The organism is Mongoliimonas terrestris (assembly GCF_001927285.1).
In the GTDB taxonomy this organism is placed as follows: domain Bacteria; phylum Pseudomonadota; class Alphaproteobacteria; order Rhizobiales; family Pleomorphomonadaceae; genus Chthonobacter; species Chthonobacter terrestris.
The window spans coordinates 55,593-113,263 of record NZ_MSIG01000007.1; the positions used below are offsets into that span (position 1 = coordinate 55,593).

Sequence of the window (57,671 nt, forward strand, 5' to 3'; positions counted from 1 at the left end):
CTCCGGGATCTCCGGCGTCTGCCGCATGATGTCGGTGATCGGGAAGCGGTCCTCCTTGGCGATCGCCATGTACATGCGCGGCATCAGCGGGAAGTGGAACGCCATGTGGCATTCGTCCTCGTCGCCGAAATACTCCTGCGTGTCCTCCGGCCACTGGTTGGCCTCGGCAAGCAGCATCCGGTCCGGATAGTGCGCGTCGAGCTCGGCGCGGATCTTCTTCAGGACCTGGTGGGTCTCCGGCAGGTTTTCGTTGTTGGTGCCCTCCCGCTCGACCAGATACGGGATGGCGTCGAGCCGGAGCCCGTCCACCCCGAGGTCCAGCCAGAAGTGCATCACGTTGAGGACGGCTTTCAGCACCTGCGGGTTGTCGAAGTTGAGGTCCGGCTGGTGGCTGTAGAAGCGGTGCCAGAAATAGGCACCGGCCACCGGGTCCCAGGTCCAGTTCGACTTTTCCGTGTCGAGGAAGATGATCCGCGTCTCCGGATACTTCTGGTCGCTGTCCGACCAGACGTAGAAATTGCGGTGGTTGGAGCCGGGCTTGGCCTGCCGCGCCCGCTGGAACCAGGGGTGCTGGTCGGAGGTGTGGTTGATGACGAGCTCGGTGATCACCCGCATGCCGCGGGCGTGCGCCTCGCGGATGAAGCGCTTGGCGTCCTGCATGGTGCCGTAGTCGGACGACACCTCCTTGTATTCGGCGATGTCATAGCCGTCGTCGCGCCGCGGCGACGGGTAGAAGGGCAGGATCCAGATCGTGTTCACGCCGAGGCTGGCGATGTAGTCGAGCTTGGCGATCAGCCCCTGGAAGTCGCCGATGCCGTCGTTGTTGCCGTCGAAGAAGGACTTCACGTGAAGCTGGTAGATGACCGCATCCTTGTACCAGAGCGGATCGTGCCCGATCGTCGTGGTCGAGGTCGGTTTGGTGCCGTCCGCCATGGATCAGCTCTCCTTGGACGCGTCGACGCGCCAGATGGAATAGGGAAGGTCGTGGGGGTCGAGGCGCAGGCGCTGGACCTTGCCCTGCCAGGTGGTGCGCTGGCCGCGGACGAGGTCCTCCACGGCGAGGCTGCCGTGGTCCGGCCGGTTCCACTCCCACAGGGGAATCTCCACGTCCGCCTCCTGCACCGCGTGCGGGTCCAGGCTGACGGCGACGAGGAGCACGTTGTCCCGTGACGGGGTCGCCTTCTGGAACCACAGCACGCTGTCGTTCCAGGCGGCCAGGAAGGTGATGCCGAGGTGGCTGTGGAGGGCCGGGTTGTCGCGCCGGATCCGGTTCAGCCGGGTGATCTCGGGGATGATGTTGCCCGGCCGGGTCCAGTCCCAGGCGCGGATCTCGTACTTCTCGCTGTCGAGATACTCTTCCTTGCCCGGATAGGGTCGGCCCTCGCAGATCTCGAAGCCGTTGTACATGCCCCACAGGCCCGACATGGTCGTGGCGAGGGCGGCCCGGATCAGGTGGGCGGAGCGCTCGGAGGTCTGCAGCGAGGCGGGGTTGATGTCCGGCGTGTTGACGAAGAAATGCGGCCGGAAATACTCCTTCAGCGGCGTCCGGGTCAGCTCCGTCAGGTATTCGGTCAGCTCCTGCTTGGTGTTGCGCCAGGTGAAGTAGGTGTAGCTCTGCGAGAAGCCCACCTTGGCGAGGCGCGCCATCACCTTCGGGCGGGTGAAGGCCTCGGCCAGGAACACCGCGTCCGGATGGCGGGCGCGCACGTCGGCGATCAGCCACTCCCAGAACGGGAAGGGCTTGGTGTGCGGGTTGTCCACCCGGAAGAGCCGCACCCCCTCGTTGACCCAGAACAGCACCACGTCGCGCAGCGCCACCCACAGCGACGGGATGGCGCCGTCCGCGTAGAAGTCGACGTTGACGATGTCCTCGTACTTCTTCGGCGGGTTCTCCGCGTAGCGGATGGTGCCGTCCGGGCGCCAGTCGAACCAGTCCGGGTGCTCCTTCAGCCACGGGTGGTCCGGCGAGCACTGGATGGCGAAGTCGAGCGCGAGCTCCAGGCCGTGGTCGGCGGCGGCCGCCACCAGCCGGCGGAAGTCGTCGAGCGTGCCGAGCTCCGGATGGAGGGCGTCGTGCCCGCCCGCTTCCGAGCCGATCGCGTAGGGGCTGCCCGGGTCGTTCGGCCCGGCCTTCAGCGTGTTGTTGCGGCCCTTGCGGTTGGTCCGGCCGATCGGGTGGATCGGCGGGAAGTAGAGCACGTCGAAGCCCATGTCGCGCACCCGCGGCAGCTGGGCGATCACGTCGTCGAGGGTGCCGTGCCGGTTCGGATCGCCGCTCTGGGAGCGCGGGAAGAGCTCGTACCAGGCGGCGAAGCCGGCGCCGGTGCGCTCCGCGTCGAGCGGCAGCGGCGGCTCGTGGTGCACGCGGAACGGCTTGCGGTCGGCTTCTCCCATCAGGGCGACGGTCTCGGCCGACAGGAAGGCGGCGATGCGTTCGCTGTCCGGGCCGTCGGTGACGCGGCCGAGCAGCGTGCCGAGCCGCGACTTCAGCGGTCCGTCCTCGGTCTCCTGGTGGGTGCGCGCCACGAGGCGCCGGCCCTCCTCCAGCTCCAGGCCGACCGCAATGCCGGCCGCGTGCTTCTTCGAAAGTTCGTTGTGGAAGGTCGCGAAGGCGTCCCGCCAGGCTTCCACCGTGAACTCGTGGCGGCCGAGCCGCTCCAGCGGCAGGTCGGCGCCCCAGCGGTCGTTGCCGAGCGGCTTCATGCGCACCTCGCGCCAGGCCTCCTCGTCGGCGGTCCGCCAGAGGAGGGCGGCGGCGAGCTTGTCGTGGCCGTCGCCGATCAGGTCGCAGGTGACGCGGACCACCTCGCCCACCGTCCGGCGCACCGGAAAGCGCCCGCCGTCCACCGACGGCGCGATCGCCTCGATGGCGAAGCGCGGCGCGGCGGTCGCCGTCGTCACGTCCGGCACGGCGCCCTCGCGGGTGAGCAGGATGGGCTCCAGCGCGTCGCCCTCCAGCACCCGCACGTCGGCCGGGCCGAGCGGGATGGCGCTGTCGAGGCTGAGGGCGGTGGTGCCGGCGATGTCGAGGAAGCGCTGGAAGCGGCCGCCGGTGTCGGTGAGGAACTGGTCCGCGTCGGCGACGGCGCCCCGGCGGGTGTCCGGGTTGACCAGCACCAGCCGCGCCTTCCCGGCCCGGCGGATGTCCGGCGCGTCGGTACGCAGCACAGCCGTCACCGGGGCGGCGGCGCCCGTCAGCACCCGCATCTCGGCGCACGCGAAGGTGCCGTTGGAGCGCGCGACGAAGGCGTTGGCGGCGGCGATCTCGTCGGAGAGGTCGACGGCCGCGCCGGTGCGCAGGCGCTCGAAGGCGGCCGGCGACCCGGAGAGCGGCGACAGGGGCTCGCTCGCCCCGTATTCGAAGCCCATCGGCACCATCAGGCCGTCGCCGAGGGCGGCGGCGAGCCAGAGGGCGCGTCCGGCCAGCCGGCGCGTCTCCTCCTCGCCGGCCGCCTCGGCGGCGAGCCGCTTGCCGAACGGCGCCTCCGGAAAGGCGATCGACGGGGCGAGGCGGCGGTGCACGTCGTTCTCGTCGACGAGCCAGGGCGCGCGGGCGTCCCACCAGCGCAGCGACGAGAAGACCGCGTCGAAGCCCGCCCCCTCCAGCGCGTGCCGCGCCGCGAAGCTGAGGCCCGGCGTCACGGCGAGGAAGCCGCAGTCCGGCGCGCGGGTCCTGACCGCCTCGATCAGCGCCCGCCAGCGGTCCGCCGGCACATGGTGCGGGTCGACGCAGCGAAAGCCCGCGATGCCGACGGCGGCGAGCCGGGCGAGCCGGTCGGCCAGATGCTCGAACCAGCCGTCCGCGTCCCGGTCGGGCGGCAGCACGGCGGCGCCCCGGTCGGCCGGCTCGATCCGCGGGTCGAGCCCGTCCGATCGCCCGGCGCCGCGAAAGCCGTAGCGCTCGGCGAGCGGCCCGTCGGCCGCCACCCGGTCGGCCACAAGGTCGACGAAGAGGGCGAGCCCGCGCGCCCCGGCCGCTTCGGCAAGCCGCGCGTGCCCGTCCTCCGCCGGCCCGTCGTGGCCGAGCGCCGGGTTCAGCCGCGTGTCGTCGGCGGTCAGGAACACGTTGCCGGCCGCGCCGGGCGCCAAGAGGGGTGCCGTCGCCACCGCGTCGAACCCCATGGCGGCGGCGCGGTCGAAGTGGCCGTCGAAGGCCGGGAGATCGCCCACGTGGAGCGGATGGAGATAGTAGAGCCGGTGCCGTTCAAGCCGTTCGTCTCGCATGGACCGTCCGTCGCTGAAGGGTCGGAAAGGCGGGTGGCCGTCGCCGGCCGTCGATCGGTGAACCGCCCGCGCGACGGGTTTGTTCCGGCCTTCGGGAGGGTGAGTCCGGCCGGCCGCTTCCGCCGGTTGCGCGTCCGGGTCCCTTGCCGTCCAGGCCTCTCGCCGGCCGAACGCGCCCGGCGCCCCGGGCCGTCCGGGCGTGCCGGTCGTCCCCGGAGGAGGGTCGCGGAGAGGGTGTCGGCGCGTTCGAACCAAAGCCGCCCGGCCGGGTTACGCCTTCTGTCGAGGGAGCCGCGGGTCGTCGGCGTGTCCCGTCGTGGCGGCGCGCCGACCCCGCCGGAGAGATCGCTTGCGCATCAAGGTGTTTTTGAACCGCCACAGCGGCACCATGCGGACCCTCGGCGTGGAGGCGGCCGAACGGGTGATCGTGCCGGAACTGGAGCGGGCCGGGCACGCGGTCAGCGTGGAGGGCGTCACCGGACAAAGCCTCGCCGAGCGGCTCGACGGTCTCGCCGACGCCGCCCGCCGGGGCGTCGCGCCGGTGGATTGGGTTGTGGTCGGCGGCGGCGACGGCAGCGTCAACACGGCCGCGGCGCGGCTTGCCGGCACCGGGCTTGCCCTCGGCATCCTGCCGCTCGGCACCATGAACCTCTTCGCCCGCAGCCTCGGCATGCCGCTCGACTTCACCGCCGCCGTGGCGGCGATCGGGCGCGCGGAGCCCCGGCCGGCGGACCTTGCCGAGGTCAACGGAATCCCCTTCGTCCACCAGCTGGGGTTCGGCGTGCAGCCGCGCATGGCGCGCCTGCGCCGGCACGGCCCCGTCAAGGGCCGGCCCGGCAAGCTCCTCGACACCGCCCGGGCGCTGATCCAGGTGTTCCGTCGGCCCAAGGTGCTGCACCTCGGCCTGACCGTGGACGGCACGACCCGCACGGTGGCGGTCACCGGCCTCGTCGTCTCCAACAGCCTCTACGGCGACGGTCACCTGCCCTACGCGGACGATCCGGCCGACGGGCGGCTCGGCATCTACACGTCCACCTCCAAGGCCTGGGGCGAACTCGTCGGGCTCACCACCGCCATCGTGCGCGGCACCTGGAAGGAGAGCCCGCACGTCACCGTGGCGGAAGGCCGCGACCTCGTCATCGAGGGGCGGCGCGGCCACATCGCCGCCACCATCGACGGCGAACTCGACCGCCTCGCCCTGCCGGTCCGGGTCACCAAGCGGCCGGGCGTCCTGCGCGTGCTCGCGGTCGCCCCAGATTTCTGAAGCGGGAGCGATGTCCTGCCGGCCTGACGATCCCGTCAGGTCGGAAAGCGCTCCAGGGCGACAATCTCCGGTTCACCATTCGCCATTGTGTGATTTGCGGCACGAAGCTGCGGGCCGGCGCATTATTGTAACATTCAGATATACCGATGCTTAGTTGCCGGGAGGCGGTCGCAGAGGTGGCCGCAGTGGTTCGCTCGTGCCCGGTGGGTCATGGTTCAAACGACACAGGCATGCATTCCTTCCCCGCCCGACGGCGGTCGGCCGCGCCTGATCCGGGCGGCGGACCGGCGCGCCGGACCGGCACCGTCCGAGGGACCGTCATGCTAGGCCGCCTCACCCGTCGGGGCGCCGCGCCGGCCGGATCGACCGCCGGCAGCGGCCTTGTGGAACTCCTCAGCATCGCCGGCATCTGCGCGGTGCTGATCTCCGCGGAGTTCCGCTACGGCCTCCTCAGCGGCATCGCCGCGACGGTCTCCACGGCCGTGCCGTTCGGCAACACCCTGATCGTCGCCGCGGTTGCGGCGCTCTGGGTCGGCATGGGCACGTTCAGCGTCCGGCGCCGGGTGGAGCTCTCCTCCGTCTTGGCCGATCGCGAACGCCTGAAGTCCGACTACGAAGCCCACAAGATCACCGACACCGCCACCGGGCTGCCCAACACGCTCGGCTTCAACGCCTATCTGACGGACCTCCTGGAGACCGACCGGCCGGACGTCTTCGTCACCCTGATCGGGGTCGAGATCGGCAACCTCACCCTCATCCGCGACGTGCACGGCGCCGCCGTGGAAGCGGCGGTGGAGCTTGCCATCGCGGACCGCCTGGTCACGCTCCTCGGCGCCGGCGATTTCGCCGCCCGCGGATCGGGCAGCACCTTCTACGTGGTCACCAGCGGCCCCGGGGACGTCTCCGTCGCGGCCGCCGACCGGATCGTCGCCGACCTCATCGAGACCTTCCGCCTCGGCCTCACGGTCGGCGCCGCCGCCATTCCGGCCAAGCTCCATGTGGGCACCACGGCGGCCCGCGCCGGCGCGATCGGGGCGGAGCGCCTCGTGGAGCAGGCCGACCTCGCCATCCACCACAGCCGCCGCAAGGGGCCGGGCGCGGTGTCGGCCTTCGACGCCGACATGAAGGTGGCGCTGGAACACCGGGCGATGATCGAGACCTCGCTCGCCGGGGCCTTGAGGGCCAACGAGATCGTCCCCTATTTCCAGCCGCTGATCGACCTTTCCCGCAACAAGGTGTCCGGCTTCGAGGTGCTGGCCCGCTGGACCCACCCGACCGTCGGGGCCATCTCGCCGGCCGTCTTCATCCCGATCGCCGACGAGATCGGCGTCCTCGGCCCGCTCACCCTCGACCTCCTCGGCAAGGCCTGCAAGGCGGCCGAGGGCTGGGGCGACGACATCAAGCTCGCCGTCAACGTGTCGCCGACGGCGCTGCGCAATCCCGCCTTCATGGACGGCTTCCGCGACGTGCTGGAGGCCTCGCGCTTCGATCCGCGCCGCCTGGAGGTGGAGATCACCGAGAACGCCTTCATCGAGGAGGTCACCGGCCTCGACAAGGTCATCGCCGGGCTGAAGAGCGATGGCATCTCCATCTCCATCGACGACTTCGGCACCGGCTATTCCAGCCTGCACCGCCTGCGCATGCTGCCGTTCGACAAGATCAAGATCGACCAGTCCTTCGTGAAGGACATGATGAACAACGCCGACAGCCGGCGCATCGTGGAGGCCATCATCTCGCTCGGCCAGAGCCTCGGCCTGCCGACCACCGCCGAGGGCATCGAGGCGGAGAGCAACCGCTCGCTCCTGGAACGGCTCGGCTGCACGATCGGCCAGGGCTACCTGTTCGCCCCGGCCATGCCGGCCGCCGAAGTGCCGGATTTCCTCGCCCGCTACACCCGCGAGGGCGTCGCCGTCCTGCGCCGCACGGCCTGAAGCCCGCCGGCGGATCCGCGCCGCACGGCCTGATGGCCGCCGGCGTTTCCGCGCCGCACGGCCTGACGCCGCCGGCGGATCCCATGCAGCGCCGGAAATAATCCACTCGCCTTGAGGAACCTGTCGCCGGTCGTCGCGTTCAACGTCACGTCCGCGGTTGAGGTTCATAAAAGGCCATCATGGTGATCGAGCGGCTCTCCGCCGTGCTCTTCCAGGTCGGCGGCACGCGCCTGGCGTTGCCGCTTGCCGGCGTGCGCGAGGTGCTGCCGCTCCCCCATCTGCGCCGTCCGCCCGGCGCGCCGGCGCCGTTCGCCGGCTTCGTCGATCTCGGCGGCCGGGCCCTGCCGGTCGTGCACCTCGCCGCCCTCTTCGAGACCGCCCCCGCCGCCGACCTCGATCCCCCGCCCGCCGTCGACCCCTTGCACGCCCACCTCCTGGTCACCGCCTTTGCCGGCGACCCGGTGGCCTTCCTGGTCGACCGGGTGGACGACGTGGTCACCGTCGGCCCGGTCGAGGCGACGCCGGTGGAGCCGACCGGCACGCTCCACGGCTGCGTCGAGGCGGAGGTCGCCATCGGCGGCCGCCTCGTCGCGCTCCTCGATCCGGCGCGCCTCCTGACCGCCGGCGAGCGCGCCGCGATCGCGGACCTGGAACGGCAGGAGGCGGCCCGCGCCGCCCGCTGGGCGCACGCATGAGCGGCGGCGGGGGCGGGATCGGCGGTGCCGACCGGCCGGTCCAGCCGGACCATGCGGCCGGGTCGCGCGAGGCCGGCTTTCCGGCCCTCAAGCGGCTCATCATCGGGCGCACCGGCCACCACTACTACGAGGACAAGGACGCGCTCCTCGCCGAGCGGGTCGGCGCCCGCCTCAAGGCCACCGGCATTTCGGATCTGGGCACCTACGCCGCCCGCCTCGCCGATCCGGCGGACGGCCCGGCGGAATGGGCCGCCCTCGTCGCCGAGATCACCATCGGGGAGACCTTCTTCTTCCGCTTCGCCGAGCAGTTCGCCGCCCTGCGCGACGTGATCCTGCCGGACATCCTCGCCCGCAACGCCGGCACGCAGCGCCTGCGCGTCTGGAGCGCCGGGGCGGCGACCGGCGCGGAGGCCTATTCCCTCGCCATCCTGGTGCGCGACCTCCTCGGCGACGCGGCGGCCGACTGGCGCCTCTCCATCGTCGGCACCGACATCAACGAGACCTTCCTCGCCAAGGCCCGGGCAGGCGTCTTCAACGGCTGGGCGCTCCGCTCCCTCGGGCCGGACGAGCGCGCCCGCTGGTTCGACCCGGGCCCCGGCCCGGGGCGCTTCACCCTGAAGCGCCGCTACGCCGCCCTGGTGCGCTTCGAGCCGCACAACCTCCTCCATCTCCTCGACGGCACGTCGCCCCTGCAGTTCAGCGACTTCGACCTCGTGCTTTGCCGCAACGTGCTCATCTACTTCCACCCGGATACGGTGGCGGCCCTCGTCCAGGCGCTCGGCCGCACGCTCGCCGACGCCGGCTGGCTGCTGCTCGGCCACGCGGAGATGAACCCGGCCGCGGCCGGCACGGTGACCGCCGTCGACGTCAACGGCACCCTGGTGTTCCGCCGCGCCGACACCGCCGCCGCCCCGCCCCGGACCGCCGCCGTTTCGCCGGCTGCCAGCCCTCCGTTCCATCCGCCGGCCTTCGAACCGTTGGCCCTCGACCCGCCGGCCCCCGCCGCCCGCCCGCCTCTCGCCCCGCCCGTCCTCGCCGCGACCCCGGCGGAAGCCTTGGCCGCGTCCGCGCTCGCCATGGCCGGCGCGGCGGGGATCCGGGCGCTTGACGGCGCCGACGGGGCGACCCTCCTTGCCGCCGCCCGGGCGAGCGCCGACGCCGGCGATCTCGCCGCCGCGCGCGAGGCCTGCCGGACGGGCCAGCGCGACTGGCCCGACACGCCGGCCTTCCATCACCTGGAGGGCCTGGTGGAACGCGCCGCCGGTCATCTCGAAGCGGCCGAGCGCGCCTTCCGCCGCACCCTCTTCCTCACCCGGGACTTCGCCATGGCCCACTACCACCTGGGGCTCACGCTCCTCGATGCCGGCCGCCCGGCGGACGGCCGCCGATCGATCGCCAACGCCGCCCGCCTCGCCGCCGCCGCGCCGGCCGACGCCCTCTTGCCAGACGGCGACGGGCTGACCGCCGGCGGCCTCGCCGCCCTCGCCCGGCACATGCTCGACCGCCCGCCCGGCCACGCGCCGTCTGCCGGTCCGGCCTCCGGCGGCCTGCCGGCCGCAAAACCCACCCTCGGCGGCCTGCCGGCCCCGGGTCCCACCTTCGGCGGCCTGCCGGCCCCGAGTCCCACCTTAGGCGGCCTACCGGCCCCGGGTCCCACCTTAGGCGGCCTGCCGGCCGCTGGCGGCGCCACCCGCCGTCGGGGTCGCCGGCCATGAGCCCGACCGCCCTCGACCAGGACCGCCGCCGCCGGCGGCTGCTCGACGCCCGCACCCGCGATCTCGCCGCCCGGCGGGACGGTCCGGGCGAGGGGCGCGGCGCGATCCGCCCGGCGGATCACCTGCTGGTGGCCGTCGGCAACGCGCTCTACGGCCTGCCGCTCCGGGCCGCGCGCGGCGTCGCCCCGGCAGGGCCGGTGGCGCCGCTCCCCGGCACCCATCCGGCGGTGGCCGGCATCGTCCACCAGGCCGGCCGCTTCGTCGCCGTGGTGGACCTCGCCGCCCTCCTCGGCCTGCCGCCCGGCCCGGCCGACGGGGGCGTCCACGTCTTCCTGAAGTCGGAGCCGCCCGTCGCCCTCGCGGCCGCCGCGGTGGTCGGCACGACCGCCGCCGCCGCGATCTCCGGCGGCGACACCGGGTCCGCGGCCGCGCCGGCCGTCACCGGCCATGCGCGGCTCGACGACCCGGCCCTCAAGGCGAGCGGCGGCGCCGCCACCCTTCTCGACGTGGCGGCGCTGCTGGCGCCCGTCTTCCCCATCCCGCTCGCCCTTGGAGCGTAACGCCTGATGTCCGTCTCGATCGCCAACCGCATTCTCTTCGGCTTCCTGATCATCCTCGCCCTCATGGTGGGGATCGGGGTCTACGCCCTCGGGCAGATCGGCGAGGTGCGCGAGACCACCACCACCATCGTCGCCCGCGACCTTGCGGTGCATCGCCAGCTGGCCGCCGTGTCGGAGGATCAGCACCTGCTCGGCGCCGCCCGCGACCGGGCCGTGCTCGCCCTGGTGGCGCGGGCGTCCGGCCGGACCATCGCCGGCGAGGGCGATCCGATCGCCGACTGGCGGACCCGCCTGGAGCGGGCCGAGACCCGCCTCGCCGACGCCATCACCCAGGCGGACGCCCTCGCGGTCCAGGCGCTCAACCCCCAGCGTGCGAGCGCCTGGCGGATGATCCGCCAGCGGCTCGGCGAGGCCGCCGCCGAGATGCGGCGCCTGCGCGAGGCGACCGAGGCGCAGATCGCCGCCGTTCTGAGGGGCGACGTGGACGCCACGCTGACCGGCGAGCGCGAGGCCTCGCAGGCGCGCGCCGCCGTCGCCCGGCAGATCGCCGCCGCGCGGGAGGACCTGGACGCGGCGGTCGCCGTCGGCCAGAGCCGGGTGGAGACGGTCTACGACGAGAGCCGCCAGTCGATCGCCATCGGGCTTGCAGCCACCGCCGCCCTCGGCCTCGTCATCGCCTTCGCCATCCGCCACTCCATCGTCACGCCGCTCGGCGCCTTCATGGGCTTCGTGGAGAAGATCGGCCGGGGGGATCTCTCCGGCGCGGCCGCGGCCAGCGGACCCGACGAGATCGGCCGGCTCGGGGTGACGCTGAACGCCATGGTGGAGGGCCTGCGCCAGCTCGCCGGCCAGAGCCGGGAGGCGACCGAAAACCTCAACGCCGCCGTCGCCGAGATCCGCGCCTCCACCCAGGAGCAGGCGGCGAGCGTGGAGGAGCAGCTGGCCGCCGTGCAGGAGACCGCCGCCACCGTCGACGAGATCACCCACGCCGGCACCCAGATCGGCAAGCGCGCCCAGGAGGTGATCGCCGCCGCCCAGGCCACCGCCCAGACCTCCAACGCCGGCCTTGCCGCCGTGGAGGAGACCGCCCGCGCCATGGACGCCATCCGCGACCAGGCCGAGGCGGTGGCGGAGAACATCGTCGCCTTGAGCGAGAAGACCCAGGCGATCGGCGAGATCATCACCACGGTGAACGACATCTCCGAGCGCTCGCACCTCCTCGCCCTCAACGCCGCCATCGAGGCGGCGGCGGCCGGCGAGAGCGGCCGAAGCTTCGCCGTGGTGGCGGCCGAGATGAAGCTCCTCGCCGATCAGGCCAAGGAGGCCACCGGACAGGTGCGCTCCATCCTCGGCGACATCCAGCGCGGCATCAATTCGTCGGTCATGCTCACCGAGGAGGCGGTCAAGCGCGTCACCGCCGGCAAGGCGCGCTCGGACGTCACCCAGAAGACCATCGACGAGATCACCCAGCGGGTGCAGGACAGCGTGCACACCTTCCAGCAGATCGTCGCCTCCACCAACCAGCAGCAGCTCGGCATCGAGCAGGTGATGGGCGCCCTGCAGAACATCCGCCAGGCCAGCCAGCAGACCGCCGCCGGCACCCGTCAGCTCGACCAGGCGGCCGGCAACCTCGCGGAGCTCGCCCAGGCCCTCCTCGGCCTCGCCAGCCGCTACCGGCTCTGACGGGGAGGGGCGGGTGAGCGACTTCCAGGCGGAACTGATGGCGGCATTCGACGCGGAGGTGAAGGAGCACCTCGGCGCCATCCGCCGTTCGCTCGACCGGAGCGGCGAGACGTCCAGTGCGGCGGCGAGTGCGGCGGGCGGCGCGGCGGGGGCCGACATGACCGACGTGTTCCGCCGGGCGCACAGCCTGAAGGGCGCCGCGCGGGCGGTCGACAGCGCGCCCGTCGAGGATCTCGCCCACCGGCTGGAGGCCGTGTTCCAGGCCATGCTCGACGGCCATCTCGGCCTCGACCGGCCGCTCCGCCAGGCCATCGACCAGGCGCTCGACGCCATCGAGGGCCACGTGGCCGTCCTCGGCGAGGGCGGCACCCCGGCGGCGACCGCCGCCGCCTCGGCGGTGCTGGAGCCCTGGATCGCCCGCGCCGAGACCGCGGCGGACGACCGGCCGGCGGACGCCACGCCGCCACCCGCCGACGACCCCGTTTCGTCCGGCGACGCCGCCCCCTCCGCCGATCCGCCGCCGGATCGTGACGCCGTCCCCGCCGTCGACGCGTCCCCGCCGCCGCTCTCCCGGGCGGCTTTCGGGCGCGACGCGGCGCCGGCCGGCGACGATGCGGCGACGTCCGCGGCCGGGGAGGGCGCCCCTGGCGCGCCCGGCGGCGCGGACGATCCCGCCGTCGCCGCCGACCCAGCCCCGGCCGATCCCGCCGCCCCCGATCCCGTCCCTCTCGAGTCCGCCGACGCCGTGCTCCGCGTATCGGCCCGCCAGGTGGAGCGGCTCGCCGGCTCGCTCGCCACCGTGCTCGGCGCCGTGGAGGCACGCGGCGGGCTGTCGGCGGACCTGAAGGCGGTCGGCGCCACCGCCCGCGCGCTCGCCCGGACGGTCGACGAGATGCGCCGCCCGGCTGCCGTCCTCACGGCCTTCGCCGCCGAGACCGGCGACGCCGCGGTGCTCTCCGAGGTCCGCCGCCTCGCCGCCCGGCTGAAGGACCTCGACCGCATGGCGGCCCTCCTCCAGGCCGACCTCGGCCGCCTCGCCCAGGCGGACCGGCGCCAGGTGTTCGCCCTGGAGCGCTCCGCCACCCGGCTCGCCGAGGACGTGGAGGGCATCTCGCTCGTGCCGGTGGACAGCGTGCTCGGCGGCCTCGGCCGGATGGTGCGCGACCTTGCCCGCGCCCGCGGCGCCGAGGTCCGCTTCCGCACCGTCGGCTTCGAGGCGCTGGTCGACCGCCGGCTCCTCCAGGCCCTGAAGGATCCCGTCCTCCATCTGGTGCGGAACGCCGTCGGCCACGGCGCCGAACCCGCCGCCGCCCGCACAGCCCTCGGTCGCCCGGCCGAAGTGGACGTGGTGGTGACGGCGACCGTCGGCGGCGGCCGGCTCACCCTCACGGTGGCGGACGACGGGCGCGGGCCGGACCTTGCCCGCATTGAGGCGGTGGCGGTGGAGCGCGGCCTGATCGGCCAGCGCGCGTTCGGCGCCCCGCCGCCCTCGCCGGACCGGTTGCTCGCCCTCGTGTTCGAGGCCGGCTTCTCCACCGCGCAGGCCGTCGACCGGCTGTCCGGGCGCGGCATGGGGCTTTCCGTCGTCGCCGAGGCGGTGCGCCGCAAGCGCGGCCAGGTGGAGCTCCGCGCCCGCCGGCCGCACGGCACCGAGGCGGTGATCGAGGTGCCGCTCGCCGCCGCCCTCCAGTCGGTGCTGATCCTGGTCAGCGACGGCCGTCCCTACGGGCTGCCGAGCCACGGGGTGGAGCGGCTGCTGCGCCTCCCCGTGGAGACCATGCGCACCGTGGAAGGTCGGCCCGCGGTCTGGATCGAAATCGGCGGCCGCGACGTTGTCATCCCGATCGTCACCCTGCCTGAGATCCTGGGTCAGCCTGCCGTGCCGCTCCCCCTCCATGCCGGACACCTTACCGTTGCGACGATCCGACGGGGCGAGCGCCGGCTCGGCCTTGCGGTGGATGCGCTCTCCGACGCCCGCCCCATGGTGGTGAGCGCCCTCGACGGCTTCGGCGCCGACGCCCGGATCGTCTCCGGCGCGGTGCTCGCCGACGGCGGCATGCCGGCGCCGGTGCTCGACGCCGCCGCCCTGGTGGCGCGCTGGGTGGAAGGGGAGGGCACCCGCGGCGCCGCCGGCCTCGGCCTTGCCGACTGGCGCCCGCCAGCGGAGACCCGCGCCAAAACCATCCTCGTCGTCGACGACAGCATCACCACCCGCACGCTGGAGAAGAGCATCCTGGAATCCCAGGGCTACCGCGTCCTCCTCAGCGTCGACGGCCTGGAGGCGCTGCAGCTCCTGCGCGCCGGCGACACCGTGGTCGACCTCGTGGTCGCCGACGTGGAGATGCCCCGCATGGACGGCTTCGCCCTCCTGCAGGCGATCCGCGCCGACGCCCGCTTCAAGACCCTGCCGGTGGTGATGATGACATCCCGCGCCGCCCCGGAGGACGTGCGCCGCGGCCTCGACCTCGGCGCCAGCGCCTACGTGGCCAAGCAGACCTTCGACCAGCGCGACCTCCTCGCCACCATCGGACAGCTGCTGTGAGCGCCCCCGCGTCCCGCCCCCCCGTCCCGCGCCCCCCCGTCCGCGTCATGATCGTGGAGGATAGCGCCGTCGTCCGCCGTCTCCTCGCCCACATCGTCTCGCGCGATCCGCGCCTTGCGGTGGTGGCCGCCGTCGAGACCGCCGAGGAGGCGCTGACCGAGGTGCACCGGGTGCAGCCGGACGTCATCTCCATGGACATCCGCCTGCCCGGCATGGACGGCCTGGAGGCCATCGGCCGCATCATGGCCGAGCGGCCCACCCCCATCGTGGTGATCGCCGACGCGGTGGAGGACAAGAGCCTCGCCATCTCGCTGAACGCCCTCAGGGTCGGCGCCCTCTCGGTGGTGGAAAAGCCCGTCGGCCTCGGCAACGCCCAGTACGAGACGGTGGCCGGCACCATCTGCACCCAGCTCTTCATCATGAGCCAGGTGCCGGTGATCCGCCGCCGCACCCTCGGCCTCCGGCCTCTGCCCCGCCGCGGATCGATCGCCGACCTCGCCGAGCCGTTGGCGGCGCCGAGCGTCGTCGGCATCGCCGCCTCCACCGGCGGGCCGCCGGCGCTCGCCCGGGTGCTCGGCGCCCTGCCGGCGGGCTATCCGCTGCCGGTCCTCGTGGTGCAGCACATGGGCGCGCCCTTCATGGAGGGCTTCGCCGCCTGGCTCGACGGCCTCGTGCCCCTCACCGTGCGCCTCGCCGTCTCCGACGAGATCCCCCGCGCCGGCCACGTCTATGTGGCGCCCGGCGACCGCCACCTCGCCCTCGGCCCGCAGGGCGGCGTCCTCAAGGTCACCGGCGAGCCGCCGGTCGGCGGCCAGCGGCCGTCCGCCAACGTGCTCTTCACCTCGCTCGCCGAGGTGCTTGGCGCCCGCGCCGTCGGCGTCCTCCTCACCGGCATGGGCGAGGACGGGGCGGCGGGCCTTGCCGCCCTCCGCCGCGCCGGCGGCTACACGGTGACGGAGGACGAGAGCACGGCCGTCGTCTACGGCATGCCGGCCGCCGCCGTGCGCATGGGCGGCTCGCGGGTCAGCCTGCCGATCGAGCTCGTCGGCCCGCGCCTCGCCCGGCTCGGCGGAGGCGCCCCGTGACCGACACCCGCGACGCCCCCGGTCCCGCCCCCGACGCGCACCCCGAGGCCCCGCTCCGCCCCGACCGCATCCTCGTGGTGGAGGACAGCCCCACCCAGGCGCTGAAGCTCCGCCACGTCCTGGAGAAGGCCGGCTACGCGGTCGAGTGGGCCAACTCGGCGGAGGCCGCCTTCGACGTCCTCAACGAGCGCACCCCCGACCTCGTCATCGCCGACTTCCATCTGCCCGGCATGAACGGCGACGGCCTCGCCCGCCAGATCCGCATGAACGTGCAGACCCGCACCTTGCCGGTGCTGATGCTGACGGAGGCGTCCGAGCGCGAGGTGGAGCGGCACGGCCTGGAGAGCGGCGCCGACGCCTATGTGCCGAAGTCGGCGCCCGACAGCCTGCTGATCCTGCGCATCCGCGCCCTCGTCCGCCGCCGGCCGGGCGGCGACGAGACGGCCGCCCCGCAGCCGCGCTACTCCACCTTTCGCCGCGCCCGCATCCTGGTGGTGGCCGATCGCGAGACCGGCGGCCGCCTCGACCCGGCGGTCACCCGCGCCCTGATGACCCGCGACGCCTTCACGGTCACCGTGGTGGAGAGCGCGGAGGCGGCGCTCCGCCAGGTCGCCGAGGGGGGCGACGCGGCCGACTGCGTCATCGTCGACCTCGCCGCCCGCCGCTTCGACGGCGCCGCGCTCCTCGCCGACCTCGACCGCCTGCGCGCCCGGGTCGGCGGCGGCCCGAACAGCGGCCCCGACGGCGGCGAGCCCGACCTCATCCTGGTCGGCCTCTACGACGAGGACGCGCTCAACGCCGCCGCCGTCGCCGATCTCTACGCCGCCGGCGCCGACGACATGGTGCCGGCCGCCACCGAGCCGGACATGCTGGACCTGCGGCTCCGGGCGCTGGTCCGGCGCAAGCTCATGCGCGAGGAGAACCGGCGAATCGAGCTCGACCTGCGCGCCCGCGAACTTGCGATCGAGCGGGCCCGCGCGGAAGCCGCCGCCGCCGAGGCGCGGGCGGCCCTTGCCGGCGAGCTGGAGCAGGCCAACCGCGACCTCGCCGACACCAACCGCCGCCTGCAGGAGACCCAGTCGCAGCTGGTCCACGCGGCCAAGATGGCCTCCCTCGGCGAGCTCGTCGCCGGCATCGCCCACGAGATCAACAACCCGCTCGCCTTCGTCCTTGCCCACCACGGCACGGTGGAGCGGGCCGTCCGCGGCCTCGCCGACCGGATGGCGGGCGGCGGGGCGGCGACGGCGGAGAGCGCGGCCAGCGCGGCGGCCGCCAAGGCGCTCGACCGGCTCGCCGCCATGCGGGTCGGCCTCACCCGGATCCAGGATCTCGTCCTCAATCTCCGCAAGTTCTCCCGCCTGGACGAGGCGGACGCCGACACCCTCGACGTGCCGGCCTCCATCGAGACCGTGCTGGCGCTTCTCGCCCACAAGCTCGGCGACGGCATCCAGGTGGTCCGGCGGTTTGAAGCCGAGCCGACGCTCGTCGCCTCGCCGGCGCTCCTCAACCAGGTGGTCATGAACATCATCGGCAACGCGGCCGACGCCATCGGCAACACGGGAACCATTGTCATCGAAACGAGATCGGACGACGAGAGCTACGAGATCGCCATCGAGGACGACGGTCCCGGCGTGCCGGCGGACCTGATGGACCGGATCTTCGAGCCCTTCTTCACCACCAAGCCGGTGGGGTCGGGCACCGGCCTCGGGCTCGCCATCGCCTACGGGGTGGTGCTCGCCCACGACGGCGACATCCGGGTGGAGACCGCGGCCGGCGGCGGAGCGCGCTTCGTGATCCGCATCCCACGGAGGACGACATGATCGACCATGGCCTCAGACCCGCCGCGGCGGGCGCCGGCGCCGGCAGGCCGACGGTGCTGGTCGTCGACGACGAGCCCGACATCCTGACCGCGCTCACCGATCTCCTGGAGGACGATTTCGAGGTGCTGACCGCCGCCTCGGCGGCCATCGGCCTCGACCGGCTGAAGGCCACGCCGGAAGTGTCCGTCATCCTGTCCGACCAGCGCATGCCCGGCATCACCGGCGACGTCTTCCTGGAACGGGCGCGCGCCGTCAGCGACGCGGGCGCCATCCTCCTCACCGGCTACGCCGACCTCGGCGCCGTGGCCTCCGCGGTCAACCGCGGCGGCATCGTCGCCTATGTGGCCAAGCCCTGGGACGCCGCCGCCCTGAAGTCGCTGGTGGGGGCGACCGCCGAGCGGGCGCGGCTTGCCCGCGACCTTGGCGTTGAGCGGGCGCTCGTCCGCGGCCTCCTGGAGAGCGGCACCGACGCCATCTCGTTCAAGGACCGGGACGGCCGCTTCGTGCGCCTCAACGACCGCAAGGCGGCCGCCCTCGGCAGCCCCGTCGAGGGCTGCGAAGGGCAGCGGGAGAGCGCGTTCGGCGCCGACAGCGGCGACGTCGAGGCGGTGGACCGGGCCGTCATGGCGACCGGCCGGCCCGACGAGCGGGTGGAGGAGCGCACCGACGAGAGCGGCCGCCTGCAGGCGATCTCGATCCGGCGCACGCCCATCCCCGGACCGGACGGCGCGCCGGCCTACCTGATGACCACCGAGCGGGACGTCACCGAGACCCGCCAGATGGAGGCCCGCCTCGCCCAGGCGGAGAAGATGCGCGCGCTCGGCACCATGGCGGGCGGCATCGCGCACGACTTCAACAACCTCCTCACCGCCATCATCGGCGGGCTGGAGCTCGCCGAGCGCCGCCTGCCGGGGGGCGACGACCGGCTGCACCGCTACGTGACCGGGGCCCGCGAGGCGGCGGAACGCGGCGCCGTCCTCACCAAGCGCCTGCTCGGCTTCAGCCGGCGCACCGACACCCGGACCGCGGTGGTCGACGTCAACGCCGTCATCGGCCGCATGAACGACCTCCTCACCCACGCCCTCGGCGGCACCGTCACGGTGGAGCGCGCCCTCAAGGCCGCGCCCGCACGGGTGCGGGCCGACCCGGACCAGCTGGAACTCGCCATCCTCAACCTCTGCATCAACGCCCGCGACGCCATGCCGGCCGGCGGCACCGTGCGGGTGACCACGGAGAACCGCACCGTCGTCGCCGGCGACGAGGGCCTCGTGCCGGCCGGCGACTATGTGGCGGTGAGCGTCATCGACACCGGCGAGGGCATGCCGCCGGAGGTGCTGGCGCGGGTGTTCGAGCCCTTCTTCACCACCAAGGACGTGGGCAAGGGCACCGGCCTCGGCCTTTCCATGGTGTACACCTTCGCCAACCAGTCGGACGGCTCGGTCGACATCGACAGCACGGTCGGCGAGGGCACGCGGGTGACCATCCTCTTGCCGGCGGACGCCAGCGAAGCCGGGAGCGTCGGCGAGAGCCGCCGCCCGGTGCCCCGTCCGGCCCGCCGCGCCCACGTGCTGGTGGTGGACGACGATCCGGCCGTCCGCCAGGTGACGGCCGCCTTCATCACCGCCATGGGCCACACCCTCGACGAGGCCGAGGATGGCGTGAGCGCGCTCGCGCTCATCGACGGCGGGCTGAAGCCGGACCTGATGGTGGTGGATTACGCCATGCCGGGCATGACCGGCGTCGATCTCGCCGCGGAGGTGCGCCGCCGCCGGCCGGACACGCCGGTGCTCTTCGTCACCGGCCACGCGGAGGCGGACGCGCTCGCCGCCATGGACCGGTATCTCGCCAAGCCCTTCCGCCAGGACGAACTCGCCGCCTCGATCGCCGATCTCCTGCGCTGAAAAGGGTGGCCGGGCGTTTGGGAACGGAAGACGGACGGGCCGCATTGCCTCTCTGGCGCGAGGCCCCGCATCCAAGGTCCGGCGTCCGGTCCCGTCCAGTCCAAGGGCGCGGCGCACCGGGCCTTAGGGAGAGCCATTCCGCGAGACCGGCGCGAGGAGACCCACGAGGAGACCCGCATGGGCGATCAGACCGAGGACGACACCGCACCGGAGACGTCCGCGCACACCGGCCGTCCGCCACACCCGCAGCCGAGCGGAACCAAGGGCGAAGGAAATGCGGGCAAGGGCGGTTCCGCGCCTCCCGCCGCAGGACCGCACGCCGATCCGGACCTCACGGACGCGGACAAGACCCCCGGCGCCGGCACCTTGCCGCCCGTCGACGGTCCGCCGGACCAGGACAGCAACGCCGGCTGAGGTCCGGGCGGCGATCGTCCTGCCTCGGCCGCGACGCCCCGCCGGCGGCTCGGGTCAGACGTCCGGACGCACCGCCAAGGCCGCGTGCACCCGCGCGGCAAGGTCGCCGTCGCTCACCGGCTTTTCCACGATGCTGCCGGGATGGACGCCGTTCAGCTCCGCCCGGTGGCCGAAGCCGGTCAGGAAGATCACCGGCAGGTCCGGCCGGGTCCGGCCGATCGCCTCGGCGACCGCGATGCCGTTCATGCCCGGCATCTCGAAATCCACGATGAGAAGATCCACGCTCTCGCCCCGGCCCTCGCCGCGACCCATGAGGGCAAGCGCGTCCCGCCCGTTGCCGGCCTCCAGAACGGCGAAGCCGTGGTGCTCCAGCATGGCGGCGGTCACGGTCCGCACCAGGGGGTCGTCGTCGACCACCAGAACCGTGGCCAGCGGCGGGGCCGGGCGCGGCGATCCGCGTTCCGTCACCCCATAGTCCTCCACCGGCCGCCCATTGTCCTGCACAGCCTTGGTGAATGTGTTCACGCGCGAACCCTCCCGGTCGACGACCTCGACCGCCAGCGGCCGATACACCTCGACCCGCTGTCGAACCTGCGAACCGGCGGATTGTTCCACCGGCCGACGACGGCCCGGACGGTTTTCTCGCCGCCGTCGCATCCATGCCCTGGCAAAGCCTCCGCTGACGCCCGGCCGCCCGCCGGGCGGGCGTCCCCGTCGGCGGGTTGCCGGGCGGAACGAACCGGGCGCGCGCGGCATTGAGGCTCGTGACCCCGAGCCGCGTCCGACGGTGTCCCCGACGGTCCCAATGTGCACAGGAGCCTCCGATGGCCGAACAGTCCCTCAAGTCCCTCATGGTCCACACCCTGAAGGACGTCTACTACGCCGAGAACGCCATCCTGAAGCACCTGCCGCAGCTCTCCAAGGCGGCCGGCGACAAGGCCCTCAAGGAGGCCTTCGACGCCCACGCCAAGGAGACCGGCGTGCAGATCAAGCGGCTGGAGAGCGTGTTCGAAATCCTCGGCCTGAAGCCGGAGGGCGTGAAGTGCCACGCCATCGAGGGGCTCGCCAAGGAGGCCGACGAGATCGCCGCCGAGTTCCCGGCGGGCGACGCCCGCGACGCCGGCCTGATCGCGGCCGCCCAGGCGGTGGAGCACTACGAGATCGCCCGCTACGGCGCCCTCCTCGCCTGGGCCCAGCAGCTCGGCGAGGACGACGCGGCCGGGCTCTTCGCCGAGACCCTCGCCGAGGAGGAGGCCACCGACGAACTCCTCTCCGAACTCGCCGAGGACGTGGTCAACCCGAAGGCCGCCTGACCGGCCGCCGCAACCGGTTCAACCGGTGGCGCGCCGCCGGCACAACCGGCCGACGCCGTCGGCACAACCAGCGGTCCGTCACGGACGGTCCGGCCGGCCGCCGACCGGCGTCGGTGACACCGGCGGCGTCGCGATGCCTGCCCCTCTTTTCAGCCGCCCCTTGCCCGGCGGACCATGGGCCGCCGCTCGGGCGGTGATCCATGGTCGGCCCGAGATGGATCGAACCACCATGGCCGATGCCGCCCCCTCGTCCGACGACGGCGAACACCCCGTGCGACCGGGCTCGGCCGCCGAATCCGTGCCGTCGGGCGACAGGCCCGCTACAAGCGGCACGACACCGGCTACAAGTGCCGCCTCGGACGCGACAAGCGACGCTACAGTCGCCCCTGCAGCGGCTACAAACGACGACACGATATCCCCGGATCCGGCCTCCGACGGCGACCCGGCGCTCGCCCGCCTCGCCGCCCTCTACGGCATCGAGCCGAGCTTCACCGACGCCAACGGCACGCCCGTCCGGGCCTCCGACGAGACCCGCCGCGCGCTCCTTGCGGCCATGGGCGCCGACCTCTCCGACCCGGAGGCGGCCGCCCGCGCGCTCGCCGAGACCGCGGCGGATCGGCTGATTTCCCCGGTCCTGGTGCTCCGCCCGGAGGGCGGCCGGATCACCGTTCCGGTCGGCGCGACGGGGTCGGTCCGCTACCGGATCGACCTTGAGAGGGGCGGCACGGTGGAGGCCGAGACGCGCGTGGAAAGCGGCGCGATCCGCCTGGAGGATCCGGGATTCGGCTATCATTCCATCAAGTTGGAGGCCGGCGACGAGATCGGTCGCGCGCTCCTCGTGGTCACCCCCGGCGCCTGCTGGCTGCCCGACGGGGTCACCGACGGTCGCCGGCTCTGGGGCGTCTCGGTGCAGCTCTACCTCCTCCGCTCGGAGGAGAACTGGGGGATCGGCGACTATGGCGACCTCGTCCGCCTGGTCGAGGTGCTCGCCGCCGAAGGCTGCGCCGTCGTCGGCCTCAACCCCTTGCACGCCCAGTTCGTCGACGACCCGGAGCAGGCCTCCCCCTATTCGCCGGCAAGCCGCCTCCTCCTCAACATCCTCAACATCGCCGTCCCCCGCCTGCCCGAAGCCGCCGATCCGGACGTCGCCGCCTGGATCGCCTCGGACGATGTCCAGGCCCGGATCGCGGCCGCCCGCGACGCTGCCCTTGTCGACTACACCCTTGTTGCGGCACTGAAAACCGAAGCGCTCCAGCGCTGCCACCAGGTCTTCCAGGCGCGGGCCGACGCCGCCCGGAGCGCCGCCTTCGAGCGCTTCCGCAGCAACGGCGGCGATCGGTTCGAACTCTCCTGCCTCTTTCTGGCCCTCCGCGACCACTTCGCCCGCACCGCGACCCTGCCCGACTGGCACGACTGGCCCGACGCCTTCAAGGACCCCGCCTCTGATGCCGTGCTCCGCTTTGCCGTGGAGCACCGGGACGCGATTGATTTTGTGGCTTGGTGCCAATGGCTTGCCGACGTCCAGCTGGCCGAGGCGGACGCCGCCGCGCGCGACGGCGGCATGGCGATCGGCCTCTACCGCGACCTCGCGGTCGGCGCTGACCGGGCGGGCGCGGAGACCTGGGCCAACCCGGCCGCGGTGATCGACGGGGTCTCGGTCGGCGCGCCGCCGGACCTCTTCAACCCGGCCGGCCAAAGTTGGGGCCTGCCGCCCTTCCACCCGCGCCAGCTCCGCCAGGAAGGCTACCAGAGCTTCGTCGACCTCATCCGCGCCAACATGCGTCACGCCGGCGGCCTCAGGATCGACCACGTCATGGGCCTGCAGCAGCTCTACTGCATCCCGGCGGGGGCCACGGCCGCCGACGGCGCCTACCTCGCCTACCCGGTGGACGATCTCCTCGGTGTTCTCGCCCTGGAAAGCCTCCGCCACCGCTGCCTCGTGGTCGGCGAGGACCTCGGCACGGTGCCGGAGGGCTTCCGCGAAAAGATGGAGGCCGGTCATGTCCTCTCCTATCGGGTGCTCGCCTTCGAAAAAGACGAGGAAACCGGCGGTTTTGCCGGCACCGACGCCTATCCGGTGCTGTCCGTCGCGGTGGCGGCGAGCCACGACCTTGCCACCCTGAAAGGCTGGTGGCAGGCTCGCGACGTGGCGGCGAAGGACCGGCTCGGCCTCTATGCGGACGAGGCCGAGGCCACCGCCCAGCGGGCGCTTCGCGACCGGGAGCGGCGGGACCTCGCCACGCTCCTCCACCGGGAGAAGCTGCTCGCCACCGAGGGACCGATCCGCGTGGAGAGCTTCGTGGACGCCGCCCACCGGCACCTCGCCCGCACCCGCTCGGCCCTTGCCGTGGTCCAGCTCGACGACATCACCGGCGAGCGCGACCAGGTGAACATCCCGGCGACCGACCGGGAGACGCCGAACTGGCGGCGCAAGTACGGCGCCACCGTGGAAGCGCTCGCCGCCAACGGCGCCTTTGAGAAGATCGGCCGCATCATGGACGAACGGGATGGCCGCGCCGGCGCCGCGGACCGCCGCCCTTCATCGAACGCGCACGCGGAGAGCGAATGACCGACGCCTATCTCAACCGGGTCGGCCATGCGGTCCCGCCCAACGACGTGCACCGCACCTTCATCGACTTCGCCGAGGGGCTGCTGGCCACCAACCGGGACCGGGCGCTGTTCCGCCGGATGGCGGAGCGCGGCCAGATCGAGCACCGCTGGTCGAGCCTGAAACCCCACCCACGCCCCGGCGTCGGCGCGAGCGTGGACGACGGCGGCTTCTACCGGCCGGGCGACTTTCCGAGCACCGGCGCCCGCATGCGGCGCTACGAGGAGGCCGCGCCGGACCTGGCCGAGGCGGCCGTCCGTTCGCTCGACCTCGGCGGGCGGGAGCGGGAGATCTCCCACCTCATCGTCGTCACCTGCACCGGCTTCATGGCCCCCGGTCTCGACCTAAAGCTGGTCGACCGGCTCGGCCTTCGCTCCGACGTGGAGCGCACCATCGTCGGCTTCATGGGCTGCCACGCCGCCATGAACGGCCTCAGGCTCGCCCGCCACATCGTCCGCTCCGAGCCGGAGGCCCGGGTGCTGGTGGTGGCGGTGGAGCTCTGCACGCTCCACCTCCAGGAGACCGCCGACCTGGAACAGGTGCTCTCCTTCCTGGTGTTCGGCGACGGGGCCGCCGCCGCCCTGGTGACGGCGGAGCCGGAGGGCATCGCCCTCGATGTCTTCGCCACCATCCTGGTGTCGGAGGATCCTAGCCTGATCACCTGGTCGGTGCGCGACACCGGCTTCGACATGGTGCTCTCCGGCAAGGTGCCGGGCGTGCTTCGCGGCGCCCTGGAAGGGACTACCGACCGCTTCACGGCGGCGGCCGGCGGCCCGATCGACCTCTGGGCGGTGCACCCGGGCGGCCGCTCGGTGCTCGACGCGGTGGAGGGCGCCTTCCGGCTGCCCGGCCAGGCGCTCGCCGCCTCGCGGGCGGTGCTCCGGGAGTTCGGCAACATGAGTTCGGCCACCATCCTGTTCGTCCTTGCCCGCCTCATGGCGGTCGCCGGGCCCGGGCAGGGTCTCGCCATGGCGTTCGGACCGGGCCTCACCGCCGAGACGCTGATCTTCCGCAAGGTGGCCTGACGCCGGAACGGATGAGGAGGGTGGCGTCATGGCGGCGGTGTTCCGGATGGACAGGCGGGCGGACGGGCCGGAGCTGATGGACAGCGAGACGGTTCCCTATGAGGACTTTCGCGCCTGCCTGAAGGATCTTTCCAGCGTTAACCGGCTGTCGTTCGGCTACCGGCCGACGCTTGCCTTCGTGGAGCGACTGCGCGCGGCGGGCCGTCTGCCGACAGATCGGCCGCTCAGGATCCTCGACGTCGGCAGCGGCTACGGCGACACGCTCCGGGCGATCGCCGCCTGGGCGGTGCGACGGCGGATCCCGGTGGACCTCACCGGCGTCGACCTCAACCCGTGGTCCACCCGCGCGGCGCGCGAGGCCACCCCGGCGGAGATCCCGGCGCGTTTCGTGACGGCGGACGTGTTCGACCATGAGCCGGCCGAGCCGCCGGACCTCGTCATCAGCGCCCTCTTCACCCATCATCTTGCCGAGGCCGACCTCGTCCGCTTCCTCGTCCTCATGGAGGAGAGGGCCGCGCTCGGCTGGTTCGTCAACGACCTCCACCGGGATCCGGTCGCCTACCACGGCTTCGGCGCCATCGCGACGGCGGCCCGCTGGCACCGCTTCGTCCGCCACGACGGGCCGCTCTCCATCGCCCGCGCCTTCCGCCGGTCCGACTGGCTGCGCCTTCTCGGCGAGGCGGGGCTCGGCGCGTCCGGCGCCACGGTGGAAGGCTGGCTGCCCTACCGGCTCTGCGTGGCGCGGGTCAAATGAGGGGCCTCCGCGACCCGGACGTGGTGGTGATCGGCGGCGGCCTTGCGGGCGCCGCGGCGGCGCTCCGGCTCGCCCGGGCGGGCGTGTCCGTCACCGTGATCGAGCGCCAGGCCGGCCCGCATCACAAGGTCTGCGGCGAGTTCCTGAGCGCGGAAGCCCTGGCGGACCTTGAAGACCTCGGCCTCGACGTGGCGGCCCTCGGCGCCGTGCCGCTCGGCGCGGTCGGCTACGCCACCGGCCGGCGGACCGTGGTGGCCCCGCTGCCCTTCCCGGCGGCGAGCCTCTCCCGCCGGCGGCTCGACGCGGCCCTCCTGCAGGCGGCACGGGCGGCGGGCGCCAGGGTGATCGCCGGGCACGGGGTGCGATCGCTCGTCTGGAGCGACGGCAGCGTCGCCGTCCGGCTCGACGACGGGCGGACCCTTTCGGCGCGCGCGGCCTTCGTGGCGACGGGCAAGCACGAACTGCCCGGCCACGCCCGCCCGATCGACCCCGCCGCCGGGCCGGGCGGCGACCTGGTCGGCTTCAAACAGCACTTCGCCGTGGGCTTCGACCGCCCCGGCGGACCGTCGCCGCGCGGCCGCCGGATGGCGGGCGGACCCTACCCGGCGGAGGCGGTCGCCGACGCCGGGGCTTTGCTGCCGGCACGGGTGGACGTGGTGCCCTTCCGGGGCGGCTACGCCGGCCTGCAGCCGGTGGGGGTCGATCGGCTCAACCTCTGCCTGGTGGTGGACCGCACCCGGCTTGCCGCCGCGGGCGGCCGGTTCGAGACCCTGCTGCCGTCGCTCCTTCGCGAAGCCCCGGCCCTTGGCGCCCGGCTCGCCGACGCGGTGCCGCTCCTGGAGCGACCGCTCGCCTGCGCCCGCATTCCCTACGGCTTCGTGCGCACCCGCACCGACGGGCCGGTCTGGTGGCTCGGCGATCAGGCGGCGGTGATCCCGTCCTTTTCCGGCGACGGCATGGCGATCGCGCTTTTCAGCGCCCGGCGGGCGGCGGAAGCCTATCTGGCCGGGCGCCCGGCCGCTGCCTTCCAGGCGGATCTCGCGGCCGAGACGGCGATGCCGGTGCGCCGCGCCGGACGGGTGGCGGCGCTCCTCGGCCGGCCGGCGCTCGCCGCCGCCGCGGGCCTGGTGCTCCGCGCCGCGCCTTTCCTGATGGGGCGGATCGCCCTTGCCACCCGCGTGTCGGACGCCCGGCCGCGCCATCCGATCCCGCCGGCGCCCGTGGTCAGCTCCAGCCGGCATCCACGGTGAACTCCTGGGCGGTGCAGGCCCCCGAGGCGTCGGCGGCGAGGAAGAGCGCGAGGTCTGCCACCTGCTCGGGCGCGATGCGGATCTTCAGGCACTGGCCGGCCAGCATCTCTGCCTCCGCGGCCGGCGTCAGCCAGAGCGCCTTCTGCCGTTCCGTCATCACCCAGCCGGGCAGGAGGGTGTTGACCCGGATGCCGTCGGGGCCGAGGTCGCGGGCAAGGCCGCGGGTCAATCCGTGCACCGCGGCCTTGGCCATGGTGTAGGCCGGCATGCCGCCGTTGCGCAGCTTCCACGAGATGGAGCCGAAGTTGACGATCGATCCGCCGCCGCGCCGCCGCATCATGGGCAGCACCGCCTGGGCGGCGAACAGCATGGGTCTGAGGTTGATGGCCATGCGGTCGTCGTAATAGGCGGGCGTCACCGTCTCCACGCTGTGGCGCTCATCGTTGGCGGCGTTGTTGAGGAGCACGGTCACGTCGCCGTGCGCGGCGCCCGCGGCTGCGACGGCCGCCTGGAGCGCCGGGATGTCGCGGATGTCGCACGGCAGGAAGAGCGGCGCCCGGCCGGTCTCCTCCGCGACGGCGTCGACGAGGGCGCGGCTCTCCGCAGCCGCGATGTCCACGAAGGCCACCCGCGCGCCCTGGGCCGCGAAGGCGCGGGTCAGCGCCGCGCCGATGCCGCTGCCGCCGCCGGTGATGAAAACGGAGCGGTCGGCGAGATCCGGATAGACGGCGCGGGTCGGCATGAATTCGATCTCCAGGGAGCTATGCTTCGTGATCGGACGAAAGCCGCCGCCTGTCCAGGGGGGAGGCGACGGCGGCGACGCCCGGTCCGGCCGACGCTGCGAGCCGGCGGCGAGGGAGATGCGCGGCGCGGGTATTTGCGATAGATTTCGGTGCGCACCCCGATGCGAACCGAACTGGAAGGCCGGCCGAACCCATGCTCCTTGCCCGCCAGCACGCCATCCTGGATCTCGCCAAGCAGATCGGGCGGGTGACGGTGGACGATCTCTCCAGCCGCTTCGACGTGACGCCGCAGACCATCCGCAAGGACCTCAACGAGCTCTGCGAACAGCGCCTGCTCGCCCGCGTCCACGGCGGCGCCATCCTGGCGTCGGGGGTGGAGAACGTCGGCTACGACGCCCGCCGCCAGATCGCCTCGCGGGAGAAGGCCGCCATCGGCCGGGCGGCGGCGGCGATGATCCCGAACGACGCCTCGCTCTTCATCAACATCGGCACCACCACCGAGGCGGTGGCGCAGGCGCTCCTGCAGCACACCGGGCTGATGGTGATCACCAACAACATCAACGTCGCCAATATCATGCGACCCTACCCGAAGATCGAGGTGGTGATCGCCGGCGGCGTGGTGCGGCGGGCCGACGGCGGCATCGTGGGCGAGGCGGCGGTCGATTTCATCCGCCAGTTCAAGGTGGACTTCGCCATCGTGGGCACCTCGGCCATCGACGAGGACGGCTCGCTGCTCGACTACGACTTCCGCGAGGTGAAGGTGGCCCAGGCCATCATGGCCAACGCGCGCCACGTCATTCTGGTCACCGACAGCACCAAGTTCGACCGCACCGCGCCGGTGCGCATCGGAACCGTCGACCAGGTCGACACCTTCGTCACCGACGTCTGCCCGAGCGAGCGGATCCGCCGGCGGCTGGGCGAGGCGGACGTGCGGCTGGTGGAGGCGCTCGGCGGCGAGGATATCGCCGAGCCGGTCGGAGCGGGCGACCCTATCCCGGCGGTCCAGGCTTGACGGATTCAAATTTTTCGGCTCACGAAGTGGTCATGAAGACGCGCTAGTGTACCGCCCTTCACCCGCTGACGGAGCCCTCCGCGCGCCTTGCCGACCGACCGCGACCTCGTCCCGACCGACCCCACCAGCGCCGCGCGGGAAGCCGATGGCATGGATGCGCCCGACCCGGCGCCGCCTGCGGGCCGGCGCGGCCGGCGACGCCTGTCGGAGGTTCTGACGTCCCTTGCGGAGGATCCCCGGCACGAGCGGATCTCCATCGCCATCCTGCTCGAGGGCATGCGCAACCGCGCCTTCGGGGCGCTCCTCATCCTGTTCGCCCTGCCGAACGCCATCCCGACGCCGCCGGGCACGTCCACCATTCTGGGCATCCCGCTCATTCTCCTGGCCGGCCAGCTCGCGCTCGGCTACCGCCGGCCCTGGCTGCCGGCGGTGATCGCCGACCGGTCGATCCCGCGCGACACCTTCGGCGCCATGGTGCGGTCCATGCTGCCCTGGCTGGAGAAGGCCGAGCGGCTGGCGCGGCCGCGGCTCGTGCGCCTGGTGCGCGGCCCGTTCGCCCGGGTGATCGGCGTGCTCTGCTTCATCCTCTCCGTTGTGCTGGTGCTCCCCATCCCGCTCGGGAACATGCTGCCTGCCCTTTCGATCTGCCTCCTCTCGGTGGCGGTCCTGGAGCGGGACGGGCTGACGGCGCTTTTCGGGGTGGCGAGTTCGTCGGTCTCGCTGGCGGTCGTCGGCGGCGTGATCTACGGTCTCGTCAAGGCGGCGCTCTTCGTCGGTGCAGCAATCTCCTGACCGGAAGGCCCGCCGTCGTTCGCAGGCGCGAACGGCTTCCTGCTGATTTTATTGCGGAACCAGCGCGCGGATCGGGCGTTCCGCCGTCATGTCCAATCGGCAATCATCCGCAGGCGCGCACCGCCGCGAGCGCCTGCGCCCTCCCGCTCTGATGCAACGATGCTACGGTGACGCCGCAGCTGCTGCTCGGCTATTCCGTTCCGGCTTGAACTTCATTATGATTTCAAGCGACTACCGTCATCGTTTCGCCGCATCCCAACGGTCTCTTCACTCTCGCGATCCCGGTCCGCCCGTCCCGGTACCCGTCCGCTTGCGGTCAAGCCGCCTTGCGGTTGGTGCGGTGCACGCGGAGGCGGAGGGGTGGTCGCGGGCGGCGGGCTCCGGCGAGGCGGACGGCGGGCAGCCGACAATGCCGCGGAGTCTTGCCGCGGCGCGCAAAAATCGTGGTCCGACTGACGGAGCGCGGTCCGGTTCGCGAGGCTGAACGCCTTGCCCGATCGTCTTCACCGGCCGGACCGCGGCGTACCTCTGGTCGAGTGGAGCCCCTGTGGATCTCATCAACGGAACAGCCGACGCCACCCGTCGCGACGTGCTCAAGACCGCCGCATCCGCGATCACGGCCGTGCTCCTGGCATCCGGTGTCTCGCCCGCGCTGGCGCAGGCGGCCGTGCAGGCGAACTTCGCCGTGACAGGGCGGTTCACCCGGTCGACGGTCGCCGAGACCGCCCGTGAGCTGGCCGCTTCGCCGTTCAAGCCGCTGGACGCCTCCCTGCCGGAGGTCCTGGCGCAGCTGACCTACGACCAGTACCGGGACATCCGCTTCAAGCCGGAGATGGCGGTGTGGGCCAACACCGGCCTGCCGTTCCAGATGCAGCTCTTCCACCGCGGCTTCTACTACAAGGAGCCGGTGGAGGTGGCGATCGTGGAGAACGGCGAGGCGCAGCACCTCTCCTACAATCCGGACATGTTCTCGTTGGGGCCGCTGGTGCCGAAGCCGGTGCCGACGGAGGACATCGGCTTTTCCGGCATCCGCCTGCACGGGCCGATCAACCGGCCCGACTACTACGACGAGATCGTCGTCTTCCAGGGCGCCAGCTATTTCCGCTCCCTCGGCAAGGGCCAGATCTACGGCCTCTCCGCCCGCGCCCTCGCCATCAAGACCGGCGACCCGGAGGGCGAGGAGTTCCCGCTGTTCCGCGCCTTCTGGGTGGAGACGCCGGTCGCCGGCAGCGAGACCTGTGTGGTGCACGCCCTCCTCGACAGCCCGTCCGCCACCGGCGCCTACCGCTTCACCGTGCGGCCCGGCATGCCGACCCTGATGGACGTGGAGGCGCAGCTCTTCCCCCGGGTCGATCTGCAGCGCATCGGCCTTGCGCCCGGCACGTCCATGTTCTTCTTCTCGCCGAACGGGCGGGAGAACGTGGACGACTTCCGCCCGCAGGTGCACGACAGCGACGGCCTCCTCATGGTCACCGGCCGCGGCGAGCGCCTGTGGCGTCCGCTCGCCAACCCGTCCGACCTGCAGATCTCCGCCTTCGTCGACCGCAGCCCGCGCGGTTTCGGCCTGATCCAGCGCGACCGGGACTTCGAGAGCTACCAGGACCTGGAAGCCGCCTACGAGCGGCGGCCGAGCCTCTTCGTGGAGCCCGTCGGCGACTGGGGCCCCGGCGCCGTGACGCTGGTCGAGATCCCCACCAACGCGGAGATCCACGACAACATCGTGGCCTTCTGGTCGCCCCAGGAGACCATCCCGGCCGGCTCGGAATACTCCTACGCCTACCGGCTCGCCTGGGGCGGAGAGCCCGGCATGGCGCTCGGCTCGGCGGTGGTGCACGCCACAAGGTCCGGCCGCGCCGACATCGGCCAGCCGACGCCGGAACGGCTGTTCGTGATCGACTACACCTTCGCGGCGGGCGTGGATCGGGCCAAGCTCGGCGCCCCGAAGGCGACGGTGAACGCCTCCAAGGGCACCATCCGCAACGTGGTGATCCACGACAACCCGGCCATCCAGGGGCTCAGGGTCTCGTTCCAGCTCGACCCGCAGAACGAACCCCTGATCGAACTGCGCGCCAACCTGACCTTCGAAACCGGCGCGCCGGCGGAAACGTGGGTGTACCGATGGACCGCGTAATCAGCCTCGTCGCCGACCCCACCGACGGAAACGCCCTGGCGCTGCCGGGCATGCCGCCCGAGACGCCCGGTCCGATGCCGGCGCAGCGTCTCGACGCCTTCGACCGCGCCGGGCGCCGGGACCTCGTCGATCCCCGGTCCCGGTCGAGCCGGCTGAAGCGGTTCCTCGTGATGGGCGGCTCGCTGGCGCTGATCGCCTATGCGGTCCTTGAGATGAAGGGCGTTCTCTCCATCGGCGACCTAACGCCGATCGAGGCGGTGGTCCTGGTGCTCTTCGCCATCACCTTCTCGTGGATCGCCATCTCCTTCGTCGCCTCGATCGCCGGCTTCGCCACGCTGGTCCGCCGCCGCCTGATGCCGCCACGCCCGTTGCCCGCCGGGCCGCTGGAGCGGCGGACGGCCATGCTGATGCCGACCTACAATGAGGATCCGTCGCGCATCTTCGCCGCCATCGAGGCGATGGCCGCGTCGGTCCACGACCTCGGCCAGGGCCACGCCTTCGACTGGTTCGTGCTCGCCGACACCACCGACCCGGAGATCGCCCTCAAGGAGGAGGCCGCGCTGATCGCCGCCCGCCAGCGGCTCGGCGACAAGGCGCGCATCTACTATCGGCGCCGGCGCAACAACACCGCCAAGAAGGCCGGCAACGTCGCCGACTTCTGCCGCCGCTGGGGCCGCGGCTACGACCATCTGCTGGTGCTCGACGCCGACAGCCTGATGGATGCCGGGACCATCGTGGAACTCGCCCGCCGCATGGAGGCGGACCCGGACGCCGGCCTCATCCAGACCATCCCCATGCTGGTGAACGGCACTACCGTCGTCGCCCGCCTGCAGCAGTTCGCCGGGCGGGTCTACGGGCCGATCGTCGGCACCGGCCTTTCCTGGTGGGTGCAGAAGGAAGGCAACTTCTGGGGCCACAACGCCATCCTGCGCACGGAGGCCTTCATGTCGGCCGCCGGCCTGCCGGACCTTCCCGGCAAGCCGCCGTTCGGCGGCCACATCCTCTCCCACGACTTCGTGGAGGCGGCGCTGATCCGCCGTGCCGGCTGGACGGTCATCATCGCGGACGATCTCTCCGGCTCGTTCGAGGAGAGCCCGCCCTCGCTGGTCGATCTCGCCGTCCGCGACCGTCGCTGGTGCCAGGGCAACCTCCAGCACGCCAAGGTGATCGGCGCCAAGGGGCTGCACTGGGTGAGCCGGATGCACCTCCTCACCGGTATCATGTCCTACGCGGCCTCGCCGCTCTGGCTGCTCCTCATCCTCGCCGGTCTCGCCCTCTCGCTGCAGGCCCACTTCATCCGGCCGGAATACTTCAAGGACGAGTTCCAGCTCTTCCCGTCCTGGCCGCGCATCGACCCGGAGCGCGCGCTCGCCCTCTTCGGCCTCACCATGGGCATCCTGTTCGGGCCGAAGATCATGGGGCTCATCGCCTTCATGCTGGATTCCAAGGCCCGCAAGGCCTCCGGCGGCGTCCTCGGGCTCCTCGGCAGCTTCCTCTTCGAGGTGATCGTCTCCGCGCTGATCGCCCCGATCATGATGCTGATCCAGACTGGGGCCATCTCGGAGATCCTGATGCGGCGCGACGCCGGCTGGAAGCCGCAGCGGCGCGACGACGGCGGGCTGCCGGTGATCGACCTCATCCACCGCCACCGCTGGCACATGATCAGCGGCATCGCCCTGGCGGCCGCGGCCCTCGCCGACAGCTGGGTGCTGCTCGCCTGGCTGTCGCCGGCCGTCGCCGGCCTGGTGCTGGCCGTGCCGATCTCCGCCCTCACCGGTTCCGCACCCGTCGGCCGGGCGATCCGCCGCCTCGGCCTCCTGCGCACGCCCGAGGAGAGCGCCCCGCCGGAGATCCGCGGCCGGATGGAAGCGGTCAGGCCCGCCTACGAGACGGCGCTCGACCGTACCCCGGACGTGGTCCGGCTCGTCTCCGACCCGGCCTGGCGGCGCGCCCACCTCGCCCTCGTGGACAAGCTGCCGGACCGGCCGCGCGGCAAGGTCGATCCGCTCTCCGCCCTGGTGGCGGCGAAGATCGCCGAGGCCGACACGGTGGAGGAGGCGGTGTCCTTCCTCGATCGGCGCGAAATCGCCGCCGCCATCGCGACGCCGAAGCTCGTCGAGGCGCTCGCCCGCCTGCCGATCCGCCGCGCCGAGGCGGCCGCGGAGTAAGGCTCCGGCCCGCCCGCGCAGCCGGGCGAGCGCCTGGGCGTCCCGCTTTCCGCAGATCAGACATGCATCTTCTTGCGGGCACTCCCTGTGGCGGCCGGTCCTTCGGGCTTGCGCGTTCTCATCAAGGTTGATCCGGCCGGCCCTATCGCCGCAGGCCGCCGCATGCGGTCTGTTCGGGCACGAGCGCATCAACTAAAAGGATTTGAGCCAAGGCAAGGTCAGCGTTTCCTTTGGGGGGCCCAGGGTGGCAATCAAGAAGTTACTCGTCGCGAACCGCTCCGAAATCGCCATCCGCGTCTTTCGGGCCGCCAACGAACTGGGCCTGCAGACGGTGGCGGTCTTCGCCGAGGAGGACAAGCTCGCGCTGCACCGGTTCAAGGCCGACGAGGCCTACCAGATCGGCAAGGGTCTCGGCCCCATCGAGGCTTACCTCAACATTCCCGAGGTGATCCGCGTCGCCGTGGAGAGCGGCGCCGACGCCATCCACCCGGGCTACGGCCTCCTCTCGGAAAGCCCGGAGTTCGCCGAGGCCTGCGCGGAGGCCGGCATCGTCTTCATCGGCCCGTCGCCCGCCACCATGCGCCAGCTCGGCAACAAGGTGGCGGCGCGCAACCTCGCCATCTCGGCCGGCGTGCCGGTGATGCCGGCGACCGATCCGCTGCCCGACGACATGGAGGTGGTGAAGACCGAGGCCCGCCGCATCGGCTATCCGGTCATGCTGAAGGCCTCCTGGGGCGGCGGCGGTCGCGGCATGCGGGTGATCCGCGACGAGGCGACGCTTCTCAAGGAGGTGACCACCGCCAAGCGCGAAGCCAAGGCGGCCTTCGGCAAGGACGAGGTCTATCTGGAGAAGCTCGTCGAGCGCGCCCGCCATGTGGAGGTGCAGATCCTCGGCGACAAGCACGGCGAGGTGGTCCACCTCTTCGAGCGCGACTGCTCGGTCCAGCGCCGGCACCAGAAGGTGGTGGAGCGCGCCCCCGCGCCCTACCTGACCGACGCCCAGCGGGACGAACTCACCGCCCACGCGGTGAAGATCGGCAAGGCGACCAACTATTACGGCGCCGGCACGGTGGAGTTCCTGATGGACTCCGACACCGGCGCCTTCTACTTCATCGAGGTCAACCCGCGCATCCAGGTGGAGCACACGGTCACCGAGGAGGTGACCGGCATCGACATCGTCAAGGCGCAGATCCACATCCTGGAAGGCGCGCGCATCGGCACGCCGGAGTCCGGGGTGCCGCCCCAGGCGGCCATCGTCCTCAACGGCCACGCGGTCCAGTGCCGCATCACCACCGAGGACCCGGAGCAGAACTTCATCCCGGACTACGGTCGCATCACCGCATACCGGGCGGCCTCCGGCTTCGGCATCCGGCTCGACGGCGGCACCGCCTACGCGGGCGCCTTCATTACCCGCTTCTACGACCCGCTGCTGGAAAAGCTCACCGCCTGGGCGCCGTCCCCCGAAGAGGCGATTCTCCGCATGCAGCGGGCGCTCCGCGAGTTCCGCATCCGCGGCGTCGCCACCAACCTCACCTTCCTCGACAACATCATCAGCCACCCGAAATTCCAGGCGAACCGCTACACCACGCGCTTCATCGACGAGACGCCGGAGCTGTTCGTCAGCGTCAAGCGGCGCGACCGGGCGACCAAGATCCTCACCTACATCGCCGACGTGACGGTGAACGGCCACCCGGAGACGCGCAAGCGCGCCCGGCCCGCCGCGCTCGTCCGGTCGGAGGCGCCCGTCTTCAAGGCGCCGATCCAGCCCGGCACCCGCGACCTCCTGAAGGCGCGCGGCCCGAAGGCGCTCGCCACCTGGATGCGCGACGAGACCCGGGTACTCATCACCGACACCACCATGCGCGACGGCCACCAGTCGCTGCTCGCCACGCGCATGCGCACCTATGACGTGGCGGCGGTGGCGGAGGCCTACGCGCGCGCGCTTCCCGGCCTCTTTTCGCTGGAATGCTGGGGCGGCGCCACCTTCGACGTCGCCATGCGCTTCCTCACGGAGGATCCGTGGGAGCGGCTCGCCCTCGTCCGAGACCGGGCGCCCAACATCCTCCTCCAGATGCTGCTGCGCGGCTCCAACGGCGTCGGCTACACCAACTACCCGGACAACGTGGTCCGCTATTTCGTCGCCCAGGCGGCGTCGAGCGGCGTCGACGTGTTCCGCGTGTTCGACTGCCTGAACTGGGTGGAGAACATGCGCGTCGCCATGGACGCGGTGCTCGACGCCGACAAGGTGTGCGAGGCGGCGATCTGCTACACCGGCGACATCCTCGATCCGGCCCGTGCCAAGTACGACCTGAAATACTACGTGGCTCTCGCCAAGGAACTGGAGCGCGCCGGCGCCCACGTGATCGGCATCAAGGACATGGCGGGCCTCCTGAAGCCGAACGCCGCCCGGGTGCTGTTCCGGGCGCTCCGCGAGGCGACCGACCTGCCGCTCCACTTCCACACCCACGACACCTCCGGCATCGCCGCGGCGAGCGTGCTCGCCGCCGTGGAGGAGGGCGTCGACGCGGTGGACGCCGCCATGGACGCCTTCTCGGGCACCACCTCGCAGCCCTGCCTCGGCTCCATAGTGGCCGCCCTGGAAGGCAGCGCCCGCGACACCGGCCTCGACCAGGCCGCCATCCGGCGCATCTCCTTCTACTGGGAGAGCGTGCGCAACACCTATGCGGCCTTCGAGAGCGATCTCAAGGGGCCGGCATCGGAAGTCTATCTCCACGAGATGCCCGGCGGCCAGTTCACCAACCTCAAGGAGCAGGCCCGGTCGCTCGGCCTTGAAGCCCGCTGGCACGAGGTGGCGCAGACCTACGCGGACGTCAACCGGCTGTTCGGCGACATCGTCAAGGTGACGCCGTCGTCCAAGGTGGTCGGCGACATGGCGCTTCTCATGGTGTCGTCGGGCCTGACGCCGGACGACGTGGTGAACCCGGCCAAGGACGTGGCCTTCCCGGACAGCGTCGTCCAGATGTTCAAGGGCGACCTCGGGCAGCCGCCCGGCGGCTGGCCGGCTGCCCTGCAGCGCAAGATCCTGAAGGGCGAGGAGCCGCTCACCGCCCGGCCGGGCTCGCTCCTGCCGCCGGCGGACCTCGATTCCGTGCGGGTGGACCTCGCCCAGAAGATCGGCGCCACGCCGACCGACGAGGATCTCGCCTCCTATCTCATGTACCCGAAGGTGTTCTCCGACTTCGCCAAGGCCCGCGACACCTACGGGCCCACCTCGACGCTGCCGACCGCCGTCTACTTCTACGGCATGGCGCCCGGCGACGAGCTGACCGTGGAGCTGGAGAAGGGCAAGTCGCTGGTGGTCATCTGCCAGGCGATCGGCGAGGCGGACGACGACGGCATGGTGCGCGTCTTCTTCGAGCTGAACGGCCAGCCGCGCATGGTGAAGGTGCCGGACCGCAGCCTCGCCGCCGCCGGCAAGGGCGTACGCCGCAAGGCCGAGGAGGGCAATCCGAACCACTTGGCCGCCCCGATGCCGGGCGTCGTCTCCACGCTCGCCGTCAAGGCGGGCCAGGCCGTGAAGGCCGGCGACGTGCTCCTCTCCATCGAGGCCATGAAGATGGAGACCTCCATCCATGCCGAGCGCGACGGCACCATCGCCGAGGTGGTGGTGACCGCCGGCGCCCAGATCGACGCCAAGGACCTCCTTGTGGTCTACGCCGCCTGACGCGGCTGAGCCCCTTCTCCGGCCGGCGTCACGCCGGTCGGATCCCCGCCTGCTCGAGCAGCCGGGGGATCGTCTCGCGAAAGGCGAAATAGCCCTTGGTGGCATGGCGATGGGCCCGCGTGTCCCACGCCCGCCGCACCCGGAGCAGCGGGATGCCGGTCTCGGCCAGCGCCGCCTCGACGGCCTCCAGCCAGTCCGCCACCGGCCCCACCGGCGCATAGGCGGTGACGACAGCCTCAAGGCCCGATCGATCCGCCCAGGCGACCACGGCCTCGGGCGCCGCGTCGTCGGCGAGGCGCTCCACCGCGGCGGACGGAAGGGCCGCGCCCGCCCGGGCGAGCGCGTCCCTCATGGCGCCGTCGAGAAAGGCGCGCGCCACGGCGCCGATCGGCGGATCGCCGGCGCGTGGCGCGCCGGCCCGCGCCCGGGCGGCCGGATGGACCGCGCCCGCCACGGCGGCCACCGCCGCAGGATCGAGCCCCAGGCTCTCCGGCGCCAGATCCTCCTCCGTCACCAGCAGACCCACCGCGTCCGCGGGCCGCAGCCGCGGCGCGCCGGCCGTCTCGGAAAGGTCCGGCGGCGTGAGATCCGCGGGCGGCAGGCCGCGCGGCGGCGGCAGCGGTGCTTCCTCCAGGGCCTCGGCCATGGCGGCAAGGCCGGTCGGGCAGAAGCGCCCGCCGGTGAAGGCCGCGATGTTCTCCGCCGTCGCCAGATAGGTCTTGCCCGGCGTTTGCAGCCCGGCGACCCAGCGCCAGGAGAGGGTGTTGGAGGCCGGATCCGCGTCGACCAGATGGCGCAGGAAGAGGTCGGCCCCCAGCACCCAGGGCAGCTTCAGCGTAAAGATCCAGATGCTGGCGAACCACATGCGGGCGTGGTTGTGCAGCGAGCCGGTCGCGGCAAGTTCGGCCGCGAACGCGTCGAAGGCGTCGATGCCGGTTTGGCCCGCCACCGCGGCGGCGTAGCGGTCCGAAAGCGCCAGGTCGGCGTCAAGCGCCTCGACGGCCTTGGTGAGGTCCACCTCGTAGCGCCGCCATGGCTCCGGCCGCAGTTCCAGCCAGCCCTTCCAGTAGGTCCGCCACATCACCTCGCCGACGAAGCGGGCGGAGAGACGCGGGCCGTGGCGGCCGACGGCCGGGCGCAGCACCTCCTCCTCCAGGATCAGCCGGTGCCGGACGTAGGGCGACAGCCGCGACACGGTGGCGGCCGCGCCGGGGCCGTGGTCATGGTTGCGCCCAGCCGCATAGGCCTCGCCCGCCCGGGGCAGGAAGGCCCGCAGCCGGTCGATGGCGGCGGCGCGGGTGGGTGGAAAAACAACCGGGTTGTCGGCGACGTCCAACATGCTGCATGACTCGCTCGGTGAAATCGGGTGACGGTGACCGCTGGCGGAAACGGAGCGATGCCGTTCCATATAGGACAGCGCGTGGATCCGTCCCGGGTTGCGCGTCGTCTTCCGGCAAGGAGCCTCCATGGCCGAGTCTGATCTGAGACCTCTCGAGGGCGTCGCGGTGGCGGTGGTGGGTGCCGGCATCGCCGGGCTCACGGCCGCGCGCAAGCTCGCCAAGGCCGGGGCGATCGTCCAGGTGTTCGAGAAGAGCCGCGGCATCGGCGGGCGGCTCGCCACCCGCCGCACCGAGGGCGGCCCCATCGACCACGGGGCGCAGTATTTCACCGCCCGCGAGCCCGCCTTCAAGGCCTGGGTGGCGCGGGCGAAGCTGGAAGGGGCGGCCGCCTCCTGGGCGCCGCGCGGCAAGGACGGCGAGGACGACTGGCTGGTCGGCATGCCCGGCATGAGCGGCCTCGTGACAGCGCTCGTCGACGGCTACAAGGTCGCCAACGAGAAGCGAGTGACGGCCATCGCCGAGGCGGACGGCGCCATGACGCTGACCTTCGAGGACGGCACCACGATCGCCGGATTCCAGCGCGTCGTGGTGGCGGTGCCCGCTCCCCAGGCGGCGACGCTGGTGGCGCCGTTCGGCGCCCCCTTCGAGCGGATCGGCGAGGCGGTGATGGCTCCGTGCTGGACCTTGATGCTCGCCCTCGACGCCCCGTTCGACCCGGGGTTCGACGTGGTCCGCGACCAGGGCGCCCTGCAGTGGATCGCCCGCGCCTCGTCGAAGCCCGGCCGCCAGGGCGACACGCTGGTGGCGCAGGCGAGCACCGCATGGTCGCGCGAGCACCTGGAGGACGCCGCCGAGAGCGTGACCGCCGACCTCCTCGCCATGCTCGCGGCGGCGGTCGGCCCGCTGCCGGCGCGCCGCTACGAGGCGGTGCACCGCTGGCGCTACGCGCTCGTGGAAAAGGCCGTCGGCGAAACCTTCCTCCTCTCCTCGGACGGTCGGATCGGCGTCTGCGGCGACTGGCTGGTCGCCCCTCGGGTGGAAAGCGCCTGGGCCTCCGGCGACAGCCTTGCCGACGCCATGGTGGCCCGCACCCTGCAGGCCGCCGGCGCGTGACGGCGGCGCTGCCCTTCATCGCCCACGGGGAGGCGGGCGACCGGCCGCCGATCGTCTTCCTGCACGGCTTTGCCGGCGACGGGCTCGGCTGGGCGAACGTGCAGCTGGCGCTCGCGCGCCGGCGCCGCTCGCTCGCCTTCGACCTGCCGGGCCACGGCCGGGCCCTCGCCTGGCCGGAGGTGGGGCACGCGGGTCTTGCCGCCAAGGCGGTCACGGCCAGCCTCGATGCTCTCGACCTGCCGCGTGTCCATCTGGTCGGCCATTCCATGGGCGGGGCGGTGGCGAGCCTGATCGCGCTTCGCGCGCCCGAGCGGATCGCCAGCCTCACCCTGGTGGCGCCCGGCGGCTTCGGCCCGGAGATCGCCCACCGCACGCTCCGGGCGTTCGCGGCCGCGCGGCGCGAGGCGGAGATCGCGCCGCTTCTCGACCAGTTCTTCGGCTTCGACCGGCCGCCGCCCCGGCGCATGGCGGCGCAGATCGCGCTCGCCCGCGACGAGCCCGGCCGCTGCGAAGCCCTGGCCGTCGTCGCCGATGCCATCCTGGACGGCACCCGCCAGAAGACCGTGGACCGGGCGGCGCTCGGTGATCTGCCGGTGCCGGTAAAGGTGATCTGGGGCCTGCAGGACCGCATCCTCCCGTGCCGGCAGGCGGACGGGCTTGCCGGCACCATCGCGGTGCACCGGTTCGAGGGCGTCGGCCACATGCCGCACCTGGAGGCGCATCAGGCCGTTGCCCGCCTCATCGGCGAACAGATCGCGGCCGCCTGAGCCCCCGGCCGCATCATCCCGCTACCGGTCGCCGCCCGGAACTTCACCCGCCCTCATGCGTCCTACCTCTCGGAACCCGAACCCCGGAGGACGACATGGACGTGAAGACCGACGCCGCAGCCAAGCAGAAGGTGTGGGATCTCATCGGCAAGGTGAAGGTCGCCATGATGGCCACCCACGCCGGCGGTGACCACATGCACGCCCGCCCCATGGTGGCGACCCAGAAGGAGTTCGACGGCGTCATCTGGTTCTTCACCGACAAGAACAGCCACAAGGTGGACCAGGTGGAGGGCGACCACCGGGTGCTCCTCACCTACGCGGACTGGGACAGCCAGACCTACGTGTCGGTGGACGGCACCGCCAGCATCGTGGAAGACAAGGGCACCATCGACCAGCTGTGGCAGGAGAGCCTGCGCACCTGGTTCCCCAAGGGCAAGGACGATCCCAACATCGCCCTCATCCGGGTGGACGTGGACAACGCCGCCTATTGGGACAGCCCGTCCAGCACCATGCTGCACGCCTACGGCTACGTGAAGGCCGCCCTCACCGGCGAGCGCCCGAAGGCGGGCGACGTGGCGAAGGTGAAGTTCTAGAGCGCTTGTCCACCTGACGGACGCGTCAAGTCGACAAGGAATCGCTCCCGATCCAATGGCCTGGAGCATTCTCTCATCGACCAAGTCATGCAACGTGATCGGAGAATGCTCTAGCGGCGTTCAGGACCGTCGGGCATCGTCGAGTCCGGGTCGCTAAGTCCCGGACCCGCAGCCATTCCGCGCCTTGCATTTGTGCCGGCCCAGCCTGATGTGTATGGTCGAAGTCAGTTCTACACATCAGCCGGGCCGGCCCCATGCGCACCAACATCGACATCGACGACGAACTCCTCGCCGAGGCCATGCGGATCACCGGCCTCACGACCAAGAAGGCGGCCGTGGAGGAGGCACTCCGGCAGATCGTGCGGGAGGCCAAGCTCCGCACCGTCATCCGTGAGATGGAGGGTCTCGGCTGGGAAGGCGATCTCGAGGCCATTCGAGAAGGCTGGGGGCCGGCTGAGCCGCTGTCGGAGGAAGGCGGCCGGACCGCTCAGACCCGATGATCGTGGTCGACAGCTGCGTGTGGATCAACCAGCTGCGCGGCGCCGATACGCCGGGAACAAGAGTCCTCAAAGGTATCCGGCGACCATCCCGGATCCTCGTCGGTGACATTGTTCTTCTGGAGGTTCTTCAGGGCGCACGCACCGATGCCGAGGCTCGCCGGCTTGAGCAAGCCCTAACGTCTTTCGACACACGTCCGATGCTGGGTCCCGAGCGCGCCATCTCCGCGGCGCGCACGTTCCGTCGCCTGCGATCCCTCGGACTTACGGTCCGCAAGACCGCGGACCTCATTATCGCGGACTACTGTCTTGCCGAAGGCCATGAACTTCTGACGGACGACCGCGACTTCCAGCCCTTCGCCGAGCACTTCGGCCTGACCCTGCTGTGACGGCGCGCGCCGTCACGCCGCCTGGCGAAGCCCCGCGCCGACGATCCGCACGATGTCGGCCATGATGTCGGTCAGCTGGAAGTCCTTCGGCGTGTAGACCGCCGCGACCCCCATTGCCTTCAGCGCCTCCGCGTCGTCCGGCGGGATGATGCCGCCGACCACCACGGGCACGTCGTCGAGACCGTTCTCGCGCATGCGGGCCATCACCTCGCGCACCAGCGGCACGTGGCTGCCGGAAAGGATGGAGAGGCCGACCACGTGCACGCTCTCTTCGAGCGCCGCGTTGACGATCTCCGCCGGGGTGAGGCGGATGCCCTCGTAGACCACCTCCATGCCGCAGTCGCGGGCGCGGACGGCGATCTGCTCGGCGCCGTTGGAGTGGCCGTCGAGGCCCGGCTTGCCGACCAGGAACTTCAGCCGCCGGCCGAGCGCGTCCGAGACGGCATCGACGGAGGCGCGCACCGCCTCGATCTCGCCCGCGGAGGCGGATGCGGCGGCGCCGACGCCGGTCGGCGCGCGGTACTCGCCGAACACCTGCCGGAGCGTGCGGCCCCACTCGCCGGTGGTGACGCCGGCCTTGGCGGCGGCAATCGACGGCTCCATGATGTTGCGCCCTTCCGCGGCGGCGCTTCGCAGCGCCTCCAGGGCGGCTTCGACCGCCTTGGCGTCGCGGCCGGCCCGCCAGGCCTTCACCGCCTCGATCGCCTCGGCCTCCACGTGCTCGGGCACGGTCAGGATGCCGCCGTCGGCGCCGGCGGCCAGCGGCGAGGGCTCCGTCTCGGTGTATTTGTTCACGCCCACCACCACCTGGTCGCCGCTCTCGATGGCGGCGAGGCGGCGGGTGTTGCTCTCCACCAGGGCGCGCTTCATGTAGCCGCTCTCCACCGCGGCGACGGCGCCGCCCATGGCGTGGATCCGGTCCAGTTCCTCGCGCGCCTCGGCCTTCAGCGCCTCCACCTTGGCGGTCATCACGGTGGAGCCGTCGAAGATGTCGCCGTGCTCCAGGAGATCCGTCTCGAAGGCCATGATCTGCTGCATCCGCAGCGACCACTGCTGGTCCCACGGGCGCGGCAGGCCGAGCGCCTCGTTCCAGGCCGGCAGCTGCACCGCGCGGGCGCGGGCGTTCTTGGAGAGCACCACGGCCAGCATCTCGATCAGGATGCGGGTGACGTTGTTCTCCGGCTGCGGTTCGGTGAGGCCGAGGGAGTTCACCTGCACGCCGTAGCGGAAACGGCGGAGCTTGGGATCCTCCACGCCGTACCGGCTCTCCAGGATCTCGTCCCAGAGCTCGGTGAAGGCGCGCATCTTGGCGATCTCGGTGATGAAGCGCATGCCGGCGTTGACGAAGAAGGAGATGCGCGCGACCGCCTGCGGGAATTCCGCGTCCGGGATCGCACCGGAGGCCTTCATGCCGTCCAGGATGGCGCAGGCGGTGGCGAGCGCGAAGGCGAGCTCCTGCACCGGCGTCGCGCCGGCCTCCTGCAGGTGGTAGCTGCACACGTTCATCGGGTTCCACTTCGGCATCGCCGTGTAGGTCCAGGCGATGATGTCGGTGGTCAGCCGGATCGACGGCGTCGGGGCGAACACATAGGTGCCGCGCGACAGATACTCCTTGATGAGGTCGTTCTGGGTGGTGCCGTTGAGCTTGGCCCGGTCCGCCCCCTGCTCGTCCGCCGCCGCCACGTAGAGCGCCAGAAGCCAGGCGGCCGTGGCGTTGATGGTCATGGACGTGTTCATGCGTTCCAGCGGGATCTGGTCGAACAGCCGCCGCATGTCGCCGAGATGGGCGACCGGCACGCCGACCTTGCCGACCTCGCCGCGGGCGAGCACGTCGTCCGGGTCGTAGCCGGTCTGGGTCGGCAGATCGAAGGCGACGGAAAGACCCGTCTGGCCCTTGGCGAGGTTGGACCGGTAGAGCGCGTTGGAGGCGGCGGCGGTGGAATGGCCCGCATAGGTGCGGATGATCCACGGCTGGTCGCGCTTCACGGTTCCGGTCGGCGTCGTCTCGGCCATCGTGCTCTCCTCCAGGTGCCGCCGGATCCTCCCGCTTGGGCCGGCGGTCGTCCGGTCCGCCACGCTTGCCGGCCGGCCCGCGACCCTCCGTCGCTGGCCGGCGCTCCACGTCGGGACCGGTTCTTCTCGCAGTGCACTCTACAGGCCCTGTCGTCCGGCCAGGAACCCGGCCAAAAGTCGCGGGTCGATTGTCGGCGACGAGGCAAAAGACGGCGGAAACCCGGGCTCCTATCGGCGGTCCCAAGTTCTTCTGAAGCAAGGTTCAGAAAATCCTGGTGGGTGATGCGCCGCCCGATCGGGCAACACTTCGGCCCAACGGTCCGCGAACAGGACGGGGGCCGGGATCCGCACAAGGTCGTATGGTGCCGGCTTGGCAGGTCACCCAAGATCATCGCAGTGCAGCATGACCGGGGCGGCAACACCCCGCCCGGCACTGAACCCCGGCAGAGGCGCGCCACCTGAACGAGCGCGACCGGCCAAGACCTGAGGAAAGGAAACGACATGACCGCGGTGCAACCCAAGCCCGTCGAACCGCCGCTCAAGGACCTCTACGACGTTGGCGAGATCCCGCCGCTCGGCCACGTGCCGTCGAAGATGTGGGCATGGGCCATCCGCAAGGAGCGGCACGGCCCGCCCGAGACCGCCATGCAGCTCGAAGTCGTCCCCACCTGGGAGATCGACTCGAACGAGGTGCTGGTGCTCGTGATGGCCGCCGGCATCAACTACAACGGCGTCTGGGCCTCGCTCGGCAAGCCGATCTCGCCGTTCGATGGCCACAAGCAGCCCTATCACATCGCCGGATCGGACGCCTCGGGCATCGTCTGGGCAGTGGGCTCCAAGGTCACCCGCTGGAAGGTGGGCGACGAGGTGGTCGTCCACTGCAACCAGGACGCCGGCGACGACGAGGAGTGCAACGGCGGCGACCCGATGCTCTCGCCCACCCAGCGCATCTGGGGCTACGAGACCCACGACGGGTCCTTCGCCCAGTTCTGCAGGGTGCAGAGCCGCCAGCTGCTGGCCCGTCCGAAGCACCTCACCTGGGAGGAGGCGGCGAGCTACACGCTGACGCTCGCCACCGCCTACCGCATGCTCTACGGCCATGCGCCGCACACCCTGAAGCCCGGCCAGAACGTGCTCGTGTGGGGCGCTTCCGGCGGCCTCGGCGTGTTCGCGGTGCAGATCTGCGCGGCGGTCGGCGCCAACGCCATCGGCGTCATCTCCGACGAGAGCAAGCGCGACTACGTCATGGGCCTCGGCGCCAAGGGCGTGATCAACCGCAAGGACTTCACGTGCTGGGGCCAGCTCCCGGCCGTCGGCTCTCCGGAGTACGACACCTGGTTCGCCGAGGCGCGCAAGTTCGGCAAGGCCATCTGGGACATCACCGGCAAGGGCAACAACGTCGACATCGTGTTCGAGCACCCGGGCGAGAGCACCTTCCCGGTGTCCTCCTTCGTGGTGAAGCGCGGTGGCATGGTGGTGTTCTGCGCCGGCACCACCGGCTTCAACATCACGTTCGACGCCCGCTACGTCTGGATGCACCAGAAGCGCATCCAGGGCTCGCACTTCGCCCACCTGAAGCAGGCGAGCGAAGCCAACCGCTTCGTGCTCGACCGGCGCGTCGACCCGTGCATGTCGGAGGTGTTCGCCTGGGATCAGATCCCGGCCGCCCACACCAAGATGTGGCGGAACGAGCATGCCCCCGGCAACATGGCCGTGCTCGTCAGCGCGCCGAAGACCGGCCTCGTCTCCTTCGAGGACGTGCTGGAGGCGAGCGCCAACCGCTGATCGTCCCGGCCCACCGGCCGGCGATCCGCCTCCATCCGCCCGGCGCTTCGGCCGGCGATCCAGTGACCCAAGGGGGTGGCCCGGCAGCGGGCCGCCCTTTTTTCGTCAGGGGTCGCGCCCGGGTTGACCCTGCGGGTGACCGCCAGGGCGAAAGTCCTTGTCGGAATTCGGCATTGTGCGCCGGCCGCACCGCCCGTAGACGGTGTGTCCCCGTTTCCCGCGGAGACAGCATGGCCCGCACCGCGTCCCCCGTCGTTCTCGCCCGTGCGGATCCGCCGCTGGTGCGCCTTGCGCCCGCGGTCTTCGTCGCCCTCTGGTCCACGGGCTTCATCGCGGCGAAGTTCGGCGCGCCCGTGGCCGGACCCTTCTCGCTGCTGGCGCTCCGCATGGTGCTGGTGGTGCCGCTCCTCGCCGGGCTGGCCGTCGCCCTGAAGGCGCCCTGGCCGCGCGGTTGGCCGGTCATCCACGCCATGGTGGCGGGCGCGCTCATCCACGGGGTCTATCTCGGCGGCATCTTCTATGCGGTCAAGCACGGCCTGCCGGCCGGACTGTCGGGTCTGGTGGTGGGTCTCCAGCCCATCCTGACCGCGCTTTTTGCCCGCGCCATGCTGGGCGAGCGGCTCGGCCGCACGAAGACGCTCGGCCTTGCCCTCGGGCTCGTCGGCCTCGCTCTCGTCTTCCTGCCAAAGCTCACCGGGGCCGGCCTTGGCGCTGGCCCGGGGGCGACCCTCGATCCGGTGGTGATGCTCGTCGCCTTCGGCGCGGTGGCGGCGATCGCCTTCGGCACCGTCTACACCAAGTGGGCGGGCGGCGGCGCGGCCCTGGTGCCGGGCACGGCGCTGCAGTTCGTCGGCGCCGCCGTGGTGGTCACCCCCCTCGCGGCCGCCGAAGGCTTCGCCTACGTGCCGTCCCTGCAGCTTGCCCTCGTCACGGCCTGGCTGGTGGTGGTGCTCTCCATCGGGGCGGTGCTCATCATGCTCTGGCTGATGCGCCGCGGCGCCGTCTCGTCCGTCGCCTCGCTCTTCTACCTCGTCCCGCCCACCACGGCCGTGTTCGCCTGGATCGCCTTCGGCGAAACCCTCGCCCCCATCCAGATCGCCGGCACGGTTCTGGTCGTCGTCGCCGTCCGGCTGGCCACGCGGGGCTGATCGGCTTCTCGCTCAGCGCCCCGCGTCCGCCTCCGCCGGTTCCGTCGGCACCTCGCCGTGGCTTGCCAGTTGCTCCACCAGGGGCTCCATCTTCTTGTGCTCGATGCGGGCGGCGTTGATGGAGGCGCCGAAGAGCAGGATTGCGGCGATCAGGTAGAGGAAGACGAGGGCGGTCATCACGCCGGCAAGGCCGGCATAGGTGGAGGCGTAGTTGCCGAAGTTGGAGAGGTAGGTGGCAAAGCCCACGCCGCCGAGGATCCAGGCGCTGAGGGTGATCACGACTCCGGGCAGCACCTCGCCCAGCGTCCGTCGGCCGGACGGCAGCCACATGTGGGCGATGAGGAGGGCGCCGCCGAGGATGGTGAGCGTGCCGCCCCAGCGCAGGATCGCGAAGGTGCGGCCGAACTCCTCCACGATCGGCAGTTCCACCACCACCCAGTGCCAGGCGACGGGGGCGACGACCACGAAGATGCCGAGGGTGAGGAGGGCGAACGAGCCGATCACCACGAAGCCGATGCTCTCCAGCCGGAGAAGCACGAAGGACCGCTCCTCCAGGCAGCCGTAGGCCCGGTTGAGGCCGACGCGCAGCGCCTCCACGCCGTTCGACGCGAACCAGACGGCGAGCGCCACGCCGATGGTCAGGAGGTCGCCGCGCGGAATGAGCAGCACGCTGTTCACCTCCTTGGCGATCGGCGCCGCGATCGCCTGGGGCACGGCGGCGAAGATCAGGTCCACCACGGTCTGCGCCAGATCGGTCAGGTTGAGGAAGGACGCCACCGCCGTCAGGAAGATCAGGAACGGAAACATGGCCATCAGCGCCGTCAGCGCCACATGGCTTGCAATCGCCCAGCCGTCCGTCCTGTTGAACTGGTCGACTGCCGTCCAGAGGACTGCGATGGACTGCCGCAGCCACTTGGTCGGTGCCATCGATCATCCTTTCCGGGCCAGAGCATTCTCCGACCGCGTTGTAAGACTTGGTCGCTCGGAGAAGGCTCCAGACTACTGAATCTGGAGCGGTATCTTGTCGGCCTGACGCTGTCGCCAGGACGGAATGCGCTCTGGCGTTTCGTACGCCTTCACGCTTTCTTTGGGTCACCCGTACCAAAGATGCATTGAAGTTCTAAGTCACTTCGCAGAGCGTGCGCGCCAAATACCCCCATCCGACGACGATCATGCCGACCCTGAGGAGGAACGCAAGATGAGCGCTGCAACCGATCTGACCATGGCCGTCGAGGATGCGCATCTGACGCTGAAGCAAGCGCTGCCGGCCATCGAGGATCTCTTGGGCGCTGCCACCCAGGCCGTGGCCGGCAAGGTCACCGTGGGCGGCAAGGTGTCCGCCGAGGCCATGGAGCGCGAGCAGCACGCCGCGCACGGCCTCGCGTGGCTGGCGACCTATGTGGAGAGCCTGCGCCAGCTCGTCTCCTATGCGGAGCGGCTGACCGAGGCGGGCGTCTACGGCGAGACCGAGCGGCTGCTGGTGGAGATCGGCGCGGCGGAGTACCTCGCCCAGATCTTCGGCGGCATCCCGATGAACCAGACCGAGTTCGTCCGCCTCAACGACCTCGGGCTCGACGCCCGCACCGTCGCCAAGGCCCGCACCGACGCGGCGGAGCGGCTGATCGCCTCCGGCAGCCATCCGGCGCTCCGGGCGGCGCTCGTGGAGACGATGAAGCGGAAGACCCCGGCGGAGATCGTCGGCAACTCCGGCCTCGACGAGACCATGGAGGCCTTCCGGGCCGAGATGCGCCGCTTCGCCGAGGAGGAGGTGCTGCCACACGCCCACGAATGGCACCTTCAGAACGCCTACATCCCCATGGAGGTGATCGCCAAGCTCGCCGATCTCGGCGTCTTCGGCCTCACCATTCCGGAGGAGTTCGGCGGCCTCGGCCTCGGCAAGGAGTCCATGTGCGTGGTCTCCGAGGAGCTGTCGCGCGCCTATATCGGCGTCGGCTCCCTCGGCACCCGGTCGGAGATCGCGGCCGAACTCATCATCTGCGGCGGCACGGCCGAGCAGAAGGCCGAGTGGCTGCCGAAGATCGCCTCCGGCGAGGTGCTGCCGACCGCCGTCTTCACCGAGCCCAACACCGGCTCCGACCTCGGCTCGCTGCGCACCCGCGCGGTGAAGGACGGCGACAGCTACGTCATCACCGGCAACAAGACCTGGATCACCCACCCGGTGCGCGCCGACGTGATGACCGTGCTCGCCCGCACCAATCCGGACACCAGCGACTATCGCGGCCTCTCCATGTTCCTCGCGCCGAAGCCGCGCGGCACGGACGAGACGCCCTTCCCGGCGGAGGGGATGTCCGGCGGCGAGATCGAGGTGCTCGGCTACCGCGGCATGAAGGAATACGAGATCGCCTTCGACGGCTTCAAGGTGCCGGCCGCCAACCTCCTCGGCGGCGTGGAGGGCCAGGGCTTCAAGCAGCTGATGCAGACCTTCGAGAGCGCCCGCATCCAGACGGCCGCCCGCGCGGTCGGCGTCGCCCAGTCGGCCTTCGACATCGGCCTGCAGTATGCCGAGGACCGGGTGCAGTTCGGCAAGGCGCTGATCAACTTCCCGCGGGTCGCCGACAAGCTCGCCATGATGGCGGTGGAGATCAACATCGCCCGCCAACTCACCTACTTCTCCGCCCGCCAGAAGGACCAGGACAAGCGCTGCGACGTGGAGGCCGGCATGGCCAAGTTGCTCGGCGCCCGCGTCGCCTGGGCGGCGGCGGACAACGCCCTGCAGATCCACGGCGGCAACGGCTTCGCGCTCGAATACGCCATCAGCCGCGTCCTCTGCGACGCCCGCATCCTCAACATCTTCGAGGGCGCGGCCGAGATCCAGGCCCAGGTCATCGCCCGCCGGCTCATCGACGCCCGCTGACGCTCTAACGCCTGGGGAGCGGCGGTTGGGGGCGATACCCCAGCCGCCGCTTCGCGGCTTCCATGGTGCACCGCCGAACGGATCGTGCTAAGCGCTGCGGCACCGTCGTCCACAGCGGATCCAGCCCCATGCGCTTCTCCGAGACCGAACTCGCCGACCTCGTGGCCATCCTCCGGGACGCCGCGCGGGTGGAGATCCTGCCGCGCTTCGCAAACCTCGCCGCCGGCGACGTGAAGGCCAAGAGCCACGCCTCCGACCTCGTGACCGTCGCCGACGAGGCGGCCGAGCGCTTCATCGAGGCGCGGGTCCGCGACCGGTTCGGCGACGTGCTCTTCGTCGGCGAGGAGATCTTCGAGCGCGATCCGTCCGTGGTGGACCGTCTCTCGAGCGCCGCGCGGGCCGTGGTGATCGATCCGATCGACGGCACCTTCAACTACGCCAACGGCATCCCGGCCTTCGCGGTCATCGCCGCCATCGTGGAAGGCGGCGAGACCACCGCCGGCATCCTCTACGATCCGATCCGCGACGACTGGCAGTTCGCCCTCAAGGGCCACGGCGCCTTCCTGGAAGGGCCGAAGCAGCCGCGCCGGCCGATCCGGGTCGCGGCGCCCGTGCCGCTCGATCAGATGCACGGCGCGCTCAACTGGGCCTATGTGGAAGGGCCGCTCCGCGAGCGCGTGCTGAAGGGCGCGGCCCGGCTCTGGGGCGGCTACAGCTATCGCTGTGGCGGCCAGGAGATGCGCCTCATCAACGAGGGCGGCGGCCATTTCGCCCTCTACGGCAAACTGTCGCCCTGGGATTTCGCCGGCAGCGCCCTCATTCACCGGGAGGCGGGCGGCTACTCGGCCCGCTTCGACGGGTCGGACTACCGTCCGGAACACCGGGACGGCGGCCTCCTGCTCGCCCCGGATAAGGCGACCTGGGACCTCCTGCACGACGTGCTGTTCGGCTGATCCGCCCCGCCGCGGGCGATCCGTCGGCCCGGCGTCGGGAGCCATCGCAGGCGCCGGACGTTTCCAACGTCAAGTGCCGTCCGCCCGCGTTCCAGAAGGACACCCGCCGCATGAGCCTTGCCGAACCCGACCGTCCCGCCGCCCCGACCTCGTCCGGTGCCCCGTCCGCCGCCCCGTCCGCGACCGCGACCGACGTCCGCCGCCCGTTCGCGCCGCTTGCGCTTGCGCTCTCGCTGGCGCTCTGCTTCGCGGCGGCGGGGCTCGGCGGCGCGGTGACCGGCCCGCAGATCGACGGCTGGTACCGCACCATCGAGAAGCCCGCCTTCAACCCGCCGGACTGGATCTTCGGTCCGGTCTGGACGGCGCTCTTCATCATGATGGCGCTGGTGCTCTGGCAGATCTGGCGCACCCCGACGCCGGACGCTGCCAAGGTCCGGCTTCGCCGGCGGGCGCTCGTCGCCTTCGTGGTTCAGCTCGTCGTCAACGTGGCCTGGTCCGCCGCCTTCTTCGGCCTGCAGTCGCCGACCGCCGGTCTCGTGGTGATTGTCGCGCTCCTTGCTTCCATCGTCTGGCTGATCCGCGCCGCCCGCCCGGTGGTGGGGCCGATGACCTGGCTGCTGGCGCCCTATCTCGCCTGGGTGTCCTTCGCCGCCGTCCTCAACCTCACCATCGTGATCCTCAATCTTTGAGCGGCGGGCGTGCGTCCGCGTCGAGGCGCGGGCGCCAGCGGGTGAGAAGGCCGGCATTGCTGACGACCGACACGGACGAGAGCGCCATGGCGGCGCCGGCGAGCGCCGGCGTCAGCACGCCGAAGGCGGCGAGCGGGATGCCCACCACGTTGTAGACGAAGGCCCAGAAGAGATTCTGGCGGATCTTCGCCCGGGTCGCGATGGCGACCTCCAGGGCGGCCGGCACCAGCCGGGGATCCGGCCGCATCAAGGTGATGGCGGCGGTCTCCATGGCGACGTCCGTGCCGGTGCCCATCGCGATGCCGACGTCTGCGGCCGCGAGCGCGGGCGCGTCGTTGACCCCGTCGCCCACCATGGCGACGGTCCGCCCCGCCTTCTGGAGCGCCGCCACCTCGGCCGCCTTGTCTGCGGGCAGCACCGGGCCGCGCCATCCCGCAAGGCCGAGGTCCGCGGCGACAGCGGCGGCGACGGCGGCATTGTCGCCGGTCAGCATGCGGCTTTCGATGCCGCGTGCCCGCAGGGCGTCCACCGCCGCCCGCGCCTCCGGGCGCACCGGATCGGCGAGCGCGAGGACGCCGAGCACCGCGCCGTCCCGGGCGACGAACACCGCCGTGCGGGCCTTCGCCTCGAACGCCCGGAAGGCCGCGTCGAGCGCGCCCGTGTCGACCTTGCGCTCCGCCATCAGCGCGCCGTTGCCGACCGCCACCACGGCGCCGTCCACGGTCGCCGACACGCCGCGCGCCACGCTCGCCTTGAAGCCGGTGGCGGGGCGAAGCGCCAGACCCCTGCCGGCCGCCGCCTCCACCACCGCCCGGGCGAGCGGATGCTCGCTGAAATGCTGGACCGAGGCGGCAAGCGCCAGCACCCCGTCCGCGTCGCCACCGGGCGCGACCGCCATGTCCACCAGCGCCGGCCGGCCCTCGGTCAGCGTGCCGGTCTTGTCGAACAGCACCACGTCGACGGCGCTCGCCCGCTCCAGCGTCTCGATGTCCTTGATGAGGATGCCGGCCTTGGCGGCGGCCCCCGTGCCGGCGACGAGCGCCGTCGGCGTCGCGAGGCCGAGCGCGCATGGGCAGGCGATCACCAGCACCGAGACCGCCGCCACCAGCGCCGCCTCGAAGCCCGCCCCCGCCACCATCCAGGCGCCGAAGGTGAGAAGCGCGACCGCCACCACCACCGGCACGAAGACGGCGCTGATCCGGTCCACCAGCACCTGCACCGGCGCCTTGCCGCTCTGGGCGTTCTCCACGAGGCGGGTGATGCGGGCAAGGGTCGTGTCCTCGCCGGTTGCCGTCACCGTGGCGACCAGCGCGGCCTCGCCGTTCAGCGCCCCGGTCACCACCGGGTCGCCCGGACCGCGCTCCACCGGCACGCTCTCGCCGGTGACGAGGCTCTCGTCGATGTGGCCCGTGCCTTCGGCGATGCGGCCGTCCATCGGCACCCGCTCGCCGGGCCGGATCAGAACCCGGTCGCCGGCCCTGAGGTCCCCCACTGCGACGCTCTCCTCGCCCGTGTCCGTCAGCCGGGTGGCGACCTCCGGCCGGAGCGCCATCAGCGCCCGCACGGCCGCCGTAGTGCCGGCCTTGGCCCGCTCCTCCATCAGCTTGCCGGCAAGGATGAGCGTGAGCACCGTGGCCGATGCCTCGAAATAGAGGTGGCCCGCGGCCCCGTGGCCGCGGGTCAGCACCATCCAGGTGGAGAAGCCCCAGGCCGCCGTAGTGCCGAGGGCCACCAGCACGTCCATGTTGGCGCCGCCGCTCGCCAGCGCCTTGGCGGCACCGCGATAGAAGCGGGCGCCGGCGACCGCCTGCACGATGGTGGCCAGCACCAGTTCGGTCCACGGGTTCATCAGATGCCCGGCACCGGCCATCATGGCCACCATGGAGACGATGAAGGGCAGCGTCAGCGCGGCGGAGAGCGCGAACACGGCCAGCGTCCGGCGATAGGCGGCGCGGCGCGCCACCTCCTCCCGCTCCCGCTGGCGGCGACGCTCGGCCGGGTCGGCGGCCCGCGGCGTCGCCTCGTAGCCGGCCCGGTCGACCGCGTCGACGACCGCCTGGTCGTCGGTCCCGTTATCGAGCACCACGTCGGCCCGTTCGAGCGCCAGGTTGACCGTCGCATCCGCGATGCCGGGCGTCTTCCGCAGCACGGTCTCGATCCGGCTGGCGCAGGCGGCGCACGTCATGCCGCGCACATCAAAGACGCGGGTGGTCGGTTGCTCGGCGTGCGCGTCTGTGTCGGGCAGGGGGGAGAGGGCACGCATCATCTCGTCTCCAGTCTATGACCGTCGCGTCCGAAGCGCCGAACGGCCCCGGATGATCCTTGGTGAAGGCGAACGTGGCGGTTCCAGTGACTGGAAGGTCAAGACCGTGCGAGCGCGTACGGCATCACCAATCCGTGCTTACACAATCTTTAGCTGTATCGATCGTCGCAGGTCGAGGCGCGATGGGTCAGGCGGGCGCCTATGGCGATCCTGTTTTGTTCCAGACGAAATATGTAAAAGCCGCATGTTATCAGTCTCTGAAACGGCCTTGCCTAATCACATAGAAAACGCACAATGTAACAGGGCGCGAGTTTCATCGTTTGTTCATGTGTCACTATTGACAATGCCTGGAACACGTAAAACCGCAGTGTTTGCAAAGGAGCAGGCTCGGTCACCGTTTCCTTCGCCAATGGTCATACCAAAGATCGCCGCTCTTGGCGCGGCCATGGCGATCACCGTGGACCCCAGTTCCAGATCGGGTCGGAGTCCGGAGCGAGAGCTCAACCGACTTCCCTCGCTTATAGGTGGTGGGACCCTTGAGCGTTCTCAATCGCCCGAATGATCCCGTTGTGTTCTGGTCGGAAGAGCGCTCGAAACGCCCTTCGGTACAACCGCTTAGCGAGACACCTCGTCAATGCGGATGAATATCATAATATGCAATGCACACAGCTCCATGCTTTGTTCATTGCTATTGATGACAATATGACTTGCCGATTTGGATCGGCTCTGCACTGACCTATGCAGAATCGCTACAACTTCGACGCGGAGATGCCGGTGCGCTCTCGCGTCTCGGCTGCGCTGCCGTCGTGCTCCGGTCAGCCGAGCCGCTCCGGATTGAACCGGTGCACGTCGTCGAGGAGGGCCAGGAAGCCGTGGGCGGCGTGGTCGAGGGACAGTCGGCCCTTCTCGGCGCTTGCCGCCGCCGCGTTGCCGACCGCGCCGGCCGGATTGAGATCCTGTGCTTTCCAGCCGAACTGCGCCGGCCCGTGCACCCTCAGGTGCGCCATGGTGTCGATCATCTCGTGCTGGGTGGACCGGAAGTCGGCCGCCCGGTCCATGCGGACGAGATCCGGCCGGAGGTGGAGCATGATGGACGTCTCCACATCGCCGCCGTGGATGCCGTAGACGAACTCCTCCGCCGGGAACACGCCGTCCGGCTGCCCGAACCGGGCCCAGGACGTGGCGACCGCCAGCATCCGGTGGCGAATCCGGAGCTCGCGGGCGACGATGTCCATGATCGGCACGTTGCCGCCGTGGGAGGTGACGATCACCAGCTTGCGCACGCCGGCGCGGGCGACGCTGTCGCCGATGTCGAGCCAGGCCCGGGTCACCGTGTCCCAGTCGAGGGTGAGGGTGCCCGGGCTGTCGATATGCTCGTTGGACTTGGCCACCGCCTGCACCGGCAGGAAGGTCGCCGGCAGGCGATCGTCGAGCAGGCCGATGACCCGGGCGATCTGACCTTCCGCGATGCAGGTGTCGGTGTAGACCGGCAAGTGCGGCCCGTGCTGCTCGATCGCGGCGACCGGCAGCACCGCGATCCAGGACGCCGTGTCTCCCTCCCGGAAGTCGGTGGTGGTCATCTCGTGCCAGTGGCGGCGGGGCAGGGCGGTCATGGGCGGCATCCGGCATGGCGGCGCGGTCGCCGGGGCGATCGCGCGCGGGAGGGTGGTGAGGTGAACGGTTCGGCGGCGTCAGATCGCTTCCAGGAAGCGCTTGGCGGCCGCACCATGCTCATAGCGCAGACGGGCGACGTCCACACCCACCGGCATGCCGTCCTTCACCCGCCAGCCGCCCTTCACCATCACCCGGTCGGCCGCGTGGGCGCCGCAGAGCACGAGCGCGGCGAGCGGGTCGCCTGCACCGGAGAAGCGCAACTCGTCCAGGGTGTAGAAGGCAAGGTCCGCCTGCTTGCCGACGGCGATCGATCCGATGTCGTCGCGCCGGAGGCATTTGGCGGAGCCTTCCGTCGCCCAGCGGAACACGTCGAAATGAGTGACGCTCGCCGCGTCGTAGCGCAGGCGCCCGATCATCAGGGCATGCCGGAGCGCCTCCATCAGGTTCGAACTGTCGTTGGAGGCCGAGCCGTCCACCCCGAGGCCGACCTTGGCGCCGGCCGCCTCCAACTCCTTGGTGCGGCAGATGCCGGAGGCGAGCACCATGTTGGAGGCCGGGCAGTGGCAGATGCCGACCCCGTGGCGGCCGAGCCGGCCCACCTCCTCGTCGTTGAAGTGGATGCCGTGGGCCACCCAGGCCCGGTCGGTCAGCCAGCCGGTCTCCTCGATATAGTCCACCGGCGTGCAGTTGAACTTGGACTTGCAGTAGTCGACCTCGTCCTGCGTCTCCGCCAGATGGGTGTGAAGGGCGCAGTCGTATCTGTCACCGAGCCGGGCGGTCTCCACCATCAGCCGCTTGGTCACGTTGAACGGCGCGCACGGGGCGAGCGCCACCTGCAGCATCGCCCCCTCGGAGCGGTCGTGGTACTTGGACAGCACCCGCTCGCAGTCGGCGAGGATCACGTCCGCGTCCTGGCAGGCGCCCGGAATGGCGTTGCCGCCGTCCTCCACGGTGAGGTTCAGCGAGCCGCGCGTCAGCGTCATGCGCATGCCGAGGGCGGTCGCCTCCTCGGCCTGGATGTCCATGGCGTCGTCGAGGCCGGGCGGAAACAGATACTGGTGGTCCGACACCGTGGTCGAGCCGGACATCAGGAGTTCCGTCAGCGACAGCCGGGTGGCGAGCCGCAGGTTCTCCGGCGTCACGTTCTTCGCCCAGATCGGGAAGAGCGCCTCCAGCCAGGGGAAGAGCTCCTTGTTGATCGCCTTCGGGTGCGCCCGCGTCAGCGTCTGGAACATGTGGTGGTGGGTGTTGACCAACCCCGGGATCATCACATGGCGCTCCGCGTCGAAGGTCTCGTCCACCGGCGCGGATGGCGCGCCCCCAGGGCCGACCAGTTCCACGATCCGGCCGTCCTCCACCACCACGCCCCGTTCGGCGCCGTCGGCCAGGATGGCGAGGGGGTCCTTGATCCAGAGACGCATGGGCGGGTCACTCGTAGAAGTCGGAGAGGGAAAGGGCGATGCCGAGCCCCGGCAGCGGAATGGCGGCGTCCGGGCCGATGAGGGACTCCATGGACCATCGGCCGTCGCTTGTCCGGCTGAAGAGGACGGCCTTTGCGACTTCGGGCTCGATCAGCAGAATGTGGGCGATGGACGGAACGGACTGGTATTCGGCGACCTTCACGTTGAGATCGATCTGCCGTGTGGAGGGGGAGAGGACTTCCACGACCGCTGTCGGGGTCTGCGCGAAAAGCCGATCGTCGTCTGTCGCACCACAATCGATCGTCACGTCCGGCCGACGGATGTTGCCCTTCGGGATGCGAACGGCGAAATCGCCGCTGAAGGGCTCGCAGGGTGTTCCCGCCAAAGCACGGCGGAATGCCACAAGCGCACTCACGACGATACGGTCATGACGGGCTCGCGCCCCCACCATGGCGCGCGGATTGCCGTCCACCAGCTCGTATCGCCCCTCCTGCCGGGTGCACCACGCCAGGAAGGTATCCGCGTCCATGCGCTCGATCGTCATGTCGCCCATCGCGCGCCCCCCGGCCGTCCGCCGTGCCATCATGGCACCTTCGCGGCTGTGACTTCCACCTCCACCTTGAACTCGGGCCGGGTGAAGCCGGACACCATGATCAGCGTGGAGGCGGGCGGGGGGTCGGACACCCAGCGGTCGCGCACGGCCATGTAGGCGGGAAAGTCCTCGCGGCGGGTCAGGAAGGCGTTGACGCGGATCACGTCCGCGAAGGTCATGCCGGCCTCCGCCAGGATGGCGGCGCAGGCCTTGAAGCAGATCTCCGTCTGCTCGCCCGTGTCCTCCGGCACCGTCTCGTCCAGCCGGATGCCGAGCTGTCCCGACGTCACCACGAGGCGCGCCC

The 57,671-nt window shown here is 71.5% G+C and carries 43 protein-coding genes (2 of these 43 cut by a window edge); 31 read left to right on the top strand and 12 right to left on the bottom strand.

Annotation, left to right across the window (positions count from 1 at the left end; genetic code table 11):
* Positions 1-933, bottom strand: the 5' portion of a protein-coding gene (gene treS, locus BUQ68_RS23070) for a maltose alpha-D-glucosyltransferase (protein WP_075216206.1). Its footprint begins 2,391 nt before the window's first position; only the first 933 of its 3,324 coding nucleotides appear in the window; its start codon is at positions 931-933; the stop codon falls past the left edge of the window.
* Between the two features lie 3 nt (positions 934-936).
* Positions 937-4,224 carry a maltotransferase domain-containing protein gene (locus tag BUQ68_RS23075; RefSeq protein ID WP_075216207.1) on the bottom strand — a complete coding sequence of 1,096 codons (3,288 nt, stop codon included), beginning with the start codon at positions 4,222-4,224 and terminating at the stop codon, positions 937-939.
* Between the two features lie 349 nt (positions 4,225-4,573).
* On the opposite strand from BUQ68_RS23075, the gene BUQ68_RS11955 reads away from it, so the two are divergent.
* The 11 genes from BUQ68_RS11955 (at position 4,574) to BUQ68_RS12005 (ending at position 19,834) form a co-directional block, all read left to right on the top strand.
* Positions 4,574-5,488, top strand: a complete 915-nt coding sequence (locus BUQ68_RS11955) for a diacylglycerol/lipid kinase family protein (RefSeq protein ID WP_083656522.1) — start codon at positions 4,574-4,576, stop codon at positions 5,486-5,488.
* Between the two features lie 320 nt (positions 5,489-5,808).
* Positions 5,809-7,419 carry a putative bifunctional diguanylate cyclase/phosphodiesterase gene (locus BUQ68_RS11960; RefSeq protein WP_075216208.1) on the top strand — a complete coding sequence of 537 codons (1,611 nt, stop codon included), beginning with the start codon at positions 5,809-5,811 and terminating at the stop codon, positions 7,417-7,419.
* 179 nt (positions 7,420-7,598) lie between these two features.
* Positions 7,599-8,114, top strand: coding sequence for a chemotaxis protein CheW (locus BUQ68_RS11965; protein WP_075216209.1), 516 nt, complete (start codon positions 7,599-7,601; stop codon positions 8,112-8,114).
* Complete coding sequence (locus tag BUQ68_RS11970; protein WP_075216210.1) at positions 8,111-9,829, top strand: CheR family methyltransferase; 1,719 nt, start codon at positions 8,111-8,113, stop codon at positions 9,827-9,829. Before BUQ68_RS11965 ends, BUQ68_RS11970 begins: the two co-directional genes overlap by 4 nt.
* A complete protein-coding gene (locus tag BUQ68_RS11975) occupies positions 9,826-10,389 on the top strand; it encodes a chemotaxis protein CheW (protein ID WP_075216211.1) in 564 nt (187 codons plus the stop codon). The genes BUQ68_RS11970 and BUQ68_RS11975 overlap by 4 nt, the downstream gene beginning before the upstream one ends.
* Positions 10,390-10,395: 6 nt before the next feature.
* Complete coding sequence (locus tag BUQ68_RS11980; RefSeq protein ID WP_075216212.1) at positions 10,396-12,072, top strand: methyl-accepting chemotaxis protein; 1,677 nt, start codon at positions 10,396-10,398, stop codon at positions 12,070-12,072.
* Between the two features lie 13 nt (positions 12,073-12,085).
* The gene (locus BUQ68_RS11985; RefSeq protein WP_083656524.1) at positions 12,086-14,614 is read left to right on the top strand and encodes a hybrid sensor histidine kinase/response regulator; all 2,529 of its coding nucleotides are present in this window, start codon (positions 12,086-12,088) and stop codon (positions 14,612-14,614) included.
* 47 nt (positions 14,615-14,661) lie between these two features.
* Positions 14,662-15,699 carry a chemotaxis-specific protein-glutamate methyltransferase CheB gene (gene cheB / locus BUQ68_RS11990; protein WP_075216213.1) on the top strand — a complete coding sequence of 346 codons (1,038 nt, stop codon included), beginning with the start codon at positions 14,662-14,664 and terminating at the stop codon, positions 15,697-15,699.
* Positions 15,700-15,773: 74 nt separating this feature from the next.
* A complete protein-coding gene (locus BUQ68_RS11995; protein WP_245293238.1) occupies positions 15,774-17,519 on the top strand; it encodes a response regulator in 1,746 nt (581 codons plus the stop codon).
* The gene (locus BUQ68_RS12000) at positions 17,516-19,420 is read left to right on the top strand and encodes a response regulator (RefSeq protein WP_075216214.1); all 1,905 of its coding nucleotides are present in this window, start codon (positions 17,516-17,518) and stop codon (positions 19,418-19,420) included. Before BUQ68_RS11995 ends, BUQ68_RS12000 begins: the two co-directional genes overlap by 4 nt.
* A 177-nt stretch (positions 19,421-19,597) precedes the next feature.
* On the top strand, positions 19,598-19,834 hold the full coding sequence (locus BUQ68_RS12005) for a hypothetical protein (RefSeq protein ID WP_075216215.1): 237 nt from the start codon (positions 19,598-19,600) through the stop codon (positions 19,832-19,834).
* Between the two features lie 54 nt (positions 19,835-19,888).
* On the opposite strand, the gene BUQ68_RS12010 is transcribed toward BUQ68_RS12005, so the two are convergent.
* Positions 19,889-20,359 (bottom strand): response regulator, encoded by a 471-nt coding sequence (locus tag BUQ68_RS12010; RefSeq protein WP_175577802.1) that lies wholly within the window; start codon positions 20,357-20,359, stop codon positions 19,889-19,891.
* Positions 20,360-20,658: 299 nt separating this feature from the next.
* Here BUQ68_RS12010 and BUQ68_RS12015 point away from each other — a divergent pair, with 299 nt between their 5' ends.
* The 5 genes from BUQ68_RS12015 to BUQ68_RS12035 all read left to right on the top strand — a co-directional run bounded on the left by BUQ68_RS12015 (position 20,659) and on the right by BUQ68_RS12035 (position 26,784).
* A complete protein-coding gene (locus BUQ68_RS12015) occupies positions 20,659-21,147 on the top strand; it encodes a YciE/YciF ferroxidase family protein (protein WP_075216217.1) in 489 nt (162 codons plus the stop codon).
* 229 nt (positions 21,148-21,376) lie between these two features.
* Positions 21,377-23,716 carry a 4-alpha-glucanotransferase gene (gene malQ / locus BUQ68_RS12020; protein WP_075216218.1) on the top strand — a complete coding sequence of 780 codons (2,340 nt, stop codon included), beginning with the start codon at positions 21,377-21,379 and terminating at the stop codon, positions 23,714-23,716.
* Positions 23,713-24,780 (top strand): type III polyketide synthase, encoded by a 1,068-nt coding sequence (locus BUQ68_RS12025; protein ID WP_075216219.1) that lies wholly within the window; start codon positions 23,713-23,715, stop codon positions 24,778-24,780. Before malQ ends, BUQ68_RS12025 begins: the two co-directional genes overlap by 4 nt.
* A gap of 28 nt (positions 24,781-24,808) precedes the next feature.
* Positions 24,809-25,534: a methyltransferase domain-containing protein gene (locus BUQ68_RS12030; RefSeq protein ID WP_245293231.1), complete on the top strand. Its 726-nt coding sequence runs from the start codon at positions 24,809-24,811 to the stop codon at positions 25,532-25,534.
* Positions 25,531-26,784, top strand: a complete 1,254-nt coding sequence (locus tag BUQ68_RS12035) for an NAD(P)/FAD-dependent oxidoreductase (protein ID WP_075216220.1) — start codon at positions 25,531-25,533, stop codon at positions 26,782-26,784. The genes BUQ68_RS12030 and BUQ68_RS12035 overlap by 4 nt, the downstream gene beginning before the upstream one ends.
* Here the strand turns inward: BUQ68_RS12035 and BUQ68_RS12040 are convergent.
* Positions 26,759-27,526 (bottom strand): SDR family NAD(P)-dependent oxidoreductase, encoded by a 768-nt coding sequence (locus BUQ68_RS12040; protein WP_075216221.1) that lies wholly within the window; start codon positions 27,524-27,526, stop codon positions 26,759-26,761. The two genes, BUQ68_RS12035 and BUQ68_RS12040, sit on opposite strands and share 26 nt — an antisense overlap.
* A gap of 194 nt (positions 27,527-27,720) precedes the next feature.
* Here BUQ68_RS12040 and BUQ68_RS12045 point away from each other — a divergent pair, with 194 nt between their 5' ends.
* The 5 genes from BUQ68_RS12045 to pyc all read left to right on the top strand — a co-directional run bounded on the left by BUQ68_RS12045 (position 27,721) and on the right by pyc (position 37,315).
* On the top strand, positions 27,721-28,539 hold the full coding sequence (locus BUQ68_RS12045) for a DeoR/GlpR family DNA-binding transcription regulator (RefSeq protein ID WP_075216222.1): 819 nt from the start codon (positions 27,721-27,723) through the stop codon (positions 28,537-28,539).
* 87 nt (positions 28,540-28,626) lie between these two features.
* Entirely contained in the window at positions 28,627-29,331 is a 705-nt protein-coding gene (locus tag BUQ68_RS12050; RefSeq protein WP_245293232.1) for an exopolysaccharide biosynthesis protein, read from the top strand.
* Positions 29,332-29,878: 547 nt separating this feature from the next.
* Positions 29,879-31,462: an OpgD/OpgG family glucan biosynthesis protein gene (locus BUQ68_RS12055; RefSeq protein ID WP_095407332.1), complete on the top strand. Its 1,584-nt coding sequence runs from the start codon at positions 29,879-29,881 to the stop codon at positions 31,460-31,462.
* Positions 31,450-33,630 (top strand): glucans biosynthesis glucosyltransferase MdoH, encoded by a 2,181-nt coding sequence (gene mdoH, locus BUQ68_RS12060; RefSeq protein WP_210215632.1) that lies wholly within the window; start codon positions 31,450-31,452, stop codon positions 33,628-33,630. Before BUQ68_RS12055 ends, mdoH begins: the two co-directional genes overlap by 13 nt.
* A gap of 244 nt (positions 33,631-33,874) precedes the next feature.
* The gene (gene pyc / locus BUQ68_RS12065; RefSeq protein WP_075216223.1) at positions 33,875-37,315 is read left to right on the top strand and encodes a pyruvate carboxylase; all 3,441 of its coding nucleotides are present in this window, start codon (positions 33,875-33,877) and stop codon (positions 37,313-37,315) included.
* 28 nt (positions 37,316-37,343) lie between these two features.
* Here pyc and BUQ68_RS12070 read toward each other — a convergent pair whose 3' ends face one another.
* Entirely contained in the window at positions 37,344-38,654 is a 1,311-nt protein-coding gene (locus BUQ68_RS12070) for an FAD-binding domain-containing protein (protein ID WP_075216224.1), read from the bottom strand.
* Positions 38,655-38,781: 127 nt separating this feature from the next.
* Between BUQ68_RS12070 and BUQ68_RS12075 the strand changes: the two genes are divergently transcribed.
* The 5 genes from BUQ68_RS12075 (at position 38,782) to vapC (ending at position 42,014) form a co-directional block, all read left to right on the top strand.
* A complete protein-coding gene (locus tag BUQ68_RS12075; RefSeq protein WP_075216225.1) occupies positions 38,782-39,768 on the top strand; it encodes an NAD(P)/FAD-dependent oxidoreductase in 987 nt (328 codons plus the stop codon).
* Positions 39,765-40,535, top strand: coding sequence for an alpha/beta fold hydrolase (locus BUQ68_RS12080; protein ID WP_075216226.1), 771 nt, complete (start codon positions 39,765-39,767; stop codon positions 40,533-40,535). The genes BUQ68_RS12075 and BUQ68_RS12080 overlap by 4 nt, the downstream gene beginning before the upstream one ends.
* Before the next feature lie 95 nt (positions 40,536-40,630).
* Positions 40,631-41,128 (top strand): pyridoxamine 5'-phosphate oxidase family protein, encoded by a 498-nt coding sequence (locus BUQ68_RS12085; RefSeq protein ID WP_075216227.1) that lies wholly within the window; start codon positions 40,631-40,633, stop codon positions 41,126-41,128.
* Between the two features lie 254 nt (positions 41,129-41,382).
* Entirely contained in the window at positions 41,383-41,628 is a 246-nt protein-coding gene (locus tag BUQ68_RS12090) for a type II toxin-antitoxin system VapB family antitoxin (protein WP_075216228.1), read from the top strand.
* The gene (gene vapC, locus BUQ68_RS12095) at positions 41,625-42,014 is read left to right on the top strand and encodes a type II toxin-antitoxin system VapC family toxin (RefSeq protein ID WP_075216229.1); all 390 of its coding nucleotides are present in this window, start codon (positions 41,625-41,627) and stop codon (positions 42,012-42,014) included. The genes BUQ68_RS12090 and vapC overlap by 4 nt, the downstream gene beginning before the upstream one ends.
* A gap of 12 nt (positions 42,015-42,026) precedes the next feature.
* On the opposite strand, the gene BUQ68_RS12100 is transcribed toward vapC, so the two are convergent.
* Positions 42,027-44,027, bottom strand: a complete 2,001-nt coding sequence (locus BUQ68_RS12100) for a protein meaA (RefSeq protein ID WP_075216230.1) — start codon at positions 44,025-44,027, stop codon at positions 42,027-42,029.
* 501 nt (positions 44,028-44,528) lie between these two features.
* Here BUQ68_RS12100 and ccrA point away from each other — a divergent pair.
* Together ccrA and BUQ68_RS12110 are read left to right on the top strand one after the other, a co-directional pair.
* Positions 44,529-45,812 (top strand): crotonyl-CoA carboxylase/reductase, encoded by a 1,284-nt coding sequence (gene ccrA, locus BUQ68_RS12105; protein ID WP_075216231.1) that lies wholly within the window; start codon positions 44,529-44,531, stop codon positions 45,810-45,812.
* Between the two features lie 230 nt (positions 45,813-46,042).
* Positions 46,043-46,960: a DMT family transporter gene (locus BUQ68_RS12110; RefSeq protein WP_075216232.1), complete on the top strand. Its 918-nt coding sequence runs from the start codon at positions 46,043-46,045 to the stop codon at positions 46,958-46,960.
* Positions 46,961-46,972: 12 nt separating this feature from the next.
* Here the strand turns inward: BUQ68_RS12110 and BUQ68_RS12115 are convergent, their stop codons facing one another.
* Positions 46,973-47,887 carry a YihY/virulence factor BrkB family protein gene (locus BUQ68_RS12115; RefSeq protein ID WP_075216233.1) on the bottom strand — a complete coding sequence of 305 codons (915 nt, stop codon included), beginning with the start codon at positions 47,885-47,887 and terminating at the stop codon, positions 46,973-46,975.
* Between the two features lie 271 nt (positions 47,888-48,158).
* Between BUQ68_RS12115 and BUQ68_RS12120 the strand changes: the two genes are divergently transcribed.
* The 3 genes from BUQ68_RS12120 (at position 48,159) to BUQ68_RS12130 (ending at position 51,477) form a co-directional block, all read left to right on the top strand.
* Positions 48,159-49,835 carry an acyl-CoA dehydrogenase family protein gene (locus BUQ68_RS12120; protein ID WP_075216234.1) on the top strand — a complete coding sequence of 559 codons (1,677 nt, stop codon included), beginning with the start codon at positions 48,159-48,161 and terminating at the stop codon, positions 49,833-49,835.
* Between the two features lie 128 nt (positions 49,836-49,963).
* On the top strand, positions 49,964-50,788 hold the full coding sequence (locus BUQ68_RS12125; RefSeq protein ID WP_075216235.1) for an inositol monophosphatase family protein: 825 nt from the start codon (positions 49,964-49,966) through the stop codon (positions 50,786-50,788).
* A 110-nt stretch (positions 50,789-50,898) separates the two neighbouring features.
* Entirely contained in the window at positions 50,899-51,477 is a 579-nt protein-coding gene (locus BUQ68_RS12130) for a TspO/MBR family protein (RefSeq protein WP_083656529.1), read from the top strand.
* Here BUQ68_RS12130 and BUQ68_RS12135 read toward each other — a convergent pair.
* The 5 genes from BUQ68_RS12135 to BUQ68_RS12155 form a co-directional block, all read right to left on the bottom strand.
* Positions 51,467-53,743, bottom strand: a complete 2,277-nt coding sequence (locus BUQ68_RS12135; protein ID WP_210215633.1) for a heavy metal translocating P-type ATPase — start codon at positions 53,741-53,743, stop codon at positions 51,467-51,469. The genes BUQ68_RS12130 and BUQ68_RS12135 overlap by 11 nt on opposite strands.
* Positions 53,744-54,555: 812 nt before the next feature.
* Positions 54,556-55,353, bottom strand: a complete 798-nt coding sequence (locus BUQ68_RS12140; protein ID WP_075216236.1) for a creatininase family protein — start codon at positions 55,351-55,353, stop codon at positions 54,556-54,558.
* Between the two features lie 78 nt (positions 55,354-55,431).
* A complete protein-coding gene (locus BUQ68_RS12145) occupies positions 55,432-56,775 on the bottom strand; it encodes an 8-oxoguanine deaminase (protein WP_075216237.1) in 1,344 nt (447 codons plus the stop codon).
* A 7-nt stretch (positions 56,776-56,782) separates the two neighbouring features.
* The gene (locus tag BUQ68_RS12150; RefSeq protein ID WP_175577803.1) at positions 56,783-57,319 is read right to left on the bottom strand and encodes a Uma2 family endonuclease; all 537 of its coding nucleotides are present in this window, start codon (positions 57,317-57,319) and stop codon (positions 56,783-56,785) included.
* A 38-nt stretch (positions 57,320-57,357) separates the two neighbouring features.
* Positions 57,358-57,671, bottom strand: partial view of a RidA family protein gene (locus BUQ68_RS12155; RefSeq protein ID WP_075216370.1) — the 3' portion only. The gene runs 76 nt beyond the window's last position; the window shows 314 of its 390 coding nt (coding positions 77-390); its start codon lies off the right edge, out of view; the stop codon is at positions 57,358-57,360.

What these genes read in the sequence shown, in the direction of transcription:
- BUQ68_RS12140 (WP_075216236.1), bottom strand. Translation starts at nt 55,353, where the DNA reads ATGACCGCCCTGCCCCGCCGCCACTGGCACGAGATGACCACCACCGAC.
- BUQ68_RS12015 (WP_075216217.1), top strand. Translation starts at nt 20,659, where the DNA reads ATGGCCGAACAGTCCCTCAAGTCCCTCATGGTCCACACCCTGAAGGAC.
- BUQ68_RS12070 (WP_075216224.1), bottom strand. Translation starts at nt 38,654, where the DNA reads ATGTTGGACGTCGCCGACAACCCGGTTGTTTTTCCACCCACCCGCGCC.
- BUQ68_RS12150 (WP_175577803.1), bottom strand. Translation starts at nt 57,319, where the DNA reads ATGACGATCGAGCGCATGGACGCGGATACCTTCCTGGCGTGGTGCACC.
- BUQ68_RS12030 (WP_245293231.1), top strand. Translation starts at nt 24,809, where the DNA reads ATGGCGGCGGTGTTCCGGATGGACAGGCGGGCGGACGGGCCGGAGCTG.
- BUQ68_RS12005 (WP_075216215.1), top strand. Translation starts at nt 19,598, where the DNA reads ATGGGCGATCAGACCGAGGACGACACCGCACCGGAGACGTCCGCGCAC.
- malQ (WP_075216218.1), top strand. Translation starts at nt 21,377, where the DNA reads ATGGCCGATGCCGCCCCCTCGTCCGACGACGGCGAACACCCCGTGCGA.
- BUQ68_RS12110 (WP_075216232.1), top strand. Translation starts at nt 46,043, where the DNA reads ATGGCCCGCACCGCGTCCCCCGTCGTTCTCGCCCGTGCGGATCCGCCG.
- BUQ68_RS12130 (WP_083656529.1), top strand. Translation starts at nt 50,899, where the DNA reads ATGAGCCTTGCCGAACCCGACCGTCCCGCCGCCCCGACCTCGTCCGGT.
- BUQ68_RS12035 (WP_075216220.1), top strand. Translation starts at nt 25,531, where the DNA reads ATGAGGGGCCTCCGCGACCCGGACGTGGTGGTGATCGGCGGCGGCCTT.
- mdoH (WP_210215632.1), top strand. Translation starts at nt 31,450, where the DNA reads ATGGACCGCGTAATCAGCCTCGTCGCCGACCCCACCGACGGAAACGCC.
- BUQ68_RS11960 (WP_075216208.1), top strand. Translation starts at nt 5,809, where the DNA reads ATGCTAGGCCGCCTCACCCGTCGGGGCGCCGCGCCGGCCGGATCGACC.
- BUQ68_RS12075 (WP_075216225.1), top strand. Translation starts at nt 38,782, where the DNA reads ATGGCCGAGTCTGATCTGAGACCTCTCGAGGGCGTCGCGGTGGCGGTG.
- BUQ68_RS11970 (WP_075216210.1), top strand. Translation starts at nt 8,111, where the DNA reads ATGAGCGGCGGCGGGGGCGGGATCGGCGGTGCCGACCGGCCGGTCCAG.
- ccrA (WP_075216231.1), top strand. Translation starts at nt 44,529, where the DNA reads ATGACCGCGGTGCAACCCAAGCCCGTCGAACCGCCGCTCAAGGACCTC.
- BUQ68_RS12025 (WP_075216219.1), top strand. Translation starts at nt 23,713, where the DNA reads ATGACCGACGCCTATCTCAACCGGGTCGGCCATGCGGTCCCGCCCAAC.
- BUQ68_RS12085 (WP_075216227.1), top strand. Translation starts at nt 40,631, where the DNA reads ATGGACGTGAAGACCGACGCCGCAGCCAAGCAGAAGGTGTGGGATCTC.
- BUQ68_RS12120 (WP_075216234.1), top strand. Translation starts at nt 48,159, where the DNA reads ATGAGCGCTGCAACCGATCTGACCATGGCCGTCGAGGATGCGCATCTG.
- BUQ68_RS12090 (WP_075216228.1), top strand. Translation starts at nt 41,383, where the DNA reads ATGCGCACCAACATCGACATCGACGACGAACTCCTCGCCGAGGCCATG.
- BUQ68_RS12145 (WP_075216237.1), bottom strand. Translation starts at nt 56,775, where the DNA reads ATGCGTCTCTGGATCAAGGACCCCCTCGCCATCCTGGCCGACGGCGCC.
- BUQ68_RS12115 (WP_075216233.1), bottom strand. Translation starts at nt 47,887, where the DNA reads ATGGCACCGACCAAGTGGCTGCGGCAGTCCATCGCAGTCCTCTGGACG.
- BUQ68_RS12100 (WP_075216230.1), bottom strand. Translation starts at nt 44,027, where the DNA reads ATGGCCGAGACGACGCCGACCGGAACCGTGAAGCGCGACCAGCCGTGG.
- BUQ68_RS23075 (WP_075216207.1), bottom strand. Translation starts at nt 4,224, where the DNA reads ATGCGAGACGAACGGCTTGAACGGCACCGGCTCTACTATCTCCATCCG.
- cheB (WP_075216213.1), top strand. Translation starts at nt 14,662, where the DNA reads ATGATCGTGGAGGATAGCGCCGTCGTCCGCCGTCTCCTCGCCCACATC.
- BUQ68_RS12125 (WP_075216235.1), top strand. Translation starts at nt 49,964, where the DNA reads ATGCGCTTCTCCGAGACCGAACTCGCCGACCTCGTGGCCATCCTCCGG.
- BUQ68_RS12040 (WP_075216221.1), bottom strand. Translation starts at nt 27,526, where the DNA reads ATGCCGACCCGCGCCGTCTATCCGGATCTCGCCGACCGCTCCGTTTTC.
- BUQ68_RS12000 (WP_075216214.1), top strand. Translation starts at nt 17,516, where the DNA reads ATGATCGACCATGGCCTCAGACCCGCCGCGGCGGGCGCCGGCGCCGGC.
- vapC (WP_075216229.1), top strand. Translation starts at nt 41,625, where the DNA reads ATGATCGTGGTCGACAGCTGCGTGTGGATCAACCAGCTGCGCGGCGCC.
- BUQ68_RS11980 (WP_075216212.1), top strand. Translation starts at nt 10,396, where the DNA reads ATGTCCGTCTCGATCGCCAACCGCATTCTCTTCGGCTTCCTGATCATC.
- BUQ68_RS12135 (WP_210215633.1), bottom strand. Translation starts at nt 53,743, where the DNA reads ATGATGCGTGCCCTCTCCCCCCTGCCCGACACAGACGCGCACGCCGAG.
- BUQ68_RS11965 (WP_075216209.1), top strand. Translation starts at nt 7,599, where the DNA reads ATGGTGATCGAGCGGCTCTCCGCCGTGCTCTTCCAGGTCGGCGGCACG.
- BUQ68_RS11975 (WP_075216211.1), top strand. Translation starts at nt 9,826, where the DNA reads ATGAGCCCGACCGCCCTCGACCAGGACCGCCGCCGCCGGCGGCTGCTC.
- BUQ68_RS12045 (WP_075216222.1), top strand. Translation starts at nt 27,721, where the DNA reads ATGCTCCTTGCCCGCCAGCACGCCATCCTGGATCTCGCCAAGCAGATC.